Annotated in this window: 54 protein-coding genes, 2 tRNA genes and 1 pseudogene (1 of these 57 cut by a window edge); 20 read left to right on the forward strand and 37 right to left on the reverse strand. The window is 64.4% G+C overall.

Going from position 1 to position 56,702, the window contains the following annotated elements; genetic code table 11:
• Positions 1-59 precede the first annotated feature (59 nt).
• The 7 genes from PD284_RS19850 to PD284_RS19880 form a co-directional block, all read right to left on the reverse strand.
• Positions 60-284: a F0F1 ATP synthase subunit C gene (locus PD284_RS19850; protein WP_274629863.1), complete on the reverse strand. Its 225-nt coding sequence runs from the start codon at positions 282-284 to the stop codon at positions 60-62.
• A gap of 74 nt (positions 285-358) precedes the next feature.
• Positions 359-1,108 (reverse strand): F0F1 ATP synthase subunit A, encoded by a 750-nt coding sequence (locus tag PD284_RS19855; protein WP_274629864.1) that lies wholly within the window; start codon positions 1,106-1,108, stop codon positions 359-361.
• A gap of 37 nt (positions 1,109-1,145) precedes the next feature.
• Entirely contained in the window at positions 1,146-1,556 is a 411-nt protein-coding gene (locus PD284_RS19860; protein ID WP_274629865.1) for an AtpZ/AtpI family protein, read from the reverse strand.
• 217 nt (positions 1,557-1,773) lie between these two features.
• Complete coding sequence (locus PD284_RS19865; protein WP_274629866.1) at positions 1,774-2,955, reverse strand: cell wall hydrolase; 1,182 nt, start codon at positions 2,953-2,955, stop codon at positions 1,774-1,776.
• A 210-nt stretch (positions 2,956-3,165) separates the two neighbouring features.
• Positions 3,166-4,605 (reverse strand): ribosome biogenesis GTPase Der, encoded by a 1,440-nt coding sequence (der, locus tag PD284_RS19870; protein ID WP_274629867.1) that lies wholly within the window; start codon positions 4,603-4,605, stop codon positions 3,166-3,168.
• 7 nt (positions 4,606-4,612) lie between these two features.
• A complete protein-coding gene (locus PD284_RS19875) occupies positions 4,613-5,278 on the reverse strand; it encodes a tetratricopeptide repeat protein (RefSeq protein ID WP_274629868.1) in 666 nt (221 codons plus the stop codon).
• Positions 5,279-5,402: 124 nt separating this feature from the next.
• Complete coding sequence (locus PD284_RS19880) at positions 5,403-5,972, reverse strand: NnrU family protein (protein WP_274629869.1); 570 nt, start codon at positions 5,970-5,972, stop codon at positions 5,403-5,405.
• A 143-nt stretch (positions 5,973-6,115) separates the two neighbouring features.
• Between PD284_RS19880 and PD284_RS19885 the strand changes: the two genes are divergently transcribed.
• Positions 6,116-7,120 carry a polysaccharide deacetylase family protein gene (locus tag PD284_RS19885; protein ID WP_274629870.1) on the forward strand — a complete coding sequence of 335 codons (1,005 nt, stop codon included), beginning with the start codon at positions 6,116-6,118 and terminating at the stop codon, positions 7,118-7,120.
• A gap of 19 nt (positions 7,121-7,139) precedes the next feature.
• Here PD284_RS19885 and sbmA read toward each other — a convergent pair whose 3' ends face one another.
• From sbmA to PD284_RS19900, 3 genes are all read right to left on the reverse strand, one after another.
• Positions 7,140-8,405 carry a peptide antibiotic transporter SbmA gene (gene sbmA, locus PD284_RS19890; protein ID WP_274629871.1) on the reverse strand — a complete coding sequence of 422 codons (1,266 nt, stop codon included), beginning with the start codon at positions 8,403-8,405 and terminating at the stop codon, positions 7,140-7,142.
• A 126-nt stretch (positions 8,406-8,531) separates the two neighbouring features.
• On the reverse strand, positions 8,532-9,638 hold the full coding sequence (locus tag PD284_RS19895) for a YbfB/YjiJ family MFS transporter (protein ID WP_274629872.1): 1,107 nt from the start codon (positions 9,636-9,638) through the stop codon (positions 8,532-8,534).
• A 57-nt stretch (positions 9,639-9,695) separates the two neighbouring features.
• Entirely contained in the window at positions 9,696-9,983 is a 288-nt protein-coding gene (locus PD284_RS19900) for a hypothetical protein (RefSeq protein ID WP_274629873.1), read from the reverse strand.
• A 96-nt stretch (positions 9,984-10,079) separates the two neighbouring features.
• Here PD284_RS19900 and PD284_RS19905 point away from each other — a divergent pair, with 96 nt between their 5' ends.
• Positions 10,080-11,009 (forward strand): LysR substrate-binding domain-containing protein, encoded by a 930-nt coding sequence (locus tag PD284_RS19905; RefSeq protein WP_274629874.1) that lies wholly within the window; start codon positions 10,080-10,082, stop codon positions 11,007-11,009.
• A 63-nt stretch (positions 11,010-11,072) separates the two neighbouring features.
• Positions 11,073-12,329, forward strand: a complete 1,257-nt coding sequence (locus tag PD284_RS19910) for an aminopeptidase (RefSeq protein WP_274629875.1) — start codon at positions 11,073-11,075, stop codon at positions 12,327-12,329.
• A gap of 172 nt (positions 12,330-12,501) precedes the next feature.
• On the opposite strand, the gene PD284_RS19915 is transcribed toward PD284_RS19910, so the two are convergent.
• The gene (locus PD284_RS19915) at positions 12,502-12,963 is read right to left on the reverse strand and encodes an arsenate reductase (RefSeq protein WP_338036669.1); all 462 of its coding nucleotides are present in this window, start codon (positions 12,961-12,963) and stop codon (positions 12,502-12,504) included.
• A gap of 270 nt (positions 12,964-13,233) precedes the next feature.
• Between PD284_RS19915 and rnk the strand changes: the two genes are divergently transcribed.
• Together rnk and PD284_RS19925 are read left to right on the forward strand one after the other, a co-directional pair.
• Positions 13,234-13,674, forward strand: coding sequence for a nucleoside diphosphate kinase regulator (gene rnk, locus PD284_RS19920; RefSeq protein WP_274629876.1), 441 nt, complete (start codon positions 13,234-13,236; stop codon positions 13,672-13,674).
• A 179-nt stretch (positions 13,675-13,853) separates the two neighbouring features.
• Complete coding sequence (locus PD284_RS19925; protein WP_274629877.1) at positions 13,854-14,414, forward strand: nucleoside-diphosphate kinase; 561 nt, start codon at positions 13,854-13,856, stop codon at positions 14,412-14,414.
• Between the two features lie 147 nt (positions 14,415-14,561).
• Here PD284_RS19925 and PD284_RS19930 read toward each other — a convergent pair whose 3' ends face one another.
• A complete protein-coding gene (locus tag PD284_RS19930) occupies positions 14,562-14,990 on the reverse strand; it encodes a VOC family protein (RefSeq protein ID WP_274629878.1) in 429 nt (142 codons plus the stop codon).
• 102 nt (positions 14,991-15,092) lie between these two features.
• Between PD284_RS19930 and PD284_RS19935 the strand changes: the two genes are divergently transcribed.
• A complete protein-coding gene (locus PD284_RS19935; protein WP_274629879.1) occupies positions 15,093-15,989 on the forward strand; it encodes a LysR family transcriptional regulator in 897 nt (298 codons plus the stop codon).
• Positions 15,990-16,109: 120 nt separating this feature from the next.
• Here PD284_RS19935 and guaA read toward each other — a convergent pair whose 3' ends face one another.
• The 5 genes from guaA to PD284_RS19960 all read right to left on the reverse strand — a co-directional run bounded on the left by guaA (position 16,110) and on the right by PD284_RS19960 (position 20,915).
• Complete coding sequence (gene guaA / locus PD284_RS19940; RefSeq protein ID WP_274629880.1) at positions 16,110-17,672, reverse strand: glutamine-hydrolyzing GMP synthase; 1,563 nt, start codon at positions 17,670-17,672, stop codon at positions 16,110-16,112.
• A gap of 55 nt (positions 17,673-17,727) precedes the next feature.
• Positions 17,728-18,405, reverse strand: a complete 678-nt coding sequence (locus PD284_RS19945; RefSeq protein WP_274629881.1) for a 5'-methylthioadenosine/S-adenosylhomocysteine nucleosidase — start codon at positions 18,403-18,405, stop codon at positions 17,728-17,730.
• Between the two features lie 150 nt (positions 18,406-18,555).
• Positions 18,556-19,014, reverse strand: a complete 459-nt coding sequence (locus PD284_RS19950) for a PaaI family thioesterase (RefSeq protein ID WP_274629882.1) — start codon at positions 19,012-19,014, stop codon at positions 18,556-18,558.
• Between the two features lie 79 nt (positions 19,015-19,093).
• Positions 19,094-19,546, reverse strand: a complete 453-nt coding sequence (locus tag PD284_RS19955; protein ID WP_274629883.1) for a TspO/MBR family protein — start codon at positions 19,544-19,546, stop codon at positions 19,094-19,096.
• 82 nt (positions 19,547-19,628) lie between these two features.
• Positions 19,629-20,915 carry an RsmB/NOP family class I SAM-dependent RNA methyltransferase gene (locus tag PD284_RS19960; protein ID WP_274629884.1) on the reverse strand — a complete coding sequence of 429 codons (1,287 nt, stop codon included), beginning with the start codon at positions 20,913-20,915 and terminating at the stop codon, positions 19,629-19,631.
• Between the two features lie 191 nt (positions 20,916-21,106).
• Here PD284_RS19960 and PD284_RS19965 point away from each other — a divergent pair, with 191 nt between their 5' ends.
• Entirely contained in the window at positions 21,107-21,784 is a 678-nt protein-coding gene (locus tag PD284_RS19965) for an MIP family channel protein (protein WP_274629885.1), read from the forward strand.
• A gap of 72 nt (positions 21,785-21,856) precedes the next feature.
• On the opposite strand, the gene katG is transcribed toward PD284_RS19965, so the two are convergent.
• Positions 21,857-24,049 (reverse strand): catalase/peroxidase HPI, encoded by a 2,193-nt coding sequence (katG, locus tag PD284_RS19970; RefSeq protein ID WP_274629886.1) that lies wholly within the window; start codon positions 24,047-24,049, stop codon positions 21,857-21,859.
• 199 nt (positions 24,050-24,248) lie between these two features.
• On the opposite strand from katG, the gene PD284_RS19975 reads away from it, so the two are divergent.
• Positions 24,249-25,244, forward strand: coding sequence for a hydrogen peroxide-inducible genes activator (locus PD284_RS19975; RefSeq protein ID WP_274629887.1), 996 nt, complete (start codon positions 24,249-24,251; stop codon positions 25,242-25,244).
• A 65-nt stretch (positions 25,245-25,309) separates the two neighbouring features.
• On the forward strand, positions 25,310-25,756 hold the full coding sequence (locus tag PD284_RS19980) for a DedA family protein (protein WP_274630710.1): 447 nt from the start codon (positions 25,310-25,312) through the stop codon (positions 25,754-25,756).
• Positions 25,757-25,899: 143 nt separating this feature from the next.
• On the opposite strand, the gene guaB is transcribed toward PD284_RS19980, so the two are convergent.
• A complete protein-coding gene (guaB, locus tag PD284_RS19985; protein WP_274629888.1) occupies positions 25,900-27,402 on the reverse strand; it encodes an IMP dehydrogenase in 1,503 nt (500 codons plus the stop codon).
• A 395-nt stretch (positions 27,403-27,797) separates the two neighbouring features.
• Between guaB and PD284_RS19990 the strand changes: the two genes are divergently transcribed.
• Positions 27,798-29,207, forward strand: coding sequence for an MFS transporter (locus PD284_RS19990; RefSeq protein ID WP_274629889.1), 1,410 nt, complete (start codon positions 27,798-27,800; stop codon positions 29,205-29,207).
• Here PD284_RS19990 and PD284_RS19995 read toward each other — a convergent pair.
• A complete protein-coding gene (locus tag PD284_RS19995; RefSeq protein ID WP_274629890.1) occupies positions 29,204-29,911 on the reverse strand; it encodes an RlmE family RNA methyltransferase in 708 nt (235 codons plus the stop codon). The two genes, PD284_RS19990 and PD284_RS19995, sit on opposite strands and share 4 nt — an antisense overlap.
• A complete protein-coding gene (locus PD284_RS20000) occupies positions 29,908-31,269 on the reverse strand; it encodes a Ppx/GppA phosphatase family protein (protein ID WP_274629891.1) in 1,362 nt (453 codons plus the stop codon). Before PD284_RS20000 ends, PD284_RS19995 begins: the two co-directional genes overlap by 4 nt.
• Positions 31,270-31,505: 236 nt before the next feature.
• On the opposite strand from PD284_RS20000, the gene PD284_RS20005 reads away from it, so the two are divergent.
• Entirely contained in the window at positions 31,506-32,462 is a 957-nt protein-coding gene (locus PD284_RS20005; protein WP_274629892.1) for a lysylphosphatidylglycerol synthase transmembrane domain-containing protein, read from the forward strand.
• 144 nt (positions 32,463-32,606) lie between these two features.
• A tRNA-Gln gene (locus PD284_RS20010) sits at positions 32,607-32,680 on the forward strand.
• Between the two features lie 322 nt (positions 32,681-33,002).
• Here the strand turns inward: PD284_RS20010 and PD284_RS20015 are convergent.
• Positions 33,003-33,926, reverse strand: a complete 924-nt coding sequence (locus PD284_RS20015; protein ID WP_411956235.1) for a formylglycine-generating enzyme family protein — start codon at positions 33,924-33,926, stop codon at positions 33,003-33,005.
• Between the two features lie 92 nt (positions 33,927-34,018).
• On the opposite strand from PD284_RS20015, the gene PD284_RS20020 reads away from it, so the two are divergent.
• The 5 genes from PD284_RS20020 to PD284_RS20040 all read left to right on the forward strand — a co-directional run bounded on the left by PD284_RS20020 (position 34,019) and on the right by PD284_RS20040 (position 39,632).
• Positions 34,019-34,768 (forward strand): GntR family transcriptional regulator, encoded by a 750-nt coding sequence (locus PD284_RS20020; RefSeq protein WP_274629894.1) that lies wholly within the window; start codon positions 34,019-34,021, stop codon positions 34,766-34,768.
• Positions 34,765-35,736, forward strand: a complete 972-nt coding sequence (locus tag PD284_RS20025; protein ID WP_274629895.1) for an ABC transporter substrate-binding protein — start codon at positions 34,765-34,767, stop codon at positions 35,734-35,736. The genes PD284_RS20020 and PD284_RS20025 overlap by 4 nt, the downstream gene beginning before the upstream one ends.
• Before the next feature lie 11 nt (positions 35,737-35,747).
• Complete coding sequence (locus PD284_RS20030; protein ID WP_274629896.1) at positions 35,748-36,572, forward strand: ABC transporter ATP-binding protein; 825 nt, start codon at positions 35,748-35,750, stop codon at positions 36,570-36,572.
• A complete protein-coding gene (locus PD284_RS20035; RefSeq protein ID WP_274629897.1) occupies positions 36,572-37,330 on the forward strand; it encodes an ABC transporter permease in 759 nt (252 codons plus the stop codon). Before PD284_RS20030 ends, PD284_RS20035 begins: the two co-directional genes overlap by 1 nt.
• Positions 37,331-37,397: 67 nt before the next feature.
• Complete coding sequence (locus tag PD284_RS20040; protein WP_274629898.1) at positions 37,398-39,632, forward strand: arylsulfatase; 2,235 nt, start codon at positions 37,398-37,400, stop codon at positions 39,630-39,632.
• A gap of 311 nt (positions 39,633-39,943) precedes the next feature.
• On the opposite strand, the gene PD284_RS20045 is transcribed toward PD284_RS20040, so the two are convergent.
• The 9 genes from PD284_RS20045 to PD284_RS20085 all read right to left on the reverse strand — a co-directional run bounded on the left by PD284_RS20045 (position 39,944) and on the right by PD284_RS20085 (position 48,888).
• Positions 39,944-41,446 carry a tripartite tricarboxylate transporter permease gene (locus PD284_RS20045; RefSeq protein WP_274629899.1) on the reverse strand — a complete coding sequence of 501 codons (1,503 nt, stop codon included), beginning with the start codon at positions 41,444-41,446 and terminating at the stop codon, positions 39,944-39,946.
• A 10-nt stretch (positions 41,447-41,456) separates the two neighbouring features.
• On the reverse strand, positions 41,457-41,957 hold the full coding sequence (locus PD284_RS20050; protein WP_274629900.1) for a tripartite tricarboxylate transporter TctB family protein: 501 nt from the start codon (positions 41,955-41,957) through the stop codon (positions 41,457-41,459).
• A gap of 54 nt (positions 41,958-42,011) precedes the next feature.
• Positions 42,012-42,968: a Bug family tripartite tricarboxylate transporter substrate binding protein gene (locus PD284_RS20055; RefSeq protein ID WP_274629901.1), complete on the reverse strand. Its 957-nt coding sequence runs from the start codon at positions 42,966-42,968 to the stop codon at positions 42,012-42,014.
• A 121-nt stretch (positions 42,969-43,089) separates the two neighbouring features.
• Entirely contained in the window at positions 43,090-43,983 is an 894-nt protein-coding gene (locus tag PD284_RS20060) for a substrate-binding domain-containing protein (protein ID WP_274629902.1), read from the reverse strand.
• Positions 43,984-44,076: 93 nt separating this feature from the next.
• On the reverse strand, positions 44,077-44,754 hold the full coding sequence (locus PD284_RS20065) for an RraA family protein (protein ID WP_274629903.1): 678 nt from the start codon (positions 44,752-44,754) through the stop codon (positions 44,077-44,079).
• A gap of 10 nt (positions 44,755-44,764) precedes the next feature.
• Positions 44,765-45,799, reverse strand: coding sequence for an amidohydrolase family protein (locus PD284_RS20070; protein ID WP_274629904.1), 1,035 nt, complete (start codon positions 45,797-45,799; stop codon positions 44,765-44,767).
• A 77-nt stretch (positions 45,800-45,876) separates the two neighbouring features.
• Entirely contained in the window at positions 45,877-47,388 is a 1,512-nt protein-coding gene (locus PD284_RS20075; protein ID WP_274629905.1) for a tripartite tricarboxylate transporter permease, read from the reverse strand.
• A 3-nt stretch (positions 47,389-47,391) separates the two neighbouring features.
• Positions 47,392-47,844 carry a tripartite tricarboxylate transporter TctB family protein gene (locus PD284_RS20080; RefSeq protein ID WP_274629906.1) on the reverse strand — a complete coding sequence of 151 codons (453 nt, stop codon included), beginning with the start codon at positions 47,842-47,844 and terminating at the stop codon, positions 47,392-47,394.
• 75 nt (positions 47,845-47,919) lie between these two features.
• Positions 47,920-48,888, reverse strand: a complete 969-nt coding sequence (locus PD284_RS20085; protein ID WP_274629907.1) for a Bug family tripartite tricarboxylate transporter substrate binding protein — start codon at positions 48,886-48,888, stop codon at positions 47,920-47,922.
• 257 nt (positions 48,889-49,145) lie between these two features.
• On the opposite strand from PD284_RS20085, the gene PD284_RS20090 reads away from it, so the two are divergent.
• Positions 49,146-50,399 carry a LysR family transcriptional regulator gene (locus tag PD284_RS20090; RefSeq protein WP_274629908.1) on the forward strand — a complete coding sequence of 418 codons (1,254 nt, stop codon included), beginning with the start codon at positions 49,146-49,148 and terminating at the stop codon, positions 50,397-50,399.
• A gap of 21 nt (positions 50,400-50,420) precedes the next feature.
• Here the strand turns inward: PD284_RS20090 and PD284_RS20095 are convergent, their stop codons facing one another.
• Positions 50,421-51,326 carry a LysR family transcriptional regulator gene (locus PD284_RS20095; RefSeq protein ID WP_274629909.1) on the reverse strand — a complete coding sequence of 302 codons (906 nt, stop codon included), beginning with the start codon at positions 51,324-51,326 and terminating at the stop codon, positions 50,421-50,423.
• Between the two features lie 109 nt (positions 51,327-51,435).
• On the opposite strand from PD284_RS20095, the gene cuyA reads away from it, so the two are divergent.
• Both cuyA and cuyB read left to right on the forward strand, forming a co-directional pair.
• Entirely contained in the window at positions 51,436-52,440 is a 1,005-nt protein-coding gene (cuyA, locus tag PD284_RS20100; RefSeq protein WP_274629910.1) for a D-cysteate sulfo-lyase, read from the forward strand.
• Positions 52,441-52,584: 144 nt separating this feature from the next.
• Positions 52,585-53,304 (forward strand): cysteate racemase, encoded by a 720-nt coding sequence (gene cuyB, locus PD284_RS20105; RefSeq protein ID WP_274629911.1) that lies wholly within the window; start codon positions 52,585-52,587, stop codon positions 53,302-53,304.
• 108 nt (positions 53,305-53,412) lie between these two features.
• On the opposite strand, the gene PD284_RS20110 is transcribed toward cuyB, so the two are convergent.
• From PD284_RS20110 to PD284_RS20130, 5 genes and pseudogenes are all read right to left on the reverse strand, one after another.
• Positions 53,413-53,802 (reverse strand): hypothetical protein, encoded by a 390-nt coding sequence (locus PD284_RS20110; RefSeq protein WP_274629912.1) that lies wholly within the window; start codon positions 53,800-53,802, stop codon positions 53,413-53,415.
• Positions 53,789-54,259, reverse strand: coding sequence for a hypothetical protein (locus PD284_RS20115; RefSeq protein ID WP_274629913.1), 471 nt, complete (start codon positions 54,257-54,259; stop codon positions 53,789-53,791). Before PD284_RS20115 ends, PD284_RS20110 begins: the two co-directional genes overlap by 14 nt.
• 17 nt (positions 54,260-54,276) lie before the next feature.
• A tRNA-Sec gene (locus tag PD284_RS20120) sits at positions 54,277-54,372 on the reverse strand.
• Positions 54,373-54,483: 111 nt separating this feature from the next.
• Positions 54,484-56,310 (reverse strand): annotated as a pseudogene (gene selB / locus PD284_RS20125) (selenocysteine-specific translation elongation factor); the annotation flags it as partial.
• Positions 56,307-56,702, reverse strand: the 3' portion of a protein-coding gene (locus tag PD284_RS20130; RefSeq protein ID WP_411956236.1) for a tetratricopeptide repeat protein. The gene runs 387 nt beyond the window's last position; 396 of the gene's 783 nt are visible here — the last part of the coding sequence; the start codon falls outside the window, past its right edge; its stop codon occupies positions 56,307-56,309. The pseudogene selB and the gene PD284_RS20130, both read right to left, overlap by 4 nt.

Genomic DNA, 56,702 nt, shown 5'->3' on the forward strand with positions numbered 1-56,702 from the left:
CCCCTGTCCATTTCAACCGGCCGCGGATGCGGACGGCGCGTAACGCAGATCGCCGCTTCTTAGGTAAAGAGCAGCAGCAGCGCGACGAGAAGGGAGAAGATGCCCAGAGCTTCGGTAACGGCGAAGCCGAAAATCAGGCGGCCGAATTGGCCGTCAGCTGCCGACGGGTTGCGCAGAGCGCCCGCCAGGTAGTTACCGAAGATGTGGCCGAGACCGATGCCTGCGCCGCCCATGCCGAGCGTGGCGATACCCGCGCCGATTGCCTTTGCTGCTTCAACTTCCATGTCGAACTCCTTGTCGATCCTAGAACTCTGTAATGCTTTGGCGAAACCGCCGGTGATACGTGCTGCAGCCTGGCTCAGTGGCTGGGGTGCAGAGCGTCGTTGAGATACATGCAGGTGAGAACCGCGAAGACGTAGGCCTGGAGGAACGCCACCAGGAACTCGAGCGCGGTGATCGCCACAGTCATGATCAGCGGAAGAATGGCGCCAAAGATGCCGACCGCGCCAAGCGCGCTCAGCGACGTGACGAAGCCAGCAAAGACCTTCAGCGTGATGTGACCCGCCAGCATGTTTGCGAAGAGACGGACGGAGAGGCTGATCGGGCGCGAGAGGAACGAAATCACCTCGATCAGGACGACCAGCGGCACCAGGATACCCGGCACGCCCTGCGGCACGAAGAGCTTCAGGAAGCCTAGGCCGTGTTTCATGAAGCCGTAGACAACAACCGTGCCGATGACCAACATCGCCAACGCGAAGGTGACGATGATGTGGCTCGTGACGGTGAAGAAATAGGGGAACAGGCCGAGCAGGTTCGCAGTAAGGACGAACATGAACAGCGAGAAGACGAACGGAAAGAACCTCATGCCATGCGAGCCTGCAGCGTCGCGCAGCATGTTCGCCACGAACTCGTAGGACATCTCCGAGATCGACTGCATGCGGCTCGGCACGAGACCGCGGCTCGACGTGGTCAAATAGAGGAAGGCACCGGCGACAGCGACCGACGCAACCATGAAAGCAGCGGAGTTGGTGAAGGAAAAATCCATCCCGCCGATTTCGATCGGAATCAATTTCGAGATATGAAACTGATGGATCGGATCTGTCGCCACCTCGAACCCCTCACTTCGGCGCCTTCCGGCGCAAATTTCAAGCCTTGGGCGGCAATCCGCCCTTACCTGCCGCTGCCTTCGCGTCCGCTTCGGCGACCATTCCGGCCGACCGCAGGACATTCAGCACACCGGCGCCAAATCCCAGAAACAGAAAGACGATCAACCCCCAGGGCGAAGTCCCCGCCCAATAGTCGATCACCCAACCGAGCCCCGCTCCGACAAGAATGCCGGCGATGAACTCGCTCGACAGTTTCATCGCGTTTCCAAATCCGGCCATTCCGCCCGATTTGGGTTTGTCCGTCTCGCCCTCGGCGGCCGGCCGCTTCTCTGCCAGAATCGCGTCGAGCTGGCGGCGGCGGCGCTCGAGGTCGCCGTCACGGTCAGAAGATTGCGGCTTCCTTTCGGGTTCGGTGCTGCCGGTCTGATTTGGCCGTTCACTATTGGCCACCGCAACCTCCTTACCCGGTCAGAAACGTCGCCGTCTGCCCGCTTCTAAGTCGCGCGCAACATAGTTAGGGGTTTTCCGGCAGTCAAGCCACAGGGGGAGTATTCCGCAGAGGGGATTAGCGCTGAAAAATCAGCGGGTTACCCTAGTGCGACATCATGCGCGTCCGGTTTGGCGACGCCAGGGCATGCGAATCCCGACCTTCACCGGCGAAAGCCGGTCAACTCCAGCCGCCGCCGCGGGTTCGATAGAAGATGTGCAGGCCGATCTTGGTCATTTTCTTCATGGCGCGCGCCCAACCCGGACTCACATATTGTGCATAGTAGTGGGTCGACGATCCGACCTCGGGCAGGAAGATCTTGCCGGCGGTCACCGCCATGGCGATTTCCTTGGCGCGCTTGTAGTGCCACGGGCTGAGTACGCGATCCTTGATGCCGTCGCAGGCGAAGGAGAACTGGCAGCGATTCTTCAGGTTCTCGTTCTGGTACACGACAGCGCAGATCGTAGCCGGATAGGCCGGGTTGCGGACGCGGTTGAGCACGACCTGGGCGACGGCCGCCTGACCGCGGCTCGTTTCGCCGCGCGCCTCGAAGTAGATCGCGTTGGCCAGGCACTGCTGCTCCTTTGCCGAGAAGACGGAGGCCGGCAGCGGCGTCTCGATCCAGGCATGGTCGCCGGGTCCCACCGGAGGGATGAAGCGGCCGGCGTTCGGATCCTCGTTCTCGAGCAGGGCGGCGAAGGGCGACGCCTTGGCGTAGTCCGGTTCCGCCGGCGCATAGGCGGTGGCCAGGATGTCGGCCTTTTCGTTGGTGACGAGGTCCCGCAGGTAGCCCGGCACACGCGGGTTTGGCGTGACCGACTTCGGATGGAAGGCCGCCGCGATCTGGATCTCCTTGCCCGCGATCTCGGGCTTGGCGAAGGCCATCCTGGGATCACCCTCGACGGTCGGGCGCAGGAGCGAACTGGTGCGCTGGAAGATGGAGCCGGCGGTGAACGCCTTTGGCGGCGCCACCGGCACAACGCCCACGACGCGCCCCTGCTTGTCGGCGCGGTTGACGCGATCCTCGTCCGGCGTTGCGGCGGTCCCCTTCTTGCCGCGGAAGGCGACCTTGCCCACGCCCGGCAATTCGACCCCTGCCCCGGAAATGGAGCCCGTGATGCGATCACCATCGGAGAATGGCATCTCGGCTGCATGCACAGAACCGGCCACGGATTTTTCGACGAAGGCCCTCCAACGCGCGTTGCCGCTTTCGAGGCCCGCCACCATGCTGGTCATGTCCTGATAGGCCGCGTTCGTGGGAAAGCCGATCCAGATGCCAAGTCCGACGATGAAGGGCGAGAGGAAGGATCGCGAGACAGGCAAGGCAGACGCCACCCGCCGCGCCACTCGAAATCGCTGCACGGACACTCTCCAGAACGCAACCAAACCCTCACTGGAGAGGACAATGATGCATTAACCTTGATGAGCGGTTAACGGACGAGTTTGGACGAAATGCGACTGGCGGCCCGACTGGAGCATTTTTGCCGCCAGGCGGACTCGTCTGGCGTCACACAAATACGGATTGGGAACAGAGAGAGCGGCGGACTTGCATTCGTCAGAATGCCCGCCGCCCTACGTGCGCTTCCTGGCCCTGCCGGCGAAAGGATTTTCGGATGTCCGCAGGGCGACGCGGATCGGCACGCCCGGCATGTCGAAGGCCTCGCGCAGGCTGTTCACCAGATAGCGGACATAGGACTGCGGCATTGCATCCGGCCGCGAGCAGGACACGACGAAGCCCGGCGGACGGGTCTTCGCCTGCGTCACATACTTGATCTTGAGACGACGGCCGGCGACCGCCGGCGGCGGATGGTGGGCGAGAATGCGCTCCAGCCAGCGGTTGAGGCGCCCCGTAGAGACGCGACGGTTCCATATCTGGTGGGTGGAGACGACCGCCTCCATCAATTTCTCGAGACCGCGACCGGTCTCCGCCGAGATCGGCACGGCACGAATGCCGCGCACCTGGGGCAGAAGCCGTTCGGTCTTCTCGCGCAGCTCGGCGAGCGCCTGCTGCGGCTCGTCGATCAGGTCCCATTTGGAGAAGGCGATGACCGGCGCCCTGCCCTCGCGGATGATGAGGTCGGCGATCTGCAGGTCCTGCTTCTCGAACGGGATGGTCGCGTCGAACACGATGACGACGACTTCGGCGAAGCGGATCGCGCGCAGCCCGTCGGAGACTGACAGCTTCTCCAGCTTCTCCTGAACCTTCGCCTTGCGGCGCATGCCGGCCGTGTCGAAGAGCTTCATCCGGCGCCCACGCCAGTCCCAGTCGACGGAGATGGAATCGCGGGTGATGCCGGCTTCGGGTCCGGTCAGCAGCCGTTCTTCACCGATCAGCGTGTTGATCAATGTGGACTTGCCGGCGTTCGGGCGGCCGACGACCGCAATTCTCAGCGGCTTTGATTCGTCATAGGCGGGACCCTCGTCGGCTTCAGGATCGATATCCTCGCCGATCAGAACCTCGTTCTCAGCGATCGCCTCTGCGTCGTCGTCCTCATCGTCGCTGCCAAAAGCGCGCTCATGGCCAAGCGCCTCGACGACGGCGTCGCGGAGATCCGGCAGGCCCTGGCCATGCTCGGCCGAAACCGGAATCGGCTCGCCGAGCCCGAGTTCCCAGGCTTCCAGCAGGCCGCCCGTCGCGCCGCGCGCCTCGGCCTTGTTGGCGACCAGCACGACCGGCTTCCCCGAACGCCGCACGATCTCGGCAAAGGTCTTGTCGTCAGGCAACAGACCCGACTTTGCATCGACGAGGAAGAAAATGACGTCGGCTTCGCGAATCGCGATCTCGGTCTGCTGGCGCATGCGGCCAGCGAGGGTCTCGGGCGCAGAGTCCTCGAAACCGGCCGTGTCTATGACATCGAACTCCAGATCGTAGAGCTTCGCCGCATGCTTGCGCCGGTCGCGCGTCACGCCCGGCGTGTCGTCAACCAGCGCCAGCTTCTTGCCGACGAGGCGGTTGAAAAGCGTCGATTTGCCGACGTTGGGTCGACCTATGATTGCCGCCGTGAAGCTCACCGGACTCTCAGGATGCCGCGCCGGAGCCGCGGATCAGTTCGGACATCATCGTCGCGCGCTCGCGGATGTTTCGCGGTGCGGCTTCGTCGGCCGTGATCTGTTCGAAAAGCTTGAGCGAGTCGGAGGCCTTGCCCTCCTTCCAGGCCGAAAGCGCCAGCGCCTCGCGCGCCGAGTGGCGCAGCGGGTTGGTGTCGACGGCCAGAGCCTCCACGCGCGTCGCCACGTCTTGGTAGCTGCCGTTGTCGACCAGCACGAAAGCCGCGCGAAGCTTCGCCATGTCGCGGATGGCGACCGGGATCGACGTATCCGCCGCCACAGCATCGAAGCCGGCAACGGCTCCGGCGAAATCGCCCTTGTCGGCAAGCACCGTGGCGGCGCGCATGCGCGCCAGCAACGGATAGGCGCCATAGCCGTCGTCCTCGAGAACCTTGAGCGCGGCGACCGCCTCGTCGTTCTTGCCTTCATTGGCGAGCAGAAGCGCCTGGGAGAATCTGTCGCCTGAAGCGTTGGCGCGCGAGCTATCCCAGTAGTCGTAGGCCACGTAGCCCGCCGTCGCCAGGATCACGAGCACGGCGAGAGCGATCGCCATGGCGCCATAGCGATCCCAGATCGCCTTCGCCTGATCCTGGCGGATCTCCTCGTTGACCTCGCGGATGAAACTGTCGTCCGACATGCTCGCTGCCCGTTTTCGCCCAGCGGGGCGCTAATCGAGCCCGCGTTTTAGCGAAATTTCGTACGGTTGGAAGGGGCGGCGCGGAGAATCACGCCAACACCCCGTCAATTCGATCGATCCGACCCTAACCGAGCGGCGGTACGCCGATGAGCCAAAGGTGCAGCTTCCATACGAAAAGCAGGTAGAGGATGATACCGAACGCGACCGCGCCAATGTCGTACGAGACCGGTCCGGGCGCCGGGAGCGGTGCGCTCCGCCTCTTCACCGAGATGCGGTCCGCAACCGCCCAAGCAAGGAATGCGCCGAACAGGACGACCGACGCCGTCTCGCCGTTGGCGAGCAGGTGGGCGACCGCCCACGTCTTCACGGCGACCAGCATCGGGTGTTTCAGCATAGGTTTCAGGCGGCCCGCAGGCAGCGCGAAAACGCCGAGCGAGATGAAGGCCAGAAGCATCAGCAGCGCGGCGAGATGGCGCAGCCCTACCGGTGGATCGTAGAGGATGCCCGTTTCGGAGCGCGCCATCCCAAAGCCCCAGACGATGAGCACGAAGCCGACAAGCGATATGAGCGAATAGACGCCCTTCCACGGCCCCTCGCCCATTGCAGCGCGCCGCTCCTCGCGCCATTGCGGCGCGACGATGCGGACGGAATGGACGCCGAGAAAGATGATCAGGCCGAGGATGAGAATGAGCATGGCGACCCCTCGCTGGCTGGTAGAATCTCGCTGGCTGCGGCAGCCTAGTCGATAAGCGGCTGCACGCAAGCGACCTCCGCTCCCAATCCCGGCCACATTTGCACCCTACGGGCCATCCTTTTCAGTCGGGTAGCGCGTTCAACATGTCCAGTCTCGTCCGCGCGGGCGCGATCGCCGCGTTCGTATCGTCCTCCACGCTGGCGCTCGCCGAGCCGGGGCAGAGCTTCGTCAAGTCCGCGGATCCCCAGTACGTGCTGATCTCCTTCGACAATTCGAACGGCATCGCCGAGTGGAAACGCAGCCGCGCCCTGGCCGACATGACGGGCGCCAGGTTCACCTATTTTCTCTCCTGCGTGTTCTTGATCCCGAGAGACAGGCGCGCGAGCTACGACCCGCCATCGCTCCCTGCAGGCAAGTCGAACATCGGCTTCGCCCCCTCGCGCGACGACATCGCCGAACGACTCACCCAGATCTGGGGGGCGCGAAACGAAGGGCACGAGATCGGCAGTCACGCCTGTGGACATTTCGACGGCAAGGACTGGAGCAAGGCCGACTGGATGTCGGAATTCCGATCCTTCCGCACGACGCTCGCCAACGCCTACGAGGCGAACGGGCTCGGCGGAGAACCCGCCGGCTGGCGTGACTTCGCCAATTTCGGCATCAAGGGGTTCCGGGCGCCCTATCTGTCGACGGGCCCTGGCCTCTACCATGCGCTTGCGGCCAAAGGGCTCGCCTATGATGCGAGCGGCGTCTCACGGGAGCCGCAGCAGCCGGACCGGTCCGGGACGGTGGCACGTTTCGCATTGCCCCAGATACCCGAAGGTCCCAAGGAGCGCCGCGTCCTGGCGATGGACTACAATCTGTTCGTCCGCCATTCGGGCGGCTCCGAGCGCGTCGACGAAGGCGCCGTCTTCGAGGACCGCGCCTACAGTGCATTCATGAGGGCGCTGGACAAGGAGATGGCCGGCGAACGCAGGCCGCTCCAGCTCGGCTTCCACTTCACCATGATGAACGGCGGCGCCTATTGGCGCGCGTTGGAGCGGTTCGCCGCCGAGGCCTGCATTCGGCCAGATGTCGCCTGCATTACCTACAGCGACTACCTGGGCAGGACCGAGACCGCTATCGCCGACGGCGACGTGGGCGGCTGAGCCGCCCACGCCCGCCGGATCAGGCCAGTTCGACCTGACCCTTGCTCTGCTTCTCGAGGAAGTGCCTGTCGAGATCCGGCAGGGGCTCGCCGTCCAGGGTGGCCTCGAAGGCGCGCAGGCGCTTGTAGATCGACAGCAGCTCGATGATCGTCGGCCAGGCCGAGACAAGATACTGGAACGACGACGAGACCTGGCCGAAAGCGGTGGCGATCTGCTGCCAGATGCCCATCGTGATCTTTCCGGCCGCGATCGTCGGGATCAGGATCAGGCTGGAGAAGATGGCGTCCGCCTGGCCGAAACCCGAGCGGATGATGTTGAAGTAGGCGTAGTGGAAATAGAGCGTGAAGTAGTTCTTTCGCACGTGCGCGAAGAGCTCCTTCACGGTCGGCGGGCGGGCGCGATCCGGATCGTCCTCGCCGTAGACGAGTTCCTTGCGGTAGGCCGCTTCGACGCGCTGGTTCTTGAATTCGAGGCCCGGCAGCTTGATGCCCGCCACCATCAGCAGAATCGTGCCGAAGATGGACCAGCCGACCGCAGCGAAGACCAGCGAATAAGGTATCTCGCCGATCAGCGGCAGCACCGGCACGTGCGCTGAAAGCGCGGCCAACAGCGGCAGGAAGGCGATCAGCGTCATGGCCGAATCGATGAAGGCGACGCCCAGCCCCTCCATCGTCGCGGCGAAGCGCATGGTGTCTTCCTGCACGCGCTGCGAGGCGCCCTCGATGTGGCGCAGCCTCTGCCAGTGCGCCATGTAGTAGTCGTTCATCGCGGTGCGCCAGCGGAAGATGTAGTGGCTGACGAAGAAGCGCGTGATGACGAACAGCATGATGTTGGTCATGCCGATCCAGACGTAGATCCAGAACAGGCTGTAGAGTTCCCCGGCGCTGACCGAGCCGGCGGTCGTAATCGCCTTCTGGAAGAGGTCGAAGAACGGGCCGCGCCAGTTGTTGATTGCGACGTAGAGCTGCACCGAGATGTAGGTCGAGAACAGGATGAGCGACGAGCCCAGGATCGACCAGTCCTGCCACGGGTGCGGGGCATAGAATCGCCAGAACAGATAGAAGGCGCCGACGAAGAACGCATAGTAGATGTAGAACCAGATGAACGGCGCCGTCGCGAAGACGGGCACGCCGAGCACTGGCGGCTGCCCGGCCGGCGCCGGCGGCATGCCGAACATGGCGCCGAGCTGTTCGCCGCCGAAGAACCAGAAGAGGACGGCGAAGAGGCTCCAGGCCGCAGCGGATATGAAAAAGAGCTTCGGCTTCGGGAAGAAGGAGACGAACACTTGGCCATGTTCCTTTCGGAGCAAATCAGGGGATTGGCCGGCATCAAGTCACAGTTCGGTTGGAATTGAAACGCTGATGAACCGGCCGGGCGTCGCGTCAGATACGCGAAAAGTGGCGATTTTGGTTCAATCCGCCCGCACGACAAGAAGCGCACCGATCACAAGTGCGAGTGCGGCGGCCAGCGAGGGCCACAGATAGCTCCCGGTCGCCTCGGCAGCAATTCCGGCGACGACCGGTCCGACGATCTGACCGAAACCGAAGGAGGCGGTCATCAGCGCGAAGACGCGGCGGGGGGCATCGGGGGCGGCCAGCCGACCAAGCTGGAGCCCGAGCGCGGTGATCGCGACGAAGGTGCCGCCGAGCAGCGCACCGCCGATGATCGGCCCCGACTTTCCGCCTAGCGCCACGCTGGCGACCACCCCGGCCGCCTCGACCGCACAGCCGGCGGCGAAGGCCTTCGCGAGGCCTATGCGCCCCGCGACCTGCTGCCAGAGGTAGATGGAAGGGACGATGACCACACCGGTGACAAGCCAGACGAGCGACTCGAACAGGGGGCCCTCGCCGTTTTGCCTGACGATGGCGACGAGGAAGGTGGCCGTCACGATGTAGCCGAACCCGAAGAGCCCGTAGGCGAGGATGATCGACGTCAGCGCGCGGTTCCTCGGCAATCCCGGTTCCCGGGCCGGAGCACCGGCCGCGGCCGGCGGCCCCCGCTCGGCGAGCACCGCCACCCCCGCAAGTGCTGCAGCCGAGATCGCGCCCGACCAGAACCAGGCCGCGGCCCAGCCTGCCGAGGCGACGTGCAGCAAGGCGATCATCACTGCCGATATCGCTATGCCGACGCCGACACCGGCGAAATGGACACTCTGCAGATCACTCCTGCCGGCGGCGGCCAGCCGCCCGAAGACGATGGCAGCCGCGAAGACCATGACGAAGGCGCTGGCGAGACCGGCAAGGAACCGGATGGCGACGAACGCCGCGGCCGATGTGGTCAGCCCCATCGTGGCCGCGAGGACGGCGCTCGCCCCGAGCCCGGACAGCATGATCGCGCGCTCGCGGCCGGCGGCCCAGCCGCCCGCCGAAGCGAGCGCGCCAAGCAGATAGCCGAGATAGTTGGCCGAGGCGATCAGCCCCGCCTCCCCCGCAGTCAGGCCGAGCTGCGTCATCATGGATGGCAGGATCGGCGTGTAGACGAAGCGGCCGATCCCCATGGCCGCCGCCAGGGCGAGCATTCCCGCAACTGCGAATCTGACAGGAGAGTGAGCGCCCTGCATGGCGCAGACCATATGTCAGGACGGGACGGCTGCAACGCCCGAAGTCAGGGCCACGACCGACATTCCGTTGATGCATTCCGCAGGTTCAGCGTACCAGTCGGATGCGGCTGCCTGCGGCGGACGGCTCCCGATCGGGCTGACGTGCCCCCGCCGCGGAAGGTCCGCCAGTTCGCGCAGTGACATAGCCGCGACGACCGGATGGGCGAGAGGATCGCGCATCCACGCAGCACAGTCGTCCGCGTGGTGCAGCAGCGTTGCAGCAGCCGGTTCGAACAGTTTGCTGAGCATGGAGATAATCTTCATGGGTCTTCTCCGTGCACTCGTTTCGTGCCTATAATTTCGTCTTGCTCGGACATTGCCGCAATCGAGATTTCGGAGGGCCTGCTTTAGGTTTTCTTGATGAGACGACTGAACTCGGTTCACCTGAACGGGCTGCGCGCCGTCGAAAGCGTGACGCGCCTCGGGTCGCTGCAAAAGGCCGGCGACGAGCTCGGCGTGTCGTCCAGCGCGGTCAGCCAGCAGGTGGCGCGGACAGAAGCGCAGTTCGGCCGGCCCCTCTTCACACGGACACGGACCGGGCTGGTTCCGACCGAATTCGGCACGCGGATCGCCGCGCGGCTGACGGCCGGCTTCCGGGAGCTGGACGAGGCCATCGCGCTGGCCGAGGAGCAGGCGACGAACACTCTGACGGTGTCGGTCGCGCCGGCCTTCGCCTCGCGCTTCCTCGTGCCGCGGCTCAGCCGCTTCTTTGCGCTTCATCCCGAAATCCTGTTCCGCATCGACGCGTCCACGAATCTGGTCGACCTGGAAGCCTCCGGCGTCGATCTCGCGATCAGGCTGGGCAATGGCGATTGGCCGCGCGTGCAGACGGAGAAGCTGATCGACATGGACGTCTTCCCGATCTGCGCGCCGTCGATCGCGAGCCGGCTTCAGTCTATCCAGGATCTGGCGCGGGTGCACCTGATCAGCGACATCAGCACCATGATCTCCTGGGACGACTGGTTCGCTGCCGCCGGCGTCAAGCCGGTCAAGAGCCTGGAGGGCATCAGCTTCACCGATGTGCTGCTGTGCCTCGACGCCGTACTGTCCGGACACGGCGTGATGCTGGGCTGGCAGATGCTGGCGGGCGACGCGCTTGCGGACGGGCGGCTCGTCGAACCGTTCGGGGTTCGCGCACGGACCGGGTTCGCGCACTACTTCGTGACGCCGGAGAACCGGCGCGTCGAGCGCAAGGTGAGCCTCTTCAAGCGATGGGTGATCGAAGAGGTGGCTGACGCCACGCGGTGCATCGCCGGGCGCGGACAGGATCAGGACCGCTCCGCCGGCTGACCTATTGGCGCTTGGTCCCGACAGGACTATGTGTCCGGCACGAACCTGCACAGAGGACTCCCGATGAGCGACTATCCGCGCAATGCCGCCCCCGCAATCGACCCCGCAAAACTCGACAAGCTGGCCGAGGTGGCGATCAAGGTCGGCCTGCAGCTCGCGCCGGGCCAGGATCTGGTGATGACGTCATCGGTCGCCGCGCTGCCGCTGGCGCGCCGCATCACCGAGCATGCCTACAAGGCCGGCGCCGGGCTGGTGACCTGCCTTGTCAACGACGACGAGATGACGCTGGCGCGGTTCCGCCACGGCGCGGAGGCGGGTTTCGACCGCGCTGCCGGCTGGCTCTACGACGGCATGGCGAAGGCGTTCGGCGAGGGTGCTGCGCGACTCGCGGTGCGCAGCGACAACCCCATGCTGCTGGCCAACGAGGATCCCGCAAAGGTTTCGCGCGCCAACAAGGCCAACTCGATCGCCTACCAGCCGGCACTGGAGAAGATCACCGGCTTCGACATCAACTGGACGATCGTGGCCTATCCCGACGCGGCCTGGGCCAAGCTGGTCTTCCCGAACGACGAGGAGGATGTCGCCGTCGCCAAGCTGGCAAACGCCATCTTTTCAGCCTCCCGGGTCGACGTGGCCGATCCCGTTGCCAACTGGCAGGCTCACAATGCGGCCCTGCGCAGCCGCACCCAGTGGCTGAACGGCAAGAACTTCCATTCCCTGCACTACACCGGCCCGGGCACCGACCTGACGATCGGCCTCGCCGACGGACATGAGTGGAAGGGCGGCGCCTCCAACGCCAAGAACGGGATCACGTGCAATCCCAACATCCCGACCGAAGAAGTGTTCACCACGCCGCATGCGCGGCGCGTCGAGGGCCGCGTGCGCAGCACCAAGCCGCTGTCCTACCAGGGCACGCTGATCGACGACATCGAGGTGCGGTTCGAGGCCGGCCGGATCGTCGAGGCGAAGGCGTCCAGGGGCGAGACCGTGCTGCAAAAAGTGCTGGACACCGACGAGGGTGCACGCCGGCTCGGAGAGGTTGCGCTGGTGCCCCATTCCTCGCCGATCTCGAAAAGCGGGCTGCTTTTCTATAACACCCTCTTTGACGAGAACGCAGCGAGCCATATCGCGCTCGGCCAGTGTTACTCGGATTGCTTCGTGAACGGCGCATCGCTGTCAGCCGAGGAGATCGCCGCACGCGGCGGCAACAAGAGCCTCATTCACATCGACTGGATGATCGGTTCGGGCGAGATCGACATTGACGGGCTGGATGCGCAGGGGAACCGCACCCCGGTCATGCGAAATGGCGAGTGGGCGTAGCTGAGTCGGCGCTGGCCCCCTCCTCTCGATGGCGAGGGCGGCCGGATGGGCCGGGCGGGGGAAAGCACTCGCGTACCTGCAGAGACCCGTACGTCTCACCTGACCTGTCCTTGGATTGGCCAAAGGCCGGACCCGGGGGCTCAGCACTTCCCCATCGAGGAGGACGAGAGCGCTATCTCTTGACCGCCTCCTCATAGGCATCGGCCTTGAAGCCGAAGAGCAGCCGGTCGCCGGTGTCGAGCACCGGCCTCTTTATGAGATTGGTTTCCGCTAGAATCATCCGGCGCGCGGCATCCTCGTCGATCTTCGCCTTGTCGGCGTCGGGCAGTTCCTTGAACGTCGTGCTGTTGCGGTTGAGCACCTTTTCCCAGCCGGCGCGTTTGAACCAGCCGTCGACGATCTCCGGATCGAGTTTCTTCACACGATAGTCGAAGAATTCGTGCTCAATCCCCTGGCTATCGAGCCAATTCCGCGCCTTCTTCACAGTGTCGCAGCTCTTGAATCCGTAAAGTGTGACCGCCATCGGTGCCTCCATTCTCTGCTGCGCATAGCCTGTCGTCGCCGAGGCCTCAAGGTTCGCAAACGCCGTGAAGTTCTTGAAAACAGGCAGGTTCGGGGTCGCGCCCTGCGTCATTTGAGCCCCGCTTGACTTCCCCGACCGCATCCCCAACTATGGCGTCATGAACAACGTTGCCAAAATCAACGGCGCATTGCCATTCCGGGTATGCCCCATCGCGGGAGCGTAACCCCCGGCTCGGTCGCAATAGGCGCCCCGAGCCGCGGGGCGACGTATGGCGGAAATTCCGGGACAGCTTCTCCTCCCGGCTAACGCACTCAAACAAAACTTCCAAAACGACCATGACCGGCCCCCTGGGCCGGTGTGGCATGAACACGGATCATTCAAATGCAAGAAAAGTCGCGACCGCGCCGCAAGCCGGAAATCCGCATCGCCAAGACCGAGCACGCACGCCTGTCCGTGCTCGCCGAATCGTATGCCGAGCGCAACCCGGATCTCTCCGACGAACTGCTCGCGGAGCTGGACCGGGCTCGGGTCGTGGCCGACGACGCGGTGCCGGCGACCATCGTGCGCATGGGCTCGACGGTGACCTTCAAGCCGGACACCGGTGAAGCAAAGACCGTCACGCTGGTCTTCCCGGGCGATGCCGACATCGCCCAGGGCAAGGTGTCGATCCTGACGCCCATCGGGACCGCCCTGATCGGCCTGTCGGCCGGCCAGTCCATGGCGTGGACCGCGCGGGACGGGCGCACTCACGAGCTTTCGGTGCTGAGCGTCGATGCACCGGAGAGCACGCCCGACCCCGCTCCGTCCGTCCTGTCTGCATAGGCTGCACGGAAACCGACATGTCACGCCTCGTCCGCCGCCTCCTCAATCACGCGGGTAGCCTGATCACGGGAGTCTGACCCCTGCGCCTGCGCGACTGCCGGGCTCAGGGGACAGATTTCACGATCAGTTCAACGCCTGAGGCCGGGTGCCGCCCTCGGGCCGGCCGGTGGAGACGCGACATGTCCGAGACGAATGCCTGTCAACTTACAACCAAGGACTACACCATCCTGGAAGTGATGCTGGAGAGGCATTTCCAGCATGACGAGGTGATGTCCGCCCTTCTGCGCCGCAAGACTTCCGACGCCGTCGTGATGTTCCGCGAGGACATCCCGGCGAATGTGGTCACGCTCAGCAGCAGGGTCGCCTATCACGTCGACGGCGGTCCGTCGGAAGTCCGCATCATCGCGCACGATCAGATGCGCGGTCTCGTCGGCATGATCCTGCCCATCACCAATCCGCGCGGCCTCGCTCTGCTGGGGCTGGCCGAAGGGCAATCGATCACCATACCGGGCAAGGATGGCCTTCCGGAAACGCTGACGGTGACCGAGGTGATGTACCAGCCGGAAGCGGACAGGCGGGAAAAGGCGGCAGGCGACGGGGATTCTTCGACCGGCAGCGCGTCAAAATCAGCGCCCTTTCTGCGCCTGGTGAGCAGCACGGACACGCTGCCGCCAGCCAAGCCAAAGGTCCCGATGCCGGCCGACAACGGCTTCGACGATCCCGGACCGTCTGCAGCATAGGGGCGTTCGCGGGCGCGACCCTCGACTCTCCGTCGTATTCGAACTTTTCGACAGCGTGCTTAGGCCTTTGCGGCTGACCCATCGAATCCTTTGTGAGGAGATAGGGATCCTCGAAGCGGGCTCGGCGGCGATGCACGCCGCCGCTCCTTAAGGGGCGCTGGCGTTCTGCGCCGTCGGCATGGCCGACATATCGGTCCAGATCAGCTCGAAGACATGACCATCACGGTCTTCGATCGCACGGTTGTACATGAAACCCATGTCGTGCTTCTCCCGAATATCGACGCGTCCCCCAGCAGCCGCGGCCGCCTCAGTCGCGGCGTCGACGTCGTCTCGGCTTTCATGCGAAAGCGCCAACAAGACCTGGCTCGTCCGGTGCGCGTCGGGAATCTCCTTCGGCGTGAACGTCGAGAAGTAATCGCGGGTCAGCAGCTGGAAGGTGATGGCATCCGACCAGACCATCGAAGACGAGGACTCGTCGCTGAAATCAGGATTCTTCTTGCAGCCAATCGCCTCGTAGAACCGCGTTGCGGCTGCAAGATCCGCTACCGGCAAGTTCACGAAAATCATCTTGGGCATTTCAATTGTCCAGCGGGTTTGCTCAGCCCAAACTAGATTTTCGCATTGTTGCCTGCAATCCCATTAGAATGGTAAGCACTTTCCGGAAAAGTGGGATAATCGATGAGCCGCCTGGACGATCTCGACACCTTTGTCGCCATAGTCGAAGGCGGGAGCCTCACCGCCGCGGCCCGCCGGATGGGTCGTCCGGTGCAGTCCGTAAGCCGGGCGCTGTCGACATTGGAAGCCAGCGTTGGCGTCGAGCTCATCCGCCGCACGACCCGTCAGCTCAGTCCGACCGAGGCGGGGGCAGAGTTTTTCCGACGTGTCCAACCTGCGCTTTCGGAAATCATCGAGGCTAAGCTGGAGGCCGGGAGCAGGAAGATCGAGGCGAGCGGCCTGCTCCGCGTGGGTGCGCCAACGTTCTTCGCGCCGCCCTACATCGTGCCCGCCGCCGCGGAGTTCATGGCGCGGTATCCGAAGATCGAACTCGACCTTCGACTTTCCGGCAGGTTCGCCGACCTTGTCGAAGAACGTTTGGACCTAGCGATCAGGATTGGCGAGCTGCGCGACACCGATCTGAAGGCCAAGCGGCTTGGGGAGTTGCGTCGCGCGTTCTTCGCGTCACCGGCATATCTGGCAACGCACGGCCGTCCCAGCCATCCGCGAGATCTCACCCACCATCAATGTCTCGTGCGGTCGGAGGGAGCGCCAAACGTGCGTTGGCCTTACACGGACAATGGCGAAACCAAGGAGGTTCAGGTGACTGGGCGCTTTCGTTCGGACAATAGCGCTTCGATAATGCGTGCTGCCGCGCTGTCGGGGATCGGCATCGGCTTCGCCCCTCTTTGGCAGATTCACGAGTCCGTCGATGATGGCAGGCTGGAACTCGTCCTGGTCGATTTCGAGCCACCGCCCGTGCCGATCCATGCGGTATGGCAAGGCGGGAAACTCATGCCTGCAAAGACCAGATTGTTCATCGACATGGTGGCCGAACACCTGCGAGCAGCGAGATTGTAGCCGAGCGCCGTGGAAACCTTCGTGATGAGATTGGCGCGCCAAGCACAATCGACGGAGTTCAGATGCGGGCGGAACGACGTGAAGATCGCCGAACCGCGCCAATGCCGCCGCTTGTGTCCCTCACTCCCACTCGATCGTGCCGGGCGGCTTGCTGGTCACGTCGTAGACGACCCGGTTGATGCCGCGCACCTCGTTGATGATGCGCGTTGCCGTCGCGCCGAGGAAGCCCATGTCGTAGTGGTAGAAGTCGGCCGTCATGCCGTCGACCGAGGTCACGGCGCGTAGCGCGCAGACGAATTCGTAGGTGCGGCCGTCGCCCATGACGCCGACGGTTTGCACTGGCAGCAGCACGGCGAAGGCCTGCCAGATGGCGTCGTACAGCCCCGCCTTGCGGATCTCGTCGAGGTAGATGGCGTCGGCCTCGCGCAAGATCTCCAGCTTCTCGCGGGTGACGCCGCCGGGGCAGCGGATCGCCAGGCCCGGCCCTGGGAACGGATGGCGACCGATGAAGTGATCAGGCAGGCCGAGTTCCTTGCCGAGCGCCCGCACCTCGTCCTTGAACAGCTCGCGCAGCGGCTCGACGAGCTTCATGTTCATGCGCTCGGGCAGGCCGCCGACATTGTGGTGCGACTTGATCGTCACCGAAGGTCCGCCGGTGAAGGAAACGCTCTCGATCACGTCCGGGTAGAGCGTGCCCTGGGCCAGGAACTCGGCCCCGCCAAGCTTCTTGGCTTCTTCCTCGAACACCTCGATGAACAGGCGGCCAATGGTCTTGCGCTTGGCTTCGGGATCGGTTTCCCCCTCCAGCGCCGAGATGAAGCGGTCGGAGGCGTCGACGAGGATCAGCGGCAGGTTGTAGTGCTCGCGGAACATGGCGACGACGTTCTTCGCCTCGTCCTTGCGCATCAGGCCGTGGTCCACAAGGATGCAGGTGAGCTGATCGCCGACCGCCTCATGGATCAGCAGCGCGGCCACGGACGAATCGACGCCGCCCGACAGCGCGCAGATCACCTTGCCCTTGCCGACCTGCTTGCGGATGGCCTCCACCGCATTGGCGCGGTAGGCCGACATGGTCCAGTCGCTCTCGATGCCAGCGATCTTCTGCACGAAGTTGGCCAGGAGTTTTGCGCCGTCCGGGGTGTGCACCACCTCCGGATGGAACTGGACGGCATAGAATTTGCGCGCTTCGTCAGCGATTGCGGCAAAGGGCGCGCCGGTCGACGTGCCGATCACGCGGAACCCGGGCGGAATGGCGGTCACACGGTCGCCATGGCTCATCCACACCTGGTGACGGGTGCCCTTCGCCCAGACGCCGTCGAACAGCGCACTGTCCTCCGCCACCTCGAGGAATGCGCGGCCGAACTCGCGGTGGAGGCCCCCCTCAACCTTGCCGCCGAGCTGCATGCACATGGTCTGCTCGCCGTAGCAGATGCCGAGCACCGGGATGCCGGCTTCGAAGATCGCGTCAGGCGCGCGCGGGCTGCCGGTGTCGATGGTGGAGGCCGGACCGCCGGACAGGACGACGGCTTTCGGCTTGAGGCGCCTGAACGCTTCGTCGGCGGACTGGAAGGGAACGATCTCGGAATAGACTCCCGCCTCGCGGATGCGCCGGGCGATCAGCTGCGTGACCTGGCTGCCGAAGTCTATGATGAGGACGGTATCGGGGTGGGCTGCGTTCGTCATGGCGGGCCTTTAAAGAAAGAACCGTGCCGGCGCAATGCCCGGATGTGCATGGAGGCTATGCGTCCTGCCGTGTTTCCAGTGTGCCGGCGGCAATCGCCTGTTCAAGGTCGGCGATGGCTGCCGCCAGCTTCTCGTCGATCACGTGGAGATACTCTTTCCAATCGTGCACGCCGCCGACGTCGGTGTCGCCATCTGAGATGCCGCGCAGGCCGATCAGCGGCACGCCGAAGATCTGGCAGGCGCGCATGCAGGCGAAGGTTTCCATTTCCACCATGTCTTCGGCGATATCGTCGAAGACGGCGCCTGCGATGACGGCCCCGCTCGTCGACACGCTCGCCTCGGCGATGCCGGGGATGCGCAGCGGCAGAGGGAGCGTCGCCGGCAGGCGGAGATAGGGCGTAGTGTGCTTGGCGAAGCCGAAGGCCGATGCATCCATGTCGCGGTAGAGAACCGAGGAGACCTGAAAAATGTCGGTCCGTTTCAGGCGGCGGCTGCCTGCCGAGCCGAGCGATACGACGAAATCCGGGAGGTGGCCCGCAAGCTTGAGTTCGGTCAGGGCCATGCCGAGACGGACGCCTGCCTCAACCGGCCCGACGCCCGTCATCAGTGGCTTGAAAAGGCGCTGTAGATGCGGCCCGTATTCGGCTTGCGTCGCCATCACGAACAGAACCTTGCGTCCTGCAAGATCCGCCAGCGGCGGCCTGCCGGCCGCTGCTCCGTCGCTGCAATCCATTTCATACCCTCGCCCGGGACCCATCACGTTGGAGGGGTCGGTTGCCGGCGGCATCTAGAGAATGCCCCAGACGCGAGCAATGCCATGAGCCAATGCAAAGGAGCGACATCGCGCCGCGGCGACCTCCCGACCAGGCCCGCGGAGCGCCGCTCAGCCAGCGATATCGCCGCGCCCAGTGATAGTCATCATCGTGCCAGTCATGGTGGCGATGAGCTTCGCTTCGCCATCTGCCCCGAACGCATAGGCCTGCCCGTCAGCGACGATGATGGTGCGTCCGGGCTTGGTCACCGTACCTCGGAACAGGAAGCGCTCGCCCTTGCCGGGCGCCAGCAGGTTGACCTTGAACTCGATCGTCAGCACGGCGGCGTCAGGCGGCATTAACGAGAAGGCCGCATAGCCGCAAGCCGAATCCAGCGCCGTGGAGATGACGCCCGCATGCAGAAATCCGTGCTGCTGGGTCAGTTGCGGGGAAAAGGGCATCTCCATTTCGACGATGCCAGGCGTCACCAGCGTGAGCTCCGCGCCGATGGTCTGCATGGCTGACTGTCGCGCAAAGGAAGCACGCACGCGCTCCTCGTAGTCGGCTGCAGCTTCGAACTTGGCCGTCATCGTTCCTCGCCCTTTTCTTTGCCGGTTATCGCAAAGGCGCCGACCCCGCGCAACGGATTCTGCTGCATTGCAGCATGCTTCAGTTGAGCCACCAGATCGACGCATTGAGGACAGTCGCGAACGCCACACAGGCGGCATACGGGAAAAAGAGCGCCGCGGCGAGACGATCGCACCGCTGTGCCTGCGCGATGAAGGCAAGGATGGTTGCAAGCAGCAGGAGGATGACCACCAAGGCCAGCGCGGGGCTGCGCAGGCCGAAGAAGGCGATAGGCCACAAGAAATTGAGGACCAGTTGCGCCGACCACAGCGAGCGGAGGCGGCCTTTCAGGTCGCGCGGCCAGATGCGCCAGCCCGCCACTGCGATCAGCACGTAGAGAAGCGACCATACCGGGCCGAACAGCCAGTTGGGCGCGTTGAAGGGCGGCTTGTCGAGCGCGGCATACCATGGGCCGGGCGCAGTGAGGTAGCCGATCAAAAGACCGCCGCCGACCACCAGGAGAAGGAAGCCTGCAAGGGAAAAAATGCGGTTCATTGCGGTCCGTCCGTTGCCGAGGGAAGAACCGTTACATGGAGAGCCGGCGGCCACGGTCAACGCCGGACCGCCGATGAACGGTTTACTGGCGGCGCAGGCCGGCGAAGTAGAAGCCGTCAGTTCCGGTCAGCAGCGGCGACAGGCGGATGCCACGATTGAAGTCGACCCGCGCCCGGCCGGCCGCGTGGGGAAAACGCCCGTTCCACAAGGCGACATGGTCGACGGGCGCCCAGCCAGGCGTCCGCTGCAGAAAGGCGTCGATCTGCCCGAAATTCTCGGCCTCGAAGATGGAGCAGGTGATGTAGGCCAGCATGCCGCCCGGCTTCACGAAGGCCGAGGTCTTGTCGAGGATGTCCGATTGCTCGGCCCTGCGGACCTCTAGCTGGCGCTCCGACAGGCGCCACTTGGCGTCCGGACGCCGTCGCCAGGTGCCGCTGCCCGTGCAAGGCGCGTCGACCACGACAAGGTCGAACTGCTCCTTGTGCTTTTCGAGCTCCCCGACACGGCTCACGACTTGCGCGTTGCGAACCCCGGCCCGCTGCAGGCGTTCGAAGATCGGCTTCAGTCGCTGCTTCTCCGCATCATGTGCGAAGATCTGGCCGTGGTTCTCCATCGCCGCCGCCAGCGCCAGCGTCTTGCCGCCGGCGCCCGCGCAATAGTCGAGCACCTGCATGGCGGGCGTCGCGCCGGCAAGATCGGCTGCGATCTGCGACCCTTCGTCCTGAACCTCGAACCAGCCGTTCTGGAACGCCGCCTCTGCCTGGACGTTCGGATGCCGGCCAAGGCCCGCGATCGGCGGAATGCGAAGACCGTGCCTGGCCAGTGCCGTCGGTACCGCGCCGGTCCCCTCGAGTTCGGCAAGCACCCTGCCCTCGTCGGCCTTCAGCGTGTTGACGCGCAGGTCGAGCGGCGGGCGCTCGGCCATGGCGCGGGCTTCATCCACCCAGGCCTCGCCATAGGCTTCCTGCAGCAGCGGCGCGCACCAGTCGGAGCAATCGGCGCGCACGGCGTCCGGCGGCACGATCTCGCGCTGCCTGGCGATGGTCGATAGTTCCGTGTCGTCCAGCATGGCAGGAGCAAAACGGTCGCCCTCCAGTTCCGCGTTCAGTTGCGCGGGGCTCGCGTCGGCCTGCCCCAGCAGCGCGCCGAAGGCGAGAGCGCGCGGCGTGTCGGCATCGAGCAGCCAGGCAGAGGATCGCTTGCGGCGAAGAGCATCGTAGACAATGTTGCCGATCGCGGCGCGATCGCCGGCCCCGGCGAACCGATGGGAGAGTCCCCAATCCTTCATTGCGTCGGCAACCGGCCGAGGGCCGCGCTCGATGTCGTCGATCACTTCAATGGCCGCAGCCAGTCGTCCGCCAAGGCGCATGTTCGGAATTCCCGATTTCGGTTGACCCGTCGGCGCGTTGCTACCGATCACGGTCAACGAAGACAAGTCGAACAAACACCTCGTCGTGGGCCGCTTGCCCCGACGCCCACCTGCCCCTGCGTAAGCGCCGATCGCAATGCCGGACGAATGTCGTAGACTTTGCCGCTTTGTTGAATCGAGGGGTGATTCGCATGAAGATCTACGTTGCAGAAGTATTGGGGACGTTTCTCCTTGTCTTTCTTGGAACCGCGTCTGTCGTCACCGGCGGCTTCGGCGCCGCGCTGCCGCTCGGCCAGGAAGCGATCGGGCTCGCGTTCGGTATCGGGGTGATCTGCGCCGCCTATGCGATCGGTCCGATTTCCGGAGCGCATCTCAATCCGGCAGTCACGATCGGCGTCTTCCTCGCCGGCCGCATGCCCGCCAGCCAGGTGGTCGGCTATTTCGTCGCCCAGATTATCGGCGGCATCCTGGCGTCGTTCGCCTTGCTGATCATCGTTTCGGGCAAGACCGGAGGCCATACCGGCGGCTTCGGCGCGAATGGCTGGGACCCCGCGGTCTGGGGCATGAGCTCGGCCTTCCTGATCGAGCTGATCGCCACCTTCGTGTTCGTCACCGTCATCCTGGGCGTTACCGCGCAGAAGCACGCGACGGCCTTTGCGGGACTGGTCATCGGCCTGACGCTGGCGGCGATCCATTTTGCCGTCATCCCGGTGACGGGAACCTCGGTGAACCCGGCCCGCTCAATCGGGCCAGCGCTCTTCTCGGGCGGCGCTGCGATCGGCCAGCTCTGGCTGTTCATCGTGGCTCCGCTGATCGGCGGCGCCATTGCCGGCGTGGTCGCCAAGACCGGCATCTTCGAAAAAGACTGACAAAACAAGTCGAGGGCGCGGCTCGCGCCGCGCCCTCTCACTTCATCCAAGGAACATCGTGCAGTCCCGCGGTCAGGCGAGATCGAAACGATCAGCGTTCATGACCTTCGTCCACGCGGCGACGAAATCCTTCGCGAACTTCTCCTTGGAATCCGCGCAGGCATAGACTTCCGCCAGCGCCCGCAGCTGCGAGTGCGAACCGAAGATCAGGTCGACGCGGGTAGCAGTCCACTTGACCTCGTTGGTCTTACGGTCCCGTCCCTCGAACACGCCCTCGGCACCGGCGGCCGGCTGCCATTGCGTGCCCATGTCGAGGAGGTTGACGAAGAAGTCGTTGGTCAGCGTCTGCGGCCGATCGGTGAACACGCCATGCGCGGACTGACCGGCATTCGCGCCGAGCACCCGCAGGCCGCCGACGAGAACCGTCATCTCCGGCGCGGTCAGCTTCAGGAGCTGCGCCCGGTCGACCAACTGCTCCTCGGGCGACAGGCGCTGCTGGCCGCGACCGTAGTTGCGGAAGCCGTCAGACGTCGGCTCGAGGGGCGCGAAGGAATCGACATCCGTCTGCTCCTGCGACGCGTCCATGCGGCCCGGCGTAAAGGGCACCTTCACGTCCTGCCCGGCATCCTTTGCCGCCTTCTCGACCGCAGCGCCGCCGCCGAGAACGATCAGGTCGGCCAGCGACACCTTCTTGCCGCCCGACTGCGAGGCGTTGAACTCCTGCTGGATCGCCTCGAGCTTCTGGAGGACCGACGCCAGCTGGGCCGGCTGGTTGACGTCCCAGTCCTTCTGCGGCGCAAGACGGATGCGCGCGCCGTTGGCGCCGCCGCGCATGTCGGAGCCGCGGAACGTCGAGGCCGACGCCCAGGCGGTGGAGACCAAATCCGAGACGGACAGGCCGGACGCGAGGATCTTGGCCTTCAGGGCCGCGACGTCGTTCTCGTCGACCAGTTCGTGATCCACTGCCGGAATCGGATCCTGCCAGGGCAGTTCCTCTTTCGGGACAAGCGGGCCGAGGTAGCGGGCGACCGGGCCCATGTCGCGGTGGGTGAGCTTGTACCAGGCGCGCGCAAATGCGTCGGCAAACTCATCCGGGTTCTCGAAGAAGCGCCGCGAGATCTTCTCGTAGGCGGGATCGACGCGCAGGGCGATGTCGGAGGTCAGCATTGACGGCGCATGACGCTTCGACTTGTCGTGCGCATCCGGCACCGTGCCGGCGCCCATGCCGTGCTTCGGCGTCCACTGGTGCGCGCCCGCGGGGCTCTTGGTCAGCTCCCACTCGTAGCCGAGCAGGTTCCAGAAGAAGTTGTTGCTCCACTTGGTCGGCGTCGTGGTCCAGGTGACTTCCAGGCCGCTTCCGATGGTGTCGCCGCCCTTGCCCGCGCCGAAGCTGTTCTTCCAGCCGAGGCCCTGTTCCTCGATGCCGGCCGCCTCTGGCTCCGGCCCCACCAGAGCCGCGTCGCCGGCGCCGTGGGTCTTGCCGAAGGTGTGGCCGCCAGCGATCAGCGCGACGGTCTCCTCGTCGTTCATGGCCATGCGAGCAAACGTCTCGCGGATGTCTCGCGCCGAGGCGAGCGGATCAGGGATGCCGTTCGGGCCTTCAGGGTTGACGTAGATCAGACCCATCTGGACGGCTGCGAGCGGGTTGTGGAGGTCACGCTCGCCCGAGTAGCGCTCGTCTGCCAGCCACTTGCCTTCAGGGCCCCAGTAAATGTCGGTCTCGGGCTCCCACACGTCGACGCGGCCGCCGGCGAAACCGAAGGTCTTGAAGCCCATCGTCTCCAGAGCAACGTTGCCCGTGAGGATCATGAGGTCGGCCCAGGAGATTTTTCGACCGTACTTCTGCTTGATCGGCCAGAGCAGACGGCGCGCCTTGTCGAGGTTGACGTTGTCCGGCCAGCTGTTGAGTGGCGCAAAGCGCTGTTGTCCTGCTCCCGCGCCGCCGCGGCCGTCGCCGATGCGGTAGGTGCCGGCGCTGTGCCACGCCATGCGGATGAAGAGCGGTCCGTAGTGACCGAAGTCGGCCGGCCACCAGTCCTGCGAGTCCGTCATCAGGGCCTTGAGATCCTCGATCACGGCGTTGAGGTCGAGGCTTGCGAACTCCTTGGCGTAATCAAACTCCTCGCCCATCGGGTTGGAGAGGGCGGAATGCTGGTGAAGGACCTGAAGGTCCAACTGGTTCGGCCACCAATCGCGGTTGCCTCGCGTGGGCGCACCATGCGCGACCGGGCACTTGCCCGCGCTTGGGTCAGTCTTTGAGTCCATCTATCTCTCCAACGGTGTTGTTGCGGTCCTCGACCAATTTCGTCTGAAACGCCGGGGCTTCCCTCGAAGATGGGCGGGCGCGGCGGAATACGGGGATCTGGCAGCGAGACATCAGCCTCACTTTGGAACTCTTCCAAAGTAGGCCTTGCCTGTGATAAATTCAAATTACCTTTGATTGTCACTTCGATAAGACGTTCCTATGATACGGATCACATTCCGACAGATGCAATATTTCGAGGCGCTGGCCGAGACGCTGCATTTCGGCCGGGCGGCCGAAGTTGTCGGCGTCACCCAACCCGCGCTCTCCGCGCAGATAGCGGAAATGGAATCGCAACTCGGCGTTCGTCTCTTCGAGCGCGGGGGCGGCAGCGTGCATCTGACCGAGGACGCGTTGGCCTATCGGCCACGAATCGAACGCATATTGAATGAGGTGCGCGATCTCCAAGCCGATGCGCGCCGGGAGCGCAAGGAACTGGAAGGCCGCTTTCGCCTCGGGATCATCCCGACTGTCGCGCCCTACCTGCTGCCACAGCTGCTGCCGCATCTAAAAAGCCGGTTTCCGGAGTTGCGCATCGAGATCCGGGAAGCGGTCACAGCAACAATCCGGGAGGAGACCATCAATGGCAGGCTCGACGGGATGATCGCCGCAGGCCCATTCGATGACGCCGCTCTGACATCGGAAGCGCTCTTCGAAGACCATTTCCTGCTGGCCATACCGGCCAGCGAGGTGGGCAGAGTGCCCGCGCCCGTGGAACCGGAGAACCTCGTCTTCGAACGCCTGATGCTGCTTGAAGAGGGTCACTGCATGCGCGAGGACGCGCTCGCCATCTGCGGGCGCGTCAAACCCGTGTCGATGGCGAGCTTCGGAGCGACAAGCCTGACGACCCTGCTGCACATGGTCGGGCACGGGCTGGGCGTCACGCTTCTGCCCGAAATCGCCGCGGGGGCAGCCTTCGGGCGGCCCGATGTCGCCATGATCCCCTTCAGCGAGCCTGCGCCGGCACGCACGATTTGCCTTGCATGGCGCAAGAGCAGCGCCCGCCGGCATGACCACGTCCTGCTGGCCGAGGCGATCCGCGAGGTGCACGGCGCGATCGTGTCCGACAGCCGACAGCCGAAGCAGACACGTTCACGCGGCGGAGTTCGGACGGCTCCAGCCCCCCTTCCCAAGACTAATGACGGCGGCGAACCTTGATATCTCTTCATGAGGCCACATCGATCATCGAGCCGTATCTGCGCGAATACGGACTGATCGCCATCATGGTCATCATCTATCTGGAATCGCTAGGAGCACCGTTGCCGGGCGAGAGCGCTCTGATCGGCACCGCGGCATTGGCCGCCAGGGGCGATTTTGTGATCTGGCAGGTTTTCCTGGCGATCTGGGCGGCTGCCGTGCTCGGCGACACCACCGGCTATGCGATCGGCCGCTTCGGCGGCAGCGCGCTGCTGAGACGATACGGCGGCATGGTCAAGCTCACGTCTGAAAGGCTCGACACGCTGGGGGAACTCTTTCGGCGACGAGGCGCCTGGATCGTCGTCGGCGCACGCTTCGTGGTCCTCCTGCGCCAGCTCAACGGACTGGTCGCCGGCTCGGTGCTGATGCCGTTCCGCGCCTTCCTAGCGGCCAATATCGTCGGTGCAGCAGCCTGGACGGCATGCTGGACGTTCGGACCTTACTTTCTGGGCAGCTTGTTCGGGCTCAGGTAGCGGAATTGTCTGGCGTCACAAAAATGCGGCCCAAAAACAGATAGAGCGGCGGACTTGCATTCATCAGAATTCCCGTCGCTCTAGTCCAGCGGCAGACGCGCGAAATCACGCCGCAGGCGCAAGTCCGCCGTCGAAACCTGCCGTCACGCCCCGCCGTGATAGTTCGGGCTCTCGCGGGTGATGGTGATCCCGTGCGCATGGCTCTCGCGAAGGCCGGCGTTGGAAATGCGCACGAATGTCGCCCTTTCCCGGAAGTCGGCGAGATCGCGACCGCCCACATAGCCCATGGCAGCCCTGAGCCCGCCGGTAAGCTGATGCAGCACGCCCGAAACCGGCCCCTTGTAGGGAACCTGGCCCTCAATTCCCTCCGGCACCAGCTTCAGCGTGTCGCGCACTTCCGCCTGGAAGTAGCGGTCCGCCGAGCCGCGCGCCATGGCGCCGACCGAGCCCATGCCACGGTACGCCTTGAAGGAGCGGCCCTGGTGCAGGTAGACCTCGCCGGGGCTCTCGTCCGTGCCGGCAAGCAGCGAGCCGATCATGGCTGCGCTCGCGCCAGCCGCCAGCGCCTTGGCGAGATCGCCCGAGAACTTGATGCCGCCGTCGGCGATGATCGAGACGCCGGCCTTGTCGGCGACGTCCACCGCACTCATGATCGCCGACAGCTGAGGCACTCCGACCCCTGCGACGATGCGCGTCGTGCAAATCGAGCCGGGCCCGATGCCGACCTTCACCGCATCCGCGCCCGCGTCGATCAGCGCGCGCGTTCCGTCCGCCGTGGCCACGTTGCCGGCCATGATGCGTATCGAGTTCGAGAGATTCTTGGCGCGGGCCACTGCATCCAGGACCCGCTGCGAATGGCCATGCGCCGTGTCGATGACCAGCAGATCGACGCCCGCATCGATCAGACGCTCGGCGCGTTCGAACCCGTCGTCGCCGACGCTGGTCGCCGCCGCCACCCTGAGCCGGCCCTGCGCATCCTTGGATGCGTTCGGATTGAGCTGCGACTTTTCGATGTCCTTGACCGTGATCAGGCCGACGCAGTTGCCGGCATCGTCGACGACCAGAAGCTTCTCGATCCGCCTCTGGTGAAGCAGCCGCTTGGCCTCGTCCTGATCGACCGTTTCACGCACCGTGACCAGATTATCCCTGGTCATCAGTTCGTGGACCTTCTGGGAGGGATCGGAGGCAAAGCGCACATCGCGATTGGTGAGGATGCCGACGAGGCGGCCGTGCTTCGGCAGGCCGCTGCTGCCGTGCTCGACGACGGGGATGCCGGAAATGCCGTGCGCGCTCATCAGCGCCCGCGCATCGGCAAGCGTCGCGTTCGGGCCGATCGTCACCGGGTTCACGACCATGCCGGATTCGAACTTCTTGACCTGGCGCACCTCCTCGGCCTGCTCGACGGGAGACAGGTTCCGGTGGATGACGCCGATGCCGCCGGCCTGAGCCATGGCGATGGCAAGGCGCGATTCGGTGACCGTGTCCATGGCGGCCGAAAGGATCGGGATGTTCAGCTCGATGTCGCCGGCGATGCGCGTGCGCACGTCCGTCTGCCCCGGCATCACCTCGGAATGACCGGGCTGCAGCAGGACATCGTCGAACGTCAGCGCCAGGGCGCCCGTTGCGGTCTCGATGATCTTCGACATTGCCAAACCTCGAATGAGTGAAACGATGCGTCAGGCCCGGACGGGCACGCCGATTCGTGATTGCGGTTCTGGATTGGCAGCGGCTGGTATCACGTCACTCGGGCGTTGGAAAGCCCACTTGCTGACGCAGGAACACCTTGCCTCACCACGACAGATTTGGGACTGGCCGCGCACGCCCGAGCCGAAACAGTTGCAAGAGGTGGCCGCGCGTGGCTCCTGATCGTCTTCCCTGCATCAACACTTGATGATCGCCGTGCATCTTTCCCAGGCGCGCCCTATCTGCTCCAATCGGTCGAGTGGCCTCGCATCGCCGGCCCAACGTTCTGGCATCGCGTGCCTGACACGCCTGCCACATTGAGCATCAACGCCTGCCCGGCCGCAGCTTCGGAATTGTCTTGAACCGCACTGTTCCCCTCATCCTCGCCGTGGCCCTCTTCATGGAGAACATGGATTCCACCGTGATCTCCACATCGCTGCCCGCCATCGCGGCCGACATCGACACCAGCCCGATCGCGTTGAAACTTGCCCTGACCGCCTATCTCGTCTCGCTCGCCATCTTCATTCCGATCAGTTCCTGGATGGCGGACCGGTACGGCGCCAAGCGGGTCTTCAGGACCGCCATCTGCGTCTTCGTCGTCGGCTCGATCCTCTGTGCAATGGCGGACTCGCTGCTCGGCTTCGTCGTCGCGCGCTTCGCCCAAGGAATGGGCGGCGCCATGATGACGCCAGTTGCCCGGCTCGTGCTGGTGCGTTCCACGAAAAAGAGCCAGCTTGTCTCCGCTATGGCGTGGCTGACCATCCCGGCCCTCGTCGGGCCGCTGGTCGGCCCCCCGGTCGGCGGCTTCATCACCACCTATTTCACCTGGCACTGGATCTTTCTCATCAATGTGCCGATCGGCATTGCCGGCGTATGGCTTTCCGGACGTTTCCTGCCGGAGATCGAGCCGGCCAGGACGCGGCCGCTCGACGCTGTGGGCTTCCTGCTGGTCGCAGTCGCCGCTTCCGGCATTGTCTTCGGCCTCTCCGTCATCAGCCTGCCTGCGCTGCCGCCGCCGGTCGGGATCGTGACAACGTTGATCGGAGTGCTCGCCGGGGTGCTCTACCTTTCCCACGGCTGCAAGCGCCCGAACCCGATCCTCGACCTGCGTCTTTTCAGGAACGCCACGTTCCGGGCTGCGGTGTTCGGCGGCGCCATGTTCCGCATCGGCACCGGCGCCGTGCCGTTCCTGCTGCCGCTGATGTTTCAGCTCGGCTTCGGCCTGACGCCGTTCCAGTCGGGCCTGCTCACCTTCGCCTCGGCGCTCGGCGCACTGGCGATGAAGTTCGCCGCACCGGTGACGCTGCGTGTAGGCGGCTTCAGGAACGCCTTGATCTTCACCACAGTTTCGGGCGCAGCCTTCATTGCCGCCAACGCACTGTTCACGCCGTCGACGCCCGCCGGCGTCATCATCGCAACGCTGATCGCAGCCGGGTTCCTACGTTCGCTGTTCTTTACCTCCGCCAACACTCTGGTGTTCGCCGACATCGAGGATCGCGAAACAAGCCAGGCGACCGCGATCGCCGCCTGCTCGCAGCAGATCAGCATCGCGCTCGGCGTCGCCGCCGCCGGCGGCATTCTGGAAGGCTATGCATTCTTCACCGGCCTGCCCGTCGGGCTGCCGGCCTTCCATTTCGCCTTTGTGTCGGTCGCCATGGTGACCGCGCTCTCGGTCATCTGGTTCTTGCGGCTCGCGCCGGAGGCGGGCAACGCCGTTTCCGGGCACCGCCTTGCACGCCAGGCGCAAGACAAGCCCGGCAATCCCTAAGCTGGTTCTCCCGGCGAAGACCGGCCCTTGAAATCCTTGGCGAGGAGGTAGAGCTCCACCGACGCATCCCGGGATGCGGGGGGCTTGACGTGGTGGACCGAGCGGAAACTCCGCTTCAGCTCGTCGAGCAATGCGGCTTCCGTACCGCCCTGGAATGTCTTTGCAAGAAAATGGCCGCCCGGCTTCAGCACCGACATGGCAAAGTCGGCCGCCACTTCGCACAGGTGCATGGTGCGCAGATGGTCGGTGCGGCGGTGGCCCGTGGTCGGCGCGGCCATGTCGGAAAGCACGACGTCGGGCGCGTCCCCGAGCGCCTCCACCAACCTCGCCGGCGCGTCGTCATCGAGGAAATCCATCTCGAGCACGACCGCACCCGGTACCGGGTCCATGCCCAGATAGTCTATCCCGACGACATGGGTGTGCTCGTCCGTGGATTTGGTCCGCTCCGCCGCCACCTGGCACCAGCCGCCCGGCGCGGCGCCGAGATCGATCACCTTCGCGCCGGGCTTCAGCAGATGGTGTTTGTCGTCGATCTCGATCAGCTTGTAGGCGGCGCGCGAGCGGTAGCCCTCCGCCTTCGAGCGCTGCACATAGGGATCGTTCATGTGCCGCTCCAGCCAGCGGCGCGACGATTCCTTCAGCTTGGTCTTCTTGACCCGCGTCTTGAGGACGCGGCCGGCTCCCGCCGATCCCGGTTTCTTCACGCCCGCCCCTCCGGTCGCCAGTTGCGCCGCCACACGCCTTCGTCGGCCATCAGTTCGCTCAATATGCCTTCGCGCAAGCCGCGATCGGCGACGCGCAGCCGCTCCGAGGGCCAAATGCGGCGGATGGCTTCCAGGATCGCGCAGCCCGCCAGCACCAGGTCGGCGCGGTCGGCGCCAATGCACGCATTGGCCACCCTTTGATCGAAATTCCAGCCCAGCAGCTTGTTCACCATGCGGTCGACATTCTCCCGATCCATCCAGAGCCCGTCGACGCGGCGGCGATCATAGCGTTCCAGTCCCAGATGCACGCCAGCAAGCGTCGTCACCGTGCCGGACGTCCCAAGCAGATGGAAACGCGTGTCATGCGCCACATGGCGCAGGCGATCGCGACCCGCAAAGGCCATGAGGTGGCGCAGGACCTCCTCTATCATCGCATCAAAGGTTTCGCGTGACACCTCCTGCCCGCCGAAACGCTCGGCCAACGAGACGACGCCAACCGGCAGCGAGGTCCAGGCGACGATGTGGTTTGCAAGCCTGGGGGTACGGTGGCGCGACGTGTCAATAAGCGCGATCTCGGACGAACCGCCGCCAATGTCGAACAGCACCACACCGTGTGTGTCGCGCTCGACCAGGGGACCGCAACCGGACACCGCCAGCCGCGCCTCCGTCTGGCGATCAATGATCTCGAGGTCGAGCCCGGTTTCCCGCTTGACGCGGTCGATGAAGACGTCGCCGTTCTCCGCCGAACGGCAGGCTTCGGTCGCGATCAGTCGCGAGCGGCGGATGTCCCGGGAGGCCAGCTTGTCGGCGCACACCTTCAACGCCTCGACCGCCCGATCCATGCCCCCCTGCCCCAGCCGTCCGCTGGCGGCCAACCCCTCTCCCAGCCTGACGATGCGCGAAAAGGCGTCGATGACGCGAAACTGCCCGGGCCGCCCCGGTATCGCAACCAGCAAGCGGCAGTTGTTGGTGCCGAGATCGAGCGCGGCGAACACCGGCAGGTCGCTTCGCGGGCGCTTCTGCAGCCTGTCGTCTGCGGCAGGCGGAATCTGCTGATGCGCTGGCGGAAGGCCAGGCGCCGCCTTCGCCAAAACAGCGCCGGCCGCCTGTCCGTTGACGTGGGGAACGGAGGCCGCGCCGGCTGTCTGCGCCTGCGGGGACCCCTTTGCGAACACCTTGCGCCCGCGCTTTCGTTTGCGTCCCTTGCGCCTCGGCGTCCGGAGCGCGGACGCAGGGCTACCGGACTCGGCGGAAGCCGGCTCGACGCGGCGCGCCCCGTCCCGCGAATCGCCGGCACGAGGCATCGCGCCACCAGCCGCCCCCGCCCCCGCCGGTTGGCCGGCATCGCGGTCAGTCACTTCGCTGTCCTTTCAGGCGCCGCGCGAACCAAGAGGACGCAGCAGGCGCTCAATCTTCATCGTTGGTTCGGAGACTAACAGCAGCAGCCGCGTTCACCAAGGGTCTCACAGCAGATTCTCGCATTTGCGTGATCGACGCCGTCTTAGGTTGAACCAGTGCTGGGCTTCAGGCATTTCTGGATCATCCGCACCAAAGCGCCAGCACCCCGGAGGAGAAGCAAGATGGCCGTTCGCGCATGAGATGGAGGGAATGGATCTGGCCAGTGATCGGACTTGCCGCAGTCGCCTTTTCGATCTGGCTTCTCGTCGACGAATTGCGTGGCATATCGCTCGACGACGTCGGTGCGGGGCTCGCGGCCATCTCCTGGCGTCAATGGCTGCTCTCGGCGCTGGCCGCCCTGCTGGCCTATGCCGCGCTCGCCGGCTACGACCACATGGCTCTGCTCCATCTCGGCAAGAAGGTGAACTGGCTTTTCGTGACGGCCTGCTCCTTCTCCACCTACGCGCTGTCACACAATATCGGCGGTTCGGTGATCTCGGGCGCCGTGATCCGGTACAGAGCCTACGGGACGAAGGGGCTGTCGCCGCAGGAGGTCGGCGTGCTCGTCGCGCTGTGCTCGCTCACCTTTGCGCTGGCGACGATTCTGTTGGGGGGCATCCTGCTCGTTCTGAAACCCTCGCTGATCGAGCGCGTGCAGGACGACCTGCCCGCCTGGGCCGGCCTGAGCGTGGGCATCGCGCTGTTGCTGCTCGTGACGGCCTATGTCTTCGGCAGCTGGATGCATTTCCGGCCGTTCCGGATCGCGGGCTTCCAGCTCCATTACCCGCGCCTGCCGATCGTCGTCCGGCAACTCATCATCGGGCCGCTGGAGATCCTGGCGGCGATCTCCATCATCTATTTCGCGCTGCCGGCGGCAGGAAATCCCGGGTTTCTGACAGTCGCAGCCGTGTTTCTTGCCTCCTTCACCGTGGCGCAGCTGTCGCATGCGCCGGGCGGCCTCGGCGTGCTGGAGGTCGTCTTCATCAAGGGCTTGCCCGAGATGGACGAGATCCATGTGCTCTCCGCCCTGCTCGTCTTTCGACTTCTCTACCTCCTGATCCCGCTGCTCATCTCGATCGTGCTGGTGATCGCGTTCGAACGGTCGCAGTTGGCGATGCGCTGGGCACGCCCGTTGGCCGGGAACGGCAAGTGAAGCCCGGCAGGAGACCAAAAATTCCGGACGCGGAAATGGCGCGATTGAAAAGATTGGTGGGTTGACTATTTTCAGTCAATGGCTAGAAGGCACCCTGCAGCGACCGCCACGGCCCTTGCGCCTCAATGAGGCCCGCCGCGCAGTTGGGGAATAGGTTAACGGTAGACCAGCGGACTCTGACTCCGTTAGTCCTGGTTCGAATCCAGGTTCCCCAGCCAACTCATTTTCCCTACGCTTTCCCTTCGGTTTCTGGAAGATTTCGTGGCAGTCGGGTTTTCCCTCTCCCTTTGAGCTTTCGAATAAGTAATTCCGTGAGCGGCGGATTGCGGTTCAGGTAAGCGAGCATCGTGGATAGATGGCACGTCACGTGTCCCAGCCCAACGAGGCGAGCGACATGATGCTGACCGCGGCCGGAAGTGAACCTCAGCTGATCATCTTCATCCTCTAATCAAACCCAATCTCGGCGAGGATAGACCGCTACCAGCGGCTCCCCACCCTGACACACGCCTGCAAACTCATTCCATTTGTTCATGCTCGCCGTCACGCGACGGAGGGTGACAAATTCGTCTGGAGATCGCCCGCACAGCGAAAACCCAGGTGACTCGACGTGGCGCCGAGATGGTTGCAGGTCCGCGCCGAAACCCGGTAACGGTCGCAATAGCTCGCGTGGCAGAGATAGGAACCGCCGCGCATTGCCATCAGTCCGGGCGTCTCGCGTGACCATGGCGAAGCTGTCCACTCCCATACATTGCCAAGCATGTTGTAGAGCCCGAAGCCGTTGGGCGGAAAACTGCGGGCCGGCGCGGTCGCCAGGTAACCGTCGTCAGCCGTGTTGTTCAACGGAAACCGCCCCTGCCAGATATTGCACATGTGACGCCCCCCAGGATGAAGGGCGTCGCCCCAGGCGTAGATCGCCCTCTGCAGGCCGCCACGCGCCGCCGCTTCCCATTCTGCTTCCGTGGGCAGCCGCTTGCCGACGAACCCGGCAAAGGCGGCGGCGTCATTCCACGAGACATGAACGACGGGATGATCGTGCAGCGCATGCAAGGAGGAGCCTTCACCGTCAGGCGCATGCCAGCAAGCGCCGCGAACGGGAAGCCACCAGTCCGGCGCTTGCGCGTCTGCAGCCGCCGCGATTGCGGCATCCGGATGCGCCTGGGCGGTGAAAACGAAGGACCAGCCAAGGCGTTCGGCCTCCGTGACGTAGCCCGTGGCATCGACAAACAATGCAAAGGCCTCATTCGTCACCGCCGTCCTGTCGATGAGAAAAGCCGGCAGATCGACCCGCCTCACCGGTCCCTCCCCGTCATCGGGATGAGCGAAAGACCGATCCTCGCCCAGCAGCCAACGTCCAGCCGGAATTCGCGCCATTTCCGGATGGCTTTCGGCCTCGAGCGACGCGGAAGCAGAGATTTGTTCCTGGGGGCGATCGACTGCAGACCGTCCCGGATTGCAACAAGCCATGGCGCTATCCTGTCGAAAACTGAGATCCGGAATTTGACTCTTACTCGATAGCACGTGAAGGTAGGACGTCCTACCTCTTGGAGGAGAGAGCGATGTCCGGCTCTGCCACTGAGCGCGTCATGCAGTACATTCGCCAGCAAAAGCTGGTCGCCGGCGACCGTCTGCCGGCCGAAGTGGATATTTCCCGGATACTCGGCCTCAGCCGCAATTCGCTGCGCGAAGCCTATGCCGACCTGATGGCCAAGGGCCTGCTCAAGAGCAAGCATGGCATCGGCACGTTCATAGCCAATCCGCCCATCCTCAATGCCCTGACCGGCTCCGCCGGTTTCTGGAACCTGATCGAAAAAGCAGGCATGAAAGCGTCCTTTCGCGAAATCCTGCGCGACCAGGTCAGCGCGCCGAAAGAGATCGCCGTCATCTTTGGTCTTGCGGCCGAGAACCCAACCGAGCGTCTGCGCTGGCTGTTCCTGGCCAACGACCAGCCCTGCATCCTCGTCGACCATTATCTCGCGCGCGGGATCCCGACGAGCGCCTTCAACGAGACCACCGAGCACGACGCGCTCGCTGCCATCGCGCCATTCACCGTCATTGACGGCTCGTCGCTGTCGACACGCACGTCGGCAATCAACGCGACTGACGAGATCGCCGAACTGCTCCAGGTAAACGAGGGAGACGCGCTTCTCTGGAGCACTGCCCTTGTGCACTCGGGCGACGGTAGCGTTCCGCTGGCCTCGCGCTCCTGGATGGTCCCACATCTTCTGAACAGCCATCAGGTGATGGCCCTCGCACCCGCTGATTTCCAGGGCAATGCAAGCCCCTTGCCGGAGGACGAACCGAAATGACCCGATTCACCAAGATGGCCCTTGGCCTTGTGTCGAGCCTCTTGCTCTTCTCTACACAAGTGGCCGGAGCACAGACCCTCGAGCCTGTACGCTTCGGTGTCGATGCCTACACCACGGGATCCCAGATCTGGGTCGCCAAGGAAAAAGGCTTCTTCGAAAAGGAAGGGATCGATGCACAGATCACCACCTTCGCCACCGGCGTCGAGGCCATCGACGCACTGTTGATCGGCCGCGCCGACATGGCAGTCGGGCTCGACTTCCCGATCGTCTCGCGCATTCAGGGCGGCAAGCTCACGGTGCTCGCCGGCGTCTTTCATTCGACGCCAGGCTTCCACAAGTTGGTCGTCAGCAACGAAATCAAGGAAGCCAAAGATCTGGTGGGCAAGAAGCTGGGCATCGCCACCGGCACGGCTCAGCATCTGATAACAGTGAAATATCTCGAGGAGAACGGCATCCCCGAGGACCAGGTCGAGATTGTCGGCTTCACCAGCCTGCTTGAGATCGTCGCTTCCCTGCGTTCCGGCCGCATCGACGCTGCATTCGCCTGGGCCGACGGCACACAAAAATCGACCGATGGCGGCGAGCACTATGTGCTGACCGACGACGCAGCCGCCAAGCGCAACAGCAGCGCCTATATCGCGGCTCAGACCGAGTTCACCGAAAAGCACCCCGAACTGACAGTGGCGACGCTACGTGCGCTCAACGCGGCAAGCGAATTTATCTCGGCGAACAAAGACGAGGCTGCGGCTCTCATCGCCAAGAACACCCGCGCACCCCGCGACACGGTGCGCGAGCTTCTCAACTACAACGAGTTCGCGCTGGCGCTGACGGATTACGAGCGTCGCGGCTTCCAGGAAGTTGCGGACTTTCTCGCCAAGACCAAGTCCCAATCCGTGACCTTCGAGACGGGCGTAAACCCGGAATACCTGAAGCAAGCGGCCCCCGATCTGGTCAAGCTGGACAACTGAACGGCACAACCATGACAAACAGCCCCACAAGCGAGGCGCGTCAGCTGGCTTCCGCGCCTGCGGTGGTCTTCGACAATGTCGGCATGGCCTATCCCGGCCAGAAGGCCGGCAGCGAACTGATCCTTGCCAACCTCTCCATTACCGTCCCGCAGGGAGAGTTCTTCGTGCTTGTCGGCCCCAGCGGCTCGGGCAAATCGACCTTGCTCAAGATCGTCGCCGGCACCGAGAAGCAGACCGAAGGTCGGGTTCTGGCCAACGGCAACCCCATCGACGGGCCGGACCGGCGGCGCGGCATGGTGTTCCAGTCGATCGAGGAGCCTCTGTTCCAATGGCTGACGGTTGCGGAGAACGTAGGCTTTGGACCAAGCGTGGCCGGCAAATCCAGCTCCGAGCGCCGGACCATCGAAAAGCACTACATTGACCTCGTCGGTCTGCGCGGACATGAGGCAAAGTTTCCGCACGAGCTTTCCGGCGGCATGAAGCAGCGCGTGCAAATCGCCCGCACGCTTGCCGCAGAGCCGCAACTTATCCTTTTCGACGAGCCGTTTGCCGCCCTCGACGCACTGACGCGCCGGGTGCTGCAGAAAGAACTGACGCGGATCTGGCGCGAGACCGGTTGCACCATGCTCTATGTCACGCATGACATTCGCGAGGCCGTGCTCCTCGGCCAGCGCGTCGCAGTCATGAGCAGGGGACCACGGGCCAACATCACCCGCATCTACGACATCGCCCTGCCCTACCCGCGCGACGACCTCGACAGCCGTTTTGCCGATGCGGTGAAGGCGATCGAGGGTGACATCGAAAGGGAGGCGGCTTCGCAATGGGAGCAAAACTGATGCCATCCTACGCCTGGTCGGCGCTGAGCATCGCCGCTGTCGTCATTCTCTGGCAGATGGCGTCGACCTGGCTCGTCGACCCGATGTTCCTGCCCGCCCCGCTCGCAGTTCTCAAGGGAGCTGGACAGATGATGGAAGAGGGCACGCTCAGCCAGTCGGTACTGGTCTCGATGATGCGTATTCTCTCAGGCTGGCTCCTCGGCAGCGCCATCGCCATTCCGATCGGACTCGCGGTTGGTGTCTCCCCGGTGGCGCGCCACCTGGTTGACCCGTTCATTCACTTCTTTCGTTTCGTTCCAGCGATCGCGCTGGTGACGCTGTTCATCATCTGGTTCGGCGTCGGAGAGATGTCGAAGATCATCCTGATCGCCTATGCGACAGCCTTCATCGTGATGGTGAACACGGCCAGCGGCGTGTCCTCGATCTCTCAGGACAAGCTGAATGCGGCGCGCTGCCTCGGCGCCAACGAGCGGCAAGTGTTCTTCCGGGTGATGGTCCCGGCCTCCCTTCCGGCGATCTATGTCGGCATGCGGCTGGCGCTCGCTTCGTCCTTCCTGGTGATCGCGGCTGCCGAAATGCTCGCTGCCGACGCGGGCCTCGGCTACATCATCTGGACCTCGCGCCTCTACTTCCAGGTAGACTGGATGTTCGCGGCCATCATCGTGCTCGGCCTTCTGGGTTTCGCCACCGACCGCCTGTGGCGGCTTCTCGGGCGCACTCGGCTCAAGCGCTACCTGCGCGGCGTCACCGGCTATTGATCCGATCAGGCCGGACTTGTCTCCACATGTGTCCGGCCGCCTTTCTCTCAGACTTGGGACTGGTTTCATGACTTCCGAATCTCGCGGCCGCATTGGCCGCACGCACCACGAATCCGAGCGCCACTACGCAGACATCCCGGTAGGCGCGACAGGCAAGCCGAATGTGATCTATGTCGTGCTCGACGACGTGGGCTACTCCGACCTGGGCTGCTTCGGCTCATCGATCGAAACGCCGAACTTCGATTCACTTGCCAATAACGGCCTGCGCTACAGCAACTTCCACACGACGACGCTGTGCTCACCGACGCGCGCGTGCCTCCTTACCGGGCGTAACCATCACTCCGTCGGCATGCGCTATCTCGCGAATGCGGACATGGGCTGGCCATCCGGACGTGGCGCCATCAGCCATCGCGCCGGAACGCTCGCCGAAATGCTCAAGCTGCAAGGCTATGCGACCTATGCGGTCGGCAAGTGGCACCTCGCACCGACCGAGAACGCCAATGCTGCAGGTCCTTTCGACCAATGGCCGCTCGGCCGCGGCTTCGAGCGTTTCTACGGCTTCATGAACGGCAGCACCGACCAGTTCCATCCGGAACTCTGCCAGGACAATCAGCAGGTTTCGCCGCCTGCGACGCCTGAACAGGGCTACCACCTTTCGGACGATCTTTCGGATCGCGCCGTCCGCTACATCGCCGACAAGATGGCGATCTGGCCGGACAAGCCGTTCTTCCTCTATCTCTGCTACGGCGCGGGGCACTTCCCCCATCAGGCGCCTGAGGCGGCGCTCGCCAAATATCGCGGCCGGTTCGCCCATGGCTGGGACGAGGAGCGGGTGCGCAGGCTGGCCAAGCAGAAGGCAATGGACCTCGTGCCTGAAAACACCGAGTTGCCTCAGCCGAATCCCGGCGTTCGCGGTTGGGCGGAGCTTACCGCCGAAGAGCGCGAGGTGTCGGAACGCATGCAGGAAGCTTATGCTGCGCTGCTCGGCCACACCGACGATGCATTCGGCAGAGTGCTCGACTTCCTCGATCGAACCGGCATCCGCGACAACACCATCATCGTCCTGATTTCCGACAACGGTGCATCCACCGATTGCGATCCCGACGGCACGACTAACGTGTTGCGCTGGTTCAACCGCCTGCCGGAAGACTATTCAGTATCGCGCGAGAGCATGACGGAGATCGGTTCCGCACGCAGCTCCGGCAACTATCCCTGGGGCTGGGCGCAGGCGTCCAATACGCCGCTCAAGCTCTACAAGAGCTTCACGCATGGCGGCGGCGTGCGCGACCCGATGATCTTCTCCTGGCCAGATGGCATCGCCGACAAGGGCGGAATTCGCGCGCAGTTCACCCATGTGACCGACATCACGCCGACAATCATGCAGATCTGCGATGTCGCCGCACCCGAGACGATCAACGGCGTGGCTCAGATGCCAATCCACGGCGAGAGCTTCGGCTATTCGTTCGATGCGCCTGATGCGGCGACCGTCAAGGAATCGCAATATTTCGAGATGTACGGGCATCGCAGCATCTGGCACCGCGGCTGGAAGGCCGTGACGCAGCACAAGGCAGGAAGCGATTTCGAAAGCGAACGCTGGGAACTCTACCATCTCGACGAGGATTTCGCCGAGCTTCGCGACCTGTCTCAGGATAAACCGGAGAAACTGGCCGAGATGAAGGAGCGCTGGTGGGCGGAGGCCGGCCGATACGGCGTCATGCCGCTCGACGACAGCGACGTGCTGTTCAAGCCGCCCTACCGGCCCGGTGCACCGCGCTGGCGCAACGAATGCAGCTTCTTCCCGCCAATCTCGTCCATTCCGGCTGAGGCGGCGCCCATGACGCAGGATGTCTCACACAGGATCACGATCACGATCGAGCGCGACGACACGAGCCAGGGAGGCGCACTCGTCTGTTTCGGTAGCTGCCACGGCGGTTATGCCATCGACATCATCGATAACCGGCTGGTCTACACTTACAACTACGCGGGATTTGAAGTCAGCCGCATTGTCTCGAACATCGAGGTCCCGCCCGGCGCAACAACCATCTCCTTCGAGTTCGAGAAAACCGGGAAGCTCCAGGGACGTGGCCGCCTAAACGTCGATGGCCAGCCTGCCGGCGACCACTTCTTCGAACGAACGCTCCTCAGGCTTTCACTGTCACCGCTGATGTTCGGGCGCAGCAACGCCGAGCCGGTGGACCCGGCGCGCCAGGCGAGCCCGGATTTTGCGGGTCGGATAACGCGCATCGACTACGCAATCGGCCTGGATCGGGAAGTAGTGCCAGCAAGCCTGGACGTTGATTGAGCACAACGAGGTCTTCGCCCTCGAGATCGACGCGCTCGACCGCGCTGCCAGCACCCGGGCAGCGTGGCCCCCTCTGCTGAAGCATGTTGCGATCCGCCCGCGAGACCTGGAGTGCCTTGGAACGCAGATCCAGAAGAAGCGGCCGGTGCGTATGTTGACGGCGCCTCTTGGGGTGTCACCAGGCCACCCGGTATCCCTCGTATATCGATTTGATCGATCGTGACGCGTTCTGGTGGGAGGTTGCGGCTGAGTTCTTTCGCGTAAAGGGCGCATCGCCTCGGCAGCGATGCGCAAGCCGGTCCGCGCCAGCCCTAGTCTTCCGCAAAGACGATGGCTCGCTTCTTTCTCAGGCTGGGCAGAACCGCCAGGACGATGAACGCCGCTGCAACGAGAAGAAGCGATAGCGACAGCGGGCGCGTGACGAAGATCGAGAAATCGCCGTCCGACAGCACCAGCGCCCGGCGGAAATATTCCTCGATCATCGGCCCCAGGATGAACCCCAGAAGAAGTGGCGCCGGCTCGCATTCGAGTTTCGCAAAGACATAGCCCAGCAGACCGCAGCCGGCTGTCAGGAAGACGTCGAAGGTCGAGTACGAGACGGAATAGACCCCGATGCAGCAGAAGACGAGAATGGCCGGGAAGAGGAGATGGTAGGGGATCTTCAGCAGCCGCACCCAGATCCCGATCAGCGGGAGGTTCAGGATCACGAGGAACAGATTGCCGATCCACATGGAGACCACCAGGCCCCAGAACAGGCTGGGGTTGTTGGTTATGACCTGCGGACCCGGCTGGATGTTGTGGACGACCAGTGCGCCCAGCATCAGCGCCATCGTGGCGCTTCCCGGGATGCCCAGCGTAAGCGTCGGGATGAAAGCCGTCTGGGCAGCCGCATTGTTGGCCGCTTCCGGTCCGGCGACGCCCTCGATCGCGCCGCGACCGAATTCCTCCGGCCGTCGCGAGACGCGCCGCTCGAGGCTGTAGGCAAAGAAGGAAGCGAGCGTCAATCCGGCACCCGGCAAGACGCCGATGATCGCGCCAAGCGAGCTGCCGCGCAAAATGGCCGGCGTCATCCGACGAATATCTTCTCGCGTCGGCCAGAGCGAACGGACAGGCGCGACGAGCGTATCCTTGTTTCCCGTACGCTCCAGTGTCCCAACGATCTCGCTGAAGGCGAAGATGCCGATTGCGATCACGATGAAGTCGATGCCCTCCCACAGCTGGGGAGCGCCGAAGGTGAAGCGCGCGACGCCGGAGTTCACGTCCATTCCCACCAGCCCGATCAGCAGGCCCAGCACGATCATTCCGACCGATTTCAGCAGCGGCCCCGAGGCAAGCGAAACCGCGCCGATGAGCCCCAGGACCATCAGCGAAAAATACTCCGCCGGGCCGAACCTGAAGGCGAGATGGGCGATCGGACCCGCGAGCACCGCAAGGATGAGCACCCCAAGGCAACCCGCGAAGAACGACCCCACTGCGGCCGCGGCCAGCGCCGCTCCCGCCCTGCCCTGCCGGGCCATGTGATGCCCGTCGATCGCGGTCACGACGGATGAGGCCTCGCCGGGGAGATTGACCAGGATCGCCGTGGTCGAACCGCCATAGGCAGCGCCATAGTAGATGCCCGCCAGCATGATCAGCGCGCCCTCGGGCGTCAGGCCGAACGTGAAGGGCAGCAGCATCGAGATGGTCGCCAGCGGTCCGAGGCCGGGCAGAACCCCGATCAGCGTTCCGAGCAGGCAACCCGTGAAGGCGTAGAGAAGGTTCTGCCAGGAGAGCGCCGTAGCAAGTCCCAGGGCCAGATTGTCGAGAAACTCCATGGAGATGGCCTCAATCGGTCAGGAATGCGGGCAGGATTTCGAACTGCAGCCCGAGGCCCATTTTGAAGACCGCGATGGAGATGACGACCATCACCGCCGCGTTGAGAAGCGCGCTCGCCCATCGGAAGCCACGGTCGGCAAGACTGGACACCAGCGTCGTCAGCGCCACAGAGGCGGCAAGCCCGAGCGGTTTCAGAAGCAATCCGAACAGCGTGACCGCGAGCAGGACGGGCAGCAGGCTCCTCAGATCCACGCCCCCCAACCGGTCCGCCGGTCCGGCGTCCTTGCGCATCGCCGTCAGCATGACCCCTGCGCCGATCAACGCCAGAAGCACGCCGAGCCAGAATGGAAAGTAGCCCGGCCCCATGCTGGCGGCCGTTCCGACGCGATAGCTGTTGGACAGCACGGCAAAGCCTGTTCCCACGACAAGGTAGAGCGCCCCTGCCGCAAAATCCTTCTGGCTGCGGATGTTCATCTTGTCTTTCAATCCCTGCAGTTGCGCAGCGTCCATAAGGCCCATCTGGGCGCGCGCTCACGCGCACGCCCTCCGACAGGCTTGGCCGGCCTATTCCGCCTTGATGTTGTTGGCTGCCGCGATCTCGCGCCAGCGCGCCATTTCCTTGGCGACGAGAGAGCCGAACTCCTCCGCGGTGGCCCAGGCGGGATCGCCCCCGTCCTTGCTAAGGAACTCTTTCATTTCCTGGGATTTCACCACGGCAGTCAGGTCGGCGTTGATCTTTTCAACGACGGCAGCGTCCATCCCCTTCGGACCGAACAGCCCCCACCACTGGTCCACCACCGCGTCGGTCATGCCGAGTTCGACAACGCTCGGCAGTTCGGGCATCGCTGCGGAGCGTTCGGCGCTGCTCACCAGGATGCCGGTCATGAGACCGCCCCGGATCTGCGGCAGGACCTGCGTGAGACTGCCGTAGAACAGGTCTGCGTGGCCGCCGATCACATCGGTCATCGCCGGCGCTCCGCCCTTGTAGTGCACCGGCTCCAGGTCGATTCCCGATGCCTGCTGCAGCATTTCGGCTGCGAACTGGTTGATCGATCCGAGGCCGACCGTAGCGTATTTCAGCGGCCGGCTCTTTGCGACTTCCTTAAGCCCCTCGATGTCGGTCACCTTGATCGCCGATCCGACGGCCAGGACCAGTGGCACCTTGCCGACCATGCCGATCGCCGTGAAATCCTCGACCGGGTCGAACGGCAGGCTGGTTTGAACGGCTGAGTTCATGGTGAACGTCGCCGAGTTGATCAGGATCGTGTAGCCGTCAGCCGCAGCCTTTGAGACCTGCGCCGATCCGATCGACGTTCCTGCGCCGGCGACGTTTTCGATGACGACCGGCTGGCCCCAGGTCTTGCTGAGCTTCTCGGCCACGAAGCGGCCGACGATATCGACTGCTCCGCCCGGAGGAAACGGCACGACCAATGTCACAGGGCGGCTTGGAAAGTCTGTCGGCGCGGCGCTTGCCGCGAAGGTGGCAAGGGCCAGGGTTGCGGCAGTCAGAAGCATTCTCATGTTTTTCTCCTCCCAGAGTGGTTTCAGGAATTCTTGCGAACGAGCCAGCGCATTTGCACGCTGCTCCTTGCCGCATCCGATTCTTCAGCTTTCGGCCCGTCGATACGGGCCGCGGGTCGGCCTAGGCAATGAACAGTTCCTCGGCGGCAACCCGGCGCGGCGTCAGCTGCTGCTGTGCCGCGAAGTCCAGGAGCTTCTGGATCGAGGCGTGATTGGGCGAAAGTCCGATCGGATGCATATCCTGCGTTGCGGCCAGACCCATTGCAGCGCCCGCCAGCGCACCCGCGCTGCGTGCGTGCTTCACGGATCGCGAGAAGAGGTCGGTGACTTCCTCCACGATCCACGGGTGGGTCTCCACAAGCTCGGATTTTAGCGCCACTAGATGGTTGACCGGGAAGATGCCCGTCGCGCCGTACCAGGCTCTTGCCGCCGCATCCGCATCGGGAACGACCGTGCGCATGCCGGCAGGAATGCCCTGCAATCCCATCACCGCGTCGACTTCGCCATCCGCGAGCATGGCGGCCAGCGACCGGCCCGACGTGGATCTCACGACATATGACGGATCGGCACAGCTTTCGACATGCGCGCCCTCCTGGGTGACCCAGGTCACGCGTTCGAGGGGAATGCCGTACTCCGTCTCCAGAATGCCACGTGCCCAGACGCCGCTGGTCTGGGGCCAGGACCTGACCCCGACCCGTCGCCCGACCAGGTCCGTGGCCTGTCTTATGTCGGAGTTTTCGAAGCACAGGATCGACTGATGGTGGAACCGCCGCGAGACCGGAATCGGCAGCAGGGTGAGAGGGATCCTGGCCAGATAGGCCTGCGCGTAGCTCACGACCGGCATCTCGGACAGGTCGAATTCCAGCTCGCGTATCATCCGCCGGAAGGTGGTGTAGAACGGCTCGACCTTGACCAGATCGAGCGCCAGCCGATCGGAGCGAACCTCACCGTTCCAGATCGGCAGGACTTCCGGGGTCGCGCCGATCGCCGTGTTGAGAAGCAGTGGACTGCTCATCGAAGTGTCTCCTTGAAATCCTGTGTCGAAGACGTCGCTTCGCCGGAGGCATCCGCGCGAGTTCGAGATACGAACCGAAGCGCCTTCATCGTCTCACTCAACGATCTCGCACCCCTTCTCGGAGAGCACCCGATCTATCCAGCTGCGGTCCATCTGCCCTGCCAGGATCTGCGCCATCTGACGCGTCTCGGCGACAGTCTTCTGCTGCGCCTGCAACAGGACATCTGCGGCTGACCCGCGCGGCACCGCCAGCAGCCCGTCCCGATCTCCGAGCATCAGGTCTCCCGGCGCGATTGGAATGCCCTCGATGCTGATGGGAAGCCCGATTTCGCCCGGACCGTCCCGGTATGGCCCCCGCGGCGTGATCCCGAGGCCATAGATCGGCAGGTTGATCTCCATGAGCGCCTCGCTGTCCCTCACCGCGCCGTAAATGACGAAGCCCGCCACCTTCCGCACCTTTGCATGGGCGACCATCATTTCGCCGATCACCGCGTTGGTCACGTCACCGCCGCCGTCATAGACGATCACGTCGCCGGGATGCGCCATGTCGATTGCTTTGTGCAGCATCAGATTGTCGCCCGGGCGGCTGCGCACCGTCAGCGCCGGACCGGCAAGAACGCCATCCCGGTGCATCGGGCGAAGGCGATTCCCCATGCCCGTCAGGCGGTGCATCGAGTCGCTGACATTTGCCACGGGGATGCTGCGGAAGGCATCGACCAGGGTTCTTTCCACCCGGTCCCAGCTCATCTTGATTCGAAAGCCTGCGCTCATCTCACTCTCCTCAGACTGCCGCTTCAGTCGCCAGCTTGGGGAGTTTCAGACGGGTGAAGAGCTTCAGGGCATTGCCTGAATAGATCTTCTCGCGATCCTGCGGGGTCAACTGCGTGTTCGCGTCGATGTAGCGGCGCGTATCGTCGAAGAAGTGGCCGGTGTCGGGATCGGCGCACCGAAGCGCCCCGTGCATCTCGGAGGCGAACAGGACGTTGTCGACCGGCACCACTTCCGCCAGCAGGTTGATCCCGGGCTGGTGGTAAACGCAGGTGTCGAAATAGAGGTTCTCTCCCATCATCTGAGCCGGCTCAGGACGGCCGCGGTCGATCGCGAGCCCGCGATAGCGGCCCCAGTGATAGGGCACCGCACCGCCGCCGTGCGGGATGATGAAGCGCAGCTTCGGAAAGCGGGTGAACAGGTCCGAATCCAGTATCTGCATGAAGGCGGTGGTGTCGGCGTTGATGTAGTGCGCGCCGGTGAAATGGAAGTTCGGGTTGCAGGACTGGCTGACATGGATCATCGCCGGCACGCCCAACTCTTCGAGCTTCTCGTAGAGCCGGAACCACCAGGGATCGGTCAGGGGCGGATCGGTCCAGAAGCCGCCGCTCGGGTCCGGATTGAGGTTGCAGCCGATGAAGCCCATCTCCTCAACGCAGCGGACGAGTTCGGGGATCACGTTTTCGGGCGGGCGGCCCGGCGACTGCGGCAGCTGGCAGACCGGAGCGAAATTCTCGGGATAGAGATCGCAGACCCTGCGGATCAGGTTGTTGCAAAGCCGCGACCATTGCTGGCTCATGCGCTCGTCGCCGATGTGATGGCCCATGCCGCCTGCGCGGGGAGAGAATATCGTCAGGTCGATCCCGCGTTCGCGCTGAAGACGCAACTGTGTGTTCTCAAGGCTCTCGCGGATCTCGTCGTCGGAGATCGGGAAGCCTTCCCGGTTGCCCAGTTTCGACAGGTCACCCTTGGCCTCCATCTGTTCCTTGCGCCAGGCTTCGTGCGGCGCCGGCGCGGTCGTGTAGTGTCCGTGACAGTCGATGATCATTCGTCTTTCCCTGGCATCAATTCGCAAACAAGTTGGTGCGGCGCGCGGCCGCGGTGGTTCCTCGGCGTGATTGGCAATCAGTCGTCCCCGGCGGGCGCCAGCTCCGTTCTCCCGGCCAGCCGCCGACGCAGCACGGCGCCGAACAGCATCCATCCCAGCATCAGCACCGAGACCGCCAGCGCCGTTGCGGCAAGCGGGCTGCTGACCAGGTAGCTGAGCTCTCCCCGCCCAAGGATCATCGCCCGTCGGAAATTCTCCTCGAGCATCGGGCTGAGGACGAAGCCGATCAGAAGCGGCGCGGCCGAGTAGCCTTGCCGGCGCAGCAGGTAGCCGGCGAGGCCCATCACCAGCGTCGCGATCACGTCGGCGGTCGAATTGTGGACGCTGTAGCTGCCGACGCAGATCAGGACGACGATGGCTGGATAGAGGTAGCGGTAGGGCACGTTCAGAAGCGACACCCAGATCCCGATCAACGGAATGTTCAGGATGAGCAGAAGCAGGTTGCCGATCCAGAAGCTGGCGACCAGGCCATAGTAGAGTTCCGGGTTGGACCCGATCATCATCGGTCCGGGCACGACACCGTGGACCATCAGGGCTCCGATGATGACCGCCATCGTCGGCGTGCCGGGAATGCCCAGGGTCAGCGTCGGAATGAAGGCTGCCTGCACGGCCGCGTTGTTTGCCGCCTCGGGCGCCGCTACGCCCTCGATGGCGCCGTTGCCGAAGCGTTCGGGCCGGCGTGAAATCTTCTTCTCGGTCGCATAGGCAACGATGGACGCGATCGACGGTCCGGTGGCGGGCAGTGCCCCGAAGACGCAGCCCGAGAGCGAGCCGCGCAGCGTCGGCCAGACGCTCGTTTTCCACTCCTCGCGCGACGGCAGCATCGAGGCAATCGAGACCTTGTGGCGCACGCGCTTCGAACCGCCGGTGATCGACGCGATGATCTCGGAGAGGCCGAAGAGACCCATCGCCACAGGCACCAGCCCGATTCCGTCGATCAGATAGTGCGAACCGAAGGTGTAGCGCTCGGCCCCGTTATAGATGTCGATCCCCACGGTGCCCATCAGCCCACCGATCGCCATCATCACCAGGCCCTTGTAGGGGTCCGATCCGCCGATTGTCGAAACCGCGATGAAGCAGAGGGCGATCAGCGCGAAATACTCGGCCGGTCCGAAGGCAAGGCCGATCTTCACGATGAGCGGCGTCAGCGCCATAAGCATGATGATGCCGATGCTGCCGCCAATGAAGGATGCGATGGTGGTGATGAAAAGCGCCACCCCCGCCTTGCCGCGCTTGGCCAGCGGGTAGCCTTCGACACAGGTGATCGCGCTGGCTGGCGTCCCGGGCAGGTTCAGCAGGATGGCTGCGGTCGAGCCGCCGTATTCCGCGCCGTAGTAGACGCCGGCAAGCATGACGATCCCGGTCGTGGGGTCGAGGGCGAACGTCAGCGGCATCAGCAGCGAGATTGCCGCCAGCGGGCCGAGGCCCGGGATCACACCGATCGCGGTGCCGACGAAGACGCCGAAGAGGCACGCCATCAGGTTCTGCGGCAACAGCGCAGTGGCGAGGCCGAGGGACAAGAACTCCATAGGTCAGCTCGTTCCGATGAATTGCAGCGGTACGCTCAGGGCGTAGACGAAGATCAGCCAGACGGCCGCGGCGAAGGCTGCTGCGAAGAGAAGGAACGCCCAGTAGTTGCGCTCGACCTGGCCCGCATATGCGACCAGCATCGACACCACGATGGTGGGGAACAGGCCGACCTGCTCCACCAGCAGGATGAAGAGCAAGACAGCGCCTGCCACCGCCACCAGGGGCCGCAGCGCCCATGGTTCGGCCTCTTCCTCAACGGGCACGGCGTAGGACCGGAGCGAGATCACGACGATGATCGCTGCAAAGGCCAGCGGAAAGATGCCGGAGCCGATGTTGGCGGCCGTGCCGATGCCGAAATCCAGCGCCAGCCAAAAGGCGACCGAGCCAGCGAAGGCAAGGATCAGCCACACGGGATTGCGGCGCGCCGCCGCGTTTCTCGTCTCGGGATCGAGCATGGGAATGCCCCTTGGATTGGGATGCCGCAGCTTTGCCGGCTGGCCGCCAAGCTCGGGGGCCAGCCGGTAGCCGTCTTACTTGAAGGCCGGATTGTCGAGAATCTTGCCCCACCAGTCGAACTGCTCGACGATCAGGGCTCCGAAGGCCTCTGGCGTATCGGACACTGCAACTTCCGATCCGATGGCAAGCATCTTCGACTTCGCCCCCTCCGAGCCCTTCATCGACACCACCGCCGCGTGCAGCTTGGCGATCGCTTCCGGCGGCGTGCCCTTCGGCGCAACCACGCCGAACCAGGACCCCATCTGCAGGTCGGGCAATCCGGCTTCGGTTGTGGTCGGCACGTCGGGCATGAGGCTCGACCGCTCGGCGGCGGCCAGCGCGATCGGGCGCAGCGCGCCCGAGGCGATGTGCGGCAGGAAGGTCGGGAAGTTGTTCAGGTAGACCTGAACCCGCCCGGCGACCACATCGTTCAGGGCATCGCCCGCACCCTGATAGGGCACATGGATCATCTTGGATCCGGTCATCTCGTTGTAGAGCTCGCCGGCGACATGCGCGACCGTCCCCACCCCTCCCGAGGCGAAGTTCAGCTGCGTCTCCCCCTTCGAGGTCAGCGCCATCATTTCCGCAAGGGTCGCCGCCTTCACGTCGGGGTTGACCGCGATCAGCACAGATGAATCGACCACGAGGCTGATCGGCGCGAAATCCTTCACGGCGTCGTAGCCAACATCGCGCAGGTTGGGGTTCACGGAATGGGTCCCCGCCGTGGCGAAGAGCAGCGTGTAGCCGTCGGGTTTCGCCCCGGCCGCCATCGCCGTACCGACGCTCCCACCGCCGCCGCCGCGGTTCTCGACCACGACCGGCTTGCCGAGTTCCGTGCTCATGTGATCGGCGACGATGCGTGCGATCACATCGGAGTTGCCCCCGGCCGAGAACGGCACGATCAGCGTGATCGGCCTCTCGGGATACTCTGCCCTGGCGCTTGTGGCCGCAAACGTGGCCGCGGCCAAGCATGCGATCGCCAGGGATCGAAGTGTTCTTTTCATGGAAGTCCTCCCTAACTCCGAGGACACTGGACCACGAAAACCAAACAGCCGGCCATCCGATTTTCACGATACGGTCTTCGAATCTGTTTATGGCCTATCTCGTAGTGGCGTTCACTTCGAAACGATCGAGTTTTAGGACCGCAAATTTACATTCTTTATCAGCACGTTACGGGATTGCCCTTGCCGCGCTCTTGCCGCAATGCTTCTTGGCCTTTCTGTTCTGCCGACACGCCCACACAATCACAGGCCTCAGCATCATGAAGCAGCACCACGTTCCGGAGATCGCCCTGCGGCACTTCAAGGCCTTCATGGCTGTGCTCGAGGCAGGCGGCCTCGCGCCTGCTGGCAAGCAGCTGCGCCGCAGCCCTTCATCCATCTCCAGATCCGTCGGCATTCTCGAGAAAGCGTTCGGCTGCCCGCTGGTCTTCCGATCCTTCGCGGGCATGACGGCAACGCCGGAAGGCAGAATGGTCGAGGGACGCTGCCAGATCATCAAAGCGGAACTGGACGCGTGCGGCGGGCTTCTCGCGCGCCTGCAGCGCGCGACGCTGCGCCCCAACGCGGCGATCCTCGAAATGCAGCCGGACGTATCCCACCTGCGCGCGCTGATCGCCGTGCACGATTTCAAGTCCGTGCAACGCGCCGCAAACCTGCTGTCCGTGTCCCAGCCCGCGATATCCTATTCCATCCGCTTGCTGGAGGCCGATCTCGGGGTAGAGCTGTTCTCCCGCATGAGCACAGGCATGATTGCCACGCCGGAAGGGGTAACCGTCACTTTTGCCGCACGGCGGATCCTGTCGGAAATCTCCAAGATCGTCGACGACATCCGATCGTCAGACGGCTTCTCCAGCGGACTGGTGTGCGTCGGCGGTCTTGCGTACTCACGAACGGCCATTCTGCCCGACGCCATCAAGCAGGTCCTGTCGCAGAATCCGAACATCGTCGTGCGAACCGTCGAGGGACCGATCGACAGCCTGTTGACCGCGCTTCATGGCGACGAGATCGACGTCATCATCTGCGCCCACCCCGACCGCGCCCTTCTCGAGGGGATTTCCGTCGAGCCGATCGCGAAGGATCCGATGGGTCTTTTCGTATCCGTCGACCATCCTCTCGCGGCGCGGCCGCAACTGACTCTGAAGGAAATCCTTGCCCACCCGTTCATCCTGCCGCCGGCCGGAAGCATCACCCGGCAGATGCTCGAAGACTTCTTCCGGAATGCCGGCTGCGAGAGGCCGCGCGGCCGCGCCGAAACCAGCTCCTACTCGGTAGTCCGCAATCTGCTGATCGAATCCGACTATATCGCCTTCCGATCGCTCCGGGAGTTTCAGATCCAGAATCCCGATGACAGGATCGTCGCCCTTGATGTGAGCGTGTCCCTTCCGGAGAGGATCATCTGCCTGTTGCAGCGTCGGGACGGACGTCCCACCGCAGCGATCAGCGAGTTCATCAAGGTCGTGCGCGACGTATCGGGCACCGGGACGGGTCCGACGGCCACCTTGGGCCCGCGGTGACTCCGCAGGACAGCGCAGCGGTCAGAACCGCACTCGGGTCTCCAGGATCTGCGACCAGACGGCGAGCTCGACCGATCCAACCTCCCCGAACAGGCGGACGGCGGTTACCTCCAGGTCGCATCCCGGAAGGACGTGCGACAGATCCACGAGTTGTCCTGCCTCGAGGCGGCCCCCGGCGAGCGACATCGGCGCCCAGGCGACGGCCAGGCCGACGGCCGCCATTTCGACGGCCGCCAGGGTCAGCGCAGTCTCAGCCCTTGGAACGACAACGAACCGCTGGCGAAGCTGCGGCATGACCGTTCGCTCCATGACCTGGCCGAGGAAAACCTCTGGCGGATAGGCGATGTGATGCACCTCGCCGGCGCCAAGCCGCGCCTCCAACGCGTCGACCTTGCCGGCCGCCACGACCGGGATCAGCCGGTCGGTTCCGATGGTGACGCACTCGACGAAATCCGGGCGAACCGGATGCTGCGTGCCGGGCAGTCGGTACACGATGGCGATATCAGCCTGTCGCGACAGGAGTTGGGCGAAGCATTCATCCTGGTTGGCGGAGTGAAGCTTCACGTAGGTATCCCGGGTCGACGACTGGACGGCCTCGATGATCGAAGGCGTCAACGAGGCGGTGAGCGCGTGCTGGCTCGAGATCACGATCCGATTGGCCGAAACCTGCTCGCCTTGCTTCAGGTCGACGACGAGCTGTCGCAGCATTTCCGCGAGACGCACGATCCGCTCGCGCTGCTCCGTGGTCGTCGCCCGCAACTGCACTGGCTTATGGGTGCGATCGAAGAGCTCAACGCCGACGTGGTCTTCGATATTCTGTATGCGCCGGGAAAAGGCGGATTGGGTCAAGCTTCGGCGCTCCGCAGCCTCGCTGAACGACCCGGTCTCCGCCACGGCAATTATGTCTTCCAGCCATTCGAGACGCATGGCAGCTCCATAACTTGCAAAGAACGCATGATAATTCGAATATTTCGAATTTGCATCTGACATCTCGCTCCGCAATGGTCGTGAAACGCAAGTTCTTAAAGGATCCGTCATGCACCTGGCCCGTTTTCCCCGCATTTTCCTCGCCCATCTCCCGACGCCTCTGGAGAAGATGGAGCGGCTGTCGAAAGAGCTTGGCGGGCCGGAGATCTGGATCAAGCGCGATGATTGCACCGGACTTTCGACGGGGGGAAACAAGACGCGAAAGCTCGAGTTCCTGATGGCCGAGGCAGTCGCCATGGGGGCCGACATGGTCATGACCCAGGGCGCCACGCAGTCCAACCACGCGCGGCAGACGGCGGCGTTTGCGGCAAAGCTGGGGATGGCTTGCCACCTCCTCCTGGAGGACAGGACCGGATCGAACGACCGGAACTACAACGCCAACGGCAACGTCCTGCTCGACCATCTGCACGGGGCGACGACGGAAAAGCGCCCCGGCGGCGCCGACATGCAGGCCGAAATGGAAGCGGTCGCCGAAGGCCTGCGGGCACAGGGCCGCAAGGTCTACATCATTCCCGGCGGCGGCTCCAATCCGACAGGCGCGCTGGGATACGTGAACTGCGCTTACGAACTGGTGGGGCAGGCGAATGACCGCGGCCTGCCTATCGATCGCATCGTGACCGCCACCGGAAGCGCGGGAACGCAAGCCGGGCTGATCGTCGGCCTGAAGGCGATCAACGCACAGATTCCGCTGCTGGGAATGGGCGTGCGCGCGCCGAAGGACAAGCAGGAGGAGAACGTCTTCAAGCTCGCGCAGAAGACAGCCGAGAAGATCGGCTGCCCGAATGTGGTGGCGCGCGAGGATGTCGTGGCAGATTGCGATTATGTCGGATCCGGCTATGGAATTCCGCGGGAAGATACGCTGGAGGCCATCCGCATGTTCGCCGAACTGGAAGGCATCTTGCTGGATCCGGTCTATTCCGGCAAGGCCGCGGCGGGCCTGATCGACTACTGCCGCAAGGGTCGCTTCCGGAAGGACGAGCGCGTGGTCTTCCTGCATACCGGGGGCTCTGCGGCGCTTTTCGGGTATGACGCCGCATTCGACAAGCGCGCCTAGAAGCCGTTTGCCGGTGAAGCCAGGATTGGCGCCTTCATCGACGCTTCGCCCCGGCGTCCAGCAGCGCCGGGGAGTCACGAGCAACGGCATTTGCCGTAACGCGGGTGAAAAGCACCCGTCGAGCAAGCACAGGGAGTTTTCGCAGTGACGCTTCGTCGGATCGGCATTCTCGGCGGCATGGGACCGGAGGCAACCGTGCTCCTGATGCAAAAGGTCATTGCGGCCGTGCCGGCGCGGGACGACGGAGACCATGTTCCGCTCATCGTGGATCAGAACCCCCAGGTGCCGTCGCGTATCCGGCACCTGATCGAGCGGACCGGGGAAGACCCGGGGCCAACTCTGGCGGCGATGGCGCGGCGTCTGCAGGCAGCTGGGGCGGAAGCGCTCGCAATGCCGTGCAACACGGCGCACCATTACGCCCCGGCGATCCGCAGCGCTGTGACCATCCCCTTCATCGACATGGTTGCCTTGTCGGCGGAACGCGCGCAACGCCTGGCCGCCGAGACCGGCGGACAGGTGGGCATCCTCGCCTCGCCGGCGGTGCGCATGACCGGATTGTTCGACACGGCCCTCAATCAGTTCGGACTGACCGCCGTATTTCCAGAAAACGATGCAGTCATGCTGGGCCTTATCAGGCAGATAAAGGCGGAGGGCGTAAGTCCAGCAGCCAGAGCGACGCTGCTCGAAGCCTCGTCGGCCCTGCTTGCGCAGGGCGCGTCCGTCCAGATGATCGCCTGCACCGAGTTTTCGCTGATCGCCGAGGCCGCCGCGCCGGAGAGTCGGGCTTTCGACACGCTTGATTGCCTGGTCGACGCGATCGTCACATTCGCGTGCGCCGGAATGCCGCCGACGCGCGCAGGATAAGCAGCACAAGAAGCTGATCAGGCCGGGGCCGGCTGGAGAGATGGAGCCCTTCCCGCAATCCTCATGGGAATCGTCCCACGCCTCTTCCTGCACAAGGTAAGGCGTTGTCTAGTGCACGATCTCCTCGACCTTCATGCGCCGGCCCTTGCGGTCGAAGAAGTGGCCGTCGTTGAGAATGCGGCGGTCCTCGCGCAGCCTCACCTCGAGATCGCGCAGTTTTGAGCGCGCGACGTCGTTTGGAACAGCGCCGCGCAGGAAGCTGTCGATCGGGAAGAAGGCGGCGGCGTCCCATTTGACGCCGGCGCCTTCCAGAAGTTGCCGCACCTCACGCCAGCGCGTCTCCTCGCCGATGACATTGATGAATGTCGAGCGAAGCAGGTCGATCGACGTCCCGCCGATCGCGACGAGGACGATGAGCACCGTAAAATCGCCTCTTTCGGCGTAGGCGGCCGGCAGCCACTGGTCGAAGAGCGCCGGACGGTCGTCAGAAGTCGACAAGCTGCGTCTCCGGCATGTAGTGCTCGAACAGCACCCAGAAGGGCTTGCCGCGCGCGGCGAGATACCAGGTCTCGAAGTCGGCCAGCGCCCGCGCGACATCCGGGCCGGGTCTGCTCGCCGCGTCGTCGCCCTCGCGGGGATGGGTCGCAGTGAACGCCGCCGCGGCAAGCCTGGCGTATTCTGTCAGAACCTCGTCGCGCGCGTCGCTGTCCTCGTGCCACCCGAGCCGCGTCCTGAGCGCGGCCACCGCGCCCGCCACGGCGATTTCCGACTGCCCGGCGCGGGCGACGACGTCGAACAGCGACCGCATCAAATTCATGCGGCGGTTGGCGAAGGCCCGCGCCTCGGCGAGTTCGGCCACGCGTGTGTTCATGGTGCGCCTGAACTCGTCCTCCGCATCCTGGCAGGCCTTCGCGTCGTGGCGCAGCCCTGCGATGAAGGGGTGGTCATCGGTCATGCGTTGTTCCGTGAATCTGGCGGAGGAGAGTGGGAGTCGAACCCACCTGGGACCGTCTCGCAGCCCCACCCGGATTTGAAGTCCGGACGCCCCACCGGGGACGATTCCCTTCCCTGATTTCCTGCTTCGCCCACCGCGCCGAACAGGTCGAGCCGATGCGGATTGAGCCGGCGGTGGTCGCCACGCCGCAGCGTGACGCCGTGGCGATCGAGGAACTCCAATATCTCAATAGAGACCTTGCGGCCGTTTTCCAATCGGTCGCGCAGGTCTGCCGCCGTAAACTCCCCCTTCGGCCTGGCGGCTGCGACACCCTGCAGGATCGCGACAATCTCCGCCATCGCAGTTCGTGCGAAGAAACTGTCGTGTGCGACCTCGTGGACGAGCCCCATCCTGCCCGCGCGCTTGAGCACCGTCCGCATCTTCTGCTCCTCGATGTCGAACATGGCGGCGAGGTCGCGCGTGCGCGGCGGGCGGAAGCGCTCGGCGCCGGTCAGGTGTGGCTCGGTCTCGCGCCACACCTTTTCGTCCTCAGCGGCAAAGCGCACGACATGGCCCGGCAGCCGCACCCATGCGCCGTCGAGCGAGACGGCGCCTTGCCGCTGCAGCCCTTGCAAGATCATCCGGAAGACGGGTGCAGGCGGGCGCATCTCGCCCATCATCCGCAGGCGCTCCAGACCGATGCCCGGCTGGTCCGGATTGTCGGCGTGATAGGCTTCCAGGTCGGCGAGGATGCGCTGGCGCAGCCGCAGCCAGCGCGGCGGGGCCATCGCGATTGCGCCGGTATCGGGCGGGATGCGGATCACGTCCTCGAAGAGCCGCGCGGTCTCGCTCTCGCCGAGGGCGAAGTCGCGTGCGAAGGCGTCGACATCGACCAGGAAGGGCGGCGCATCGAGCAGCCCCGCCAGCACGGCGCGCGGGCTTTGCGCCGCGAACGCTTGCAACTGCGCCTGGCGCTCGGGCGAGCGTCGCTTGCGCGCCGGCGCCCTGATGTCGAGGAACCGACCGCCGCCGATCGTCCGCCGCGCCGAGGTGTCGCGGATGACGAAGCGATCGCCGATCGCTGCCCCGATCGGACGCTCGAGCACCAGTTGCACGACCGTCCGTTGGCCGGGCGAGATCGGCTCGTCGCCGAGCAGCACGATCCGCGCCGGCACCTCGGTCGCCGCGTGGTGGAGGTGGACGGGAAACCACTGGCCGATGGGGCGCGCTTCCGTGCCTAGCACGTGGAGTTCGGCGTCGATACGCGCGGACGGCGCATGGAGCGCCGGGGCGACGATCATGTCGCCACGCACGACCGCGTCGCGGCCAATCCCGTCGCCGGCAAGGTTCAGCGCGCAACGATCCCCTGCCCGCCCGCGCTCGGCCTTCTCGCTCTGGGCGTGAATGGACCGCACGCGTGCCGCCAAGCCACTCGGGCTGACGGTGACGGCGTCGCCGATGCAGATCTCGCCCGAAAGCACCGTGCCGGTCACCACCGTACCCGCCCCCTGGATGACGAAGGAACGGTCGACGGCCAGCCGGAACCGCCCGTCCGCACTGCGCCTGGCAATATCGCACGCCGCCTGGGAGAGTCGCTGCTCGAGCCCGGCGATGCCGGCGCCGGTCGCGCTGGAGACGGCCATGACGTCCGCCCCCTCGAGCGCCGACCCGGCGAGCAGCGCCTCGATCTCGATCTCGACGGCGAGCAGGCGCTCGTCATCGGCGAGATCGGCCTTGGTGATGGCGACGACGCCATGCCGCACACCGAGGAGGTCGAGGATGGCTAGGTGCTCGCGCGTTTGTGGCATTACTCCGTCGTCGGCAGCGACGACCAGCAGCGCGAAGTCGATGCCGCCCGCTCCCGCCAACATGGTGTGAATGAAACGCTCATGGCCGGGCACGTCGACGAAGCCGATGCGGAAACCGTTCGGCAGGGTGCGATAGGCGAAGCCGAGGTCGATGGAGATGCCCCGCGCCTTCTCCTCCTTCAGGCGATCCGTATCCACTCCGGTCAGCGCCCGCACCAGCGAGCTCTTGCCATGGTCGATGTGGCCCGCCGTGCCGATGATCATGGTGTATCGACCTTGGGCAGGGGCTGCGCCGCACGCCGCGCCGCCTCCGCACGCTGCTCGTCCGACAGTGCGCCGGTCGCGGCTGGAATGAACTTGGCGGACAGTTTTGAGCCGCCCATCTTTGCCCTGAGCAGCCAGGCAAGCGCCGCCACGGGATCGGTCGCCACGCCGGCGCCTGTCAGGCAGGCCGCGCCAAGCATCGCCTGCCCATGCGCATCGCCGCGCACCGCGGCCTTCTTCCACCAGCCGCCAGCGACGGCGGCATCGCGCTCCACGCCGAGTGCGTCGTGATAGAGATTGCCGAGCCGCGTCATCGAGGCGGCCACGCCCTGCGCCGCCGCCTTTTCTGCGTGGACCCGAGCCTTCTCATAGTCGCCCTGTTCGGCATGCAT

The sequence above is a fragment of the Mesorhizobium shangrilense genome (genome assembly GCF_028826155.1).
In the GTDB taxonomy this organism is placed as follows: Bacteria; Pseudomonadota; Alphaproteobacteria; order Rhizobiales; family Rhizobiaceae; genus Arvimicrobium; species Arvimicrobium flavum.

Coding starts and splice junctions, on each gene's coding strand:
- PD284_RS20015 (WP_411956235.1), bottom strand. CDS start 33,926: ATGGCTTGTTGCAATCCGGGACGGTCTGCAGTCGATCGCCCCCAGGAA.
- PD284_RS19960 (WP_274629884.1), bottom strand. CDS start 20,915: ATGCGCCTTGGCGGACGACTGGCTGCGGCCATTGAAGTGATCGACGAC.
- PD284_RS19930 (WP_274629878.1), bottom strand. CDS start 14,990: ATGCCCAAGATGATTTTCGTGAACTTGCCGGTAGCGGATCTTGCAGCC.
- PD284_RS20065 (WP_274629903.1), bottom strand. CDS start 44,754: ATGAGCGCAGGCTTTCGAATCAAGATGAGCTGGGACCGGGTGGAAAGA.
- cuyA (WP_274629910.1), top strand. CDS start 51,436: ATGCACCTGGCCCGTTTTCCCCGCATTTTCCTCGCCCATCTCCCGACG.
- PD284_RS20075 (WP_274629905.1), bottom strand. CDS start 47,388: ATGGAGTTCTTGTCCCTCGGCCTCGCCACTGCGCTGTTGCCGCAGAAC.
- PD284_RS20085 (WP_274629907.1), bottom strand. CDS start 48,888: ATGAAAAGAACACTTCGATCCCTGGCGATCGCATGCTTGGCCGCGGCC.
- rnk (WP_274629876.1), top strand. CDS start 13,234: ATGCAAGAAAAGTCGCGACCGCGCCGCAAGCCGGAAATCCGCATCGCC.
- katG (WP_274629886.1), bottom strand. CDS start 24,049: ATGGACTCAAAGACTGACCCAAGCGCGGGCAAGTGCCCGGTCGCGCAT.
- guaA (WP_274629880.1), bottom strand. CDS start 17,672: ATGACGAACGCAGCCCACCCCGATACCGTCCTCATCATAGACTTCGGC.
- PD284_RS20030 (WP_274629896.1), top strand. CDS start 35,748: ATGACAAACAGCCCCACAAGCGAGGCGCGTCAGCTGGCTTCCGCGCCT.
- PD284_RS19850 (WP_274629863.1), bottom strand. CDS start 284: ATGGAAGTTGAAGCAGCAAAGGCAATCGGCGCGGGTATCGCCACGCTC.
- PD284_RS19885 (WP_274629870.1), top strand. CDS start 6,116: ATGTCCAGTCTCGTCCGCGCGGGCGCGATCGCCGCGTTCGTATCGTCC.
- PD284_RS20020 (WP_274629894.1), top strand. CDS start 34,019: ATGTCCGGCTCTGCCACTGAGCGCGTCATGCAGTACATTCGCCAGCAA.
- guaB (WP_274629888.1), bottom strand. CDS start 27,402: ATGTCGAAGATCATCGAGACCGCAACGGGCGCCCTGGCGCTGACGTTC.
- PD284_RS20055 (WP_274629901.1), bottom strand. CDS start 42,968: ATGAGAATGCTTCTGACTGCCGCAACCCTGGCCCTTGCCACCTTCGCG.
- PD284_RS19880 (WP_274629869.1), bottom strand. CDS start 5,972: ATGCTCATTCTCATCCTCGGCCTGATCATCTTTCTCGGCGTCCATTCC.
- PD284_RS19910 (WP_274629875.1), top strand. CDS start 11,073: ATGAGCGACTATCCGCGCAATGCCGCCCCCGCAATCGACCCCGCAAAA.
- PD284_RS20115 (WP_274629913.1), bottom strand. CDS start 54,259: ATGACCGATGACCACCCCTTCATCGCAGGGCTGCGCCACGACGCGAAG.
- PD284_RS20060 (WP_274629902.1), bottom strand. CDS start 43,983: ATGAGCAGTCCACTGCTTCTCAACACGGCGATCGGCGCGACCCCGGAA.
- PD284_RS20070 (WP_274629904.1), bottom strand. CDS start 45,799: ATGATCATCGACTGTCACGGACACTACACGACCGCGCCGGCGCCGCAC.
- PD284_RS20035 (WP_274629897.1), top strand. CDS start 36,572: ATGCCATCCTACGCCTGGTCGGCGCTGAGCATCGCCGCTGTCGTCATT.
- PD284_RS19925 (WP_274629877.1), top strand. CDS start 13,854: ATGTCCGAGACGAATGCCTGTCAACTTACAACCAAGGACTACACCATC.
- PD284_RS19905 (WP_274629874.1), top strand. CDS start 10,080: ATGAGACGACTGAACTCGGTTCACCTGAACGGGCTGCGCGCCGTCGAA.
- PD284_RS20005 (WP_274629892.1), top strand. CDS start 31,506: ATGAGATGGAGGGAATGGATCTGGCCAGTGATCGGACTTGCCGCAGTC.
- PD284_RS20050 (WP_274629900.1), bottom strand. CDS start 41,957: ATGGACGCTGCGCAACTGCAGGGATTGAAAGACAAGATGAACATCCGC.
- PD284_RS20025 (WP_274629895.1), top strand. CDS start 34,765: ATGACCCGATTCACCAAGATGGCCCTTGGCCTTGTGTCGAGCCTCTTG.
- PD284_RS19895 (WP_274629872.1), bottom strand. CDS start 9,638: ATGCTCGCCCTGGCGGCGGCCATGGGGATCGGCCGCTTCGTCTACACG.
- PD284_RS19975 (WP_274629887.1), top strand. CDS start 24,249: ATGATACGGATCACATTCCGACAGATGCAATATTTCGAGGCGCTGGCC.
- PD284_RS20080 (WP_274629906.1), bottom strand. CDS start 47,844: ATGCTCGATCCCGAGACGAGAAACGCGGCGGCGCGCCGCAATCCCGTG.
- PD284_RS19900 (WP_274629873.1), bottom strand. CDS start 9,983: ATGAAGATTATCTCCATGCTCAGCAAACTGTTCGAACCGGCTGCTGCA.
- PD284_RS19965 (WP_274629885.1), top strand. CDS start 21,107: ATGAAGATCTACGTTGCAGAAGTATTGGGGACGTTTCTCCTTGTCTTT.
- PD284_RS19915 (WP_338036669.1), bottom strand. CDS start 12,963: ATGACGCAGGGCGCGACCCCGAACCTGCCTGTTTTCAAGAACTTCACG.
- PD284_RS20095 (WP_274629909.1), bottom strand. CDS start 51,326: ATGCGTCTCGAATGGCTGGAAGACATAATTGCCGTGGCGGAGACCGGG.
- PD284_RS19980 (WP_274630710.1), top strand. CDS start 25,310: ATGGTCATCATCTATCTGGAATCGCTAGGAGCACCGTTGCCGGGCGAG.
- PD284_RS19935 (WP_274629879.1), top strand. CDS start 15,093: ATGAGCCGCCTGGACGATCTCGACACCTTTGTCGCCATAGTCGAAGGC.
- PD284_RS19950 (WP_274629882.1), bottom strand. CDS start 19,014: ATGACGGCCAAGTTCGAAGCTGCAGCCGACTACGAGGAGCGCGTGCGT.
- PD284_RS19955 (WP_274629883.1), bottom strand. CDS start 19,546: ATGAACCGCATTTTTTCCCTTGCAGGCTTCCTTCTCCTGGTGGTCGGC.
- PD284_RS19875 (WP_274629868.1), bottom strand. CDS start 5,278: ATGTCGGACGACAGTTTCATCCGCGAGGTCAACGAGGAGATCCGCCAG.
- PD284_RS20090 (WP_274629908.1), top strand. CDS start 49,146: ATGAAGCAGCACCACGTTCCGGAGATCGCCCTGCGGCACTTCAAGGCC.
- PD284_RS19945 (WP_274629881.1), bottom strand. CDS start 18,405: ATGGATTGCAGCGACGGAGCAGCGGCCGGCAGGCCGCCGCTGGCGGAT.
- PD284_RS20045 (WP_274629899.1), bottom strand. CDS start 41,446: ATGGAGTTTCTCGACAATCTGGCCCTGGGACTTGCTACGGCGCTCTCC.
- PD284_RS20040 (WP_274629898.1), top strand. CDS start 37,398: ATGACTTCCGAATCTCGCGGCCGCATTGGCCGCACGCACCACGAATCC.